This is a genomic window from Mesorhizobium temperatum (assembly GCF_002284575.1).
Classification (GTDB): domain Bacteria; phylum Pseudomonadota; class Alphaproteobacteria; order Rhizobiales; family Rhizobiaceae; genus Mesorhizobium; species Mesorhizobium temperatum.
Genome location: NZ_NPKJ01000053.1, coordinates 115,344 through 171,604, shown reverse-complemented (window position 1 = coordinate 171,604; position 56,261 = coordinate 115,344). Strand labels below are relative to the sequence as shown.

Sequence of the window (56,261 nt, the reverse complement as noted above, 5' to 3'; positions counted from 1 at the left end):
GATAGTTCACCCCTTGTCCGGGTGCGGTGATGAAGGCGTGCGGCTCGCCCGGACCGTCGTCGCCATCATGGCAAACGATGACCAGGAACGGCCGTGGCGACAGCGGGATGAAAGCCTGGCTGCCGAACGGATGGCGCTCGACCATGGTGAGCTTCAGCGGAAAATCGTAAGGCGTGCCGCGCACCATGGAGATCAGCACGCGTGCATTCGGCCCTTGCGCTTCGGCGGTGGCGAGGTCGTGGTAGCGCTCGGCCTTGCCGCCATTGATCGGGTAGTGGTTGTCGCCGCCCATATCGATGACGTCACCGAATTCGGCGAAGTTCTCGCGGGTCAGCGGGCGCGCCACGATGCGGCTCATGGTGCGCGCCTCGCGACGCCGGCGCCGCCAAGCTTGGCATGCCGGTTGACGTCCTTGTAGAGCAGGTAGCGGAACTGGCCTGGACCGCCGGCATAGCAGGCCTGCGGGCAGAAGGCGCGCAGCCACATATAGTCGCCGGCCTCGACTTCGACCCAGTCCTGATTGAGGCGATAGACCGCCTTGCCCTCCAGCACGTAGAGCCCGTGCTCCATGACATGCGTCTCGGCGAAGGGGATGACCGCGCCCGGCTCGAGTGTAACGATGGTGACATGCATGTCGTGGCGCATGTCGGCCGGATCGACGAATCTCGTCGTCGCCCAGCGGCCTTCGGTGCCGGGCATCGGCGTGGGCGCAATGTCCTGTTCGTTGGCAAAGAAGGCTTGCGGAACATCAATACCTTCGACGGCGTCGTAAGCCTTGCGGATCCAGTGGAAGCGGACAGCAGCGCCGCTCTCGTTGCGAACGGTCCATCCGCTGGCCGGCGGCAGGAAAGCAAAGCCGCCCGGCTGCAGGACATGCTTCTTGCCGGCCAGCAAAACGGTCAGCTCGCCCTCGATCACGAACAAGGCGCCCTCGGCGCCGGCATCCGGTTCCGGCCGGTCGCTGCCGCCGCCGGGCGCGACCTCGACGATGTATTGCGAGAACGTCTCGGCAAACCCCGACAGCGGGCGCGACAGTACCCAGACGCGGGTCTTGTCCCAGAACGGCAGGGCGCTGGTGACGATGTCCTGCATCACGCCCCTTGGAATGACGGCATAGGACTCGGTGAAGACGGCGCGGCCGGTCAGCAGCTCGGTCTGGCCGGGGTGGCCGCCATGCGGCGCGTAATAGGTTCGGTCGGCCATTTTCATCGTATCCATCAGTTCAGAGCCTATTGCGGAAGCCAAAGCTTATTGCGGAAGCATGTCCTTGAGGCGGAGCAGTGCGATGCGCTCGACCTGTTTGCAGGCGGTGTCGAATTCAACGTCGTGGCTATTGCCGATGCGCGCCTCGAACTCCACCAGGATTTCCGCCTTGGTCTTGCCTTTCACCGCGACAATGAAGGGAAAGCCAAAGGAAGTGACGTAGGCGGCATTGAGTTTTGAGAACAGCTCGCGCTCCTTGTCGGTCAGCGCGTCGAGCCCGGCGGAAGCCTGTTCCCTGGCCGATTCCGCCGTCAGCCGCTTGGCCTGCGCCAATTTGCCGGCAAGGTCGGGATGGGCGTTGAGCACGGAGAGCCGCTCGGCCTCGCTGGCGCTGCGAAAGATACGGCACAATGCATTATGGAGGCCGCCGGCACTGTCATGCGCCGGGCCGAGTTCCAGCTTGTAGGCGCGCTCGGCGATCCACGGCGAATGCTCGAACACGCCGCCGAAAGCCTGGACGAAAGCCTCGAATTCCATTTTCGACGGGCGCAGCGCCGGCGGCCGGAACGGATGGGTCCCTTGCCAGTGCCTGGCGATGTCGATGCGCCGTGCCAGCCAGACCTTGTCGTGCGATTTGACGTACTCGACGAAGCGCTTGAGCGCCGCGACCCGGCCCGGCCGGCCGACGAGACGGCAGTGTAGGCCGATATTCATCATGCGCGGCCGTCCTGCCTTGCCCTCGGCATAGAGCGTGTCGAAACTATCCCTGAGATAGGCGAAGAACTGGTCGCCCGAGTTGAAGCCCTGCGGCGTGGCGAAACGCATGTCGTTAGCGTCGAGCGTGTAGGGGATGATGAGCTGCGGCTTTGCCGACCCGTCCGGCCCATTATGCTCGAACCAGTAAGGCAGTTCGTCGTCATAGGTGTCCGACACATAGTCGAAGCCGCCTTCTTCCGCCGCCAGCCGCACGGTGTTGATCGACGTGCGGCCGGTGTACCAGCCGGTCGGCCGTGCCCCTGTCACCTCGTAGTGCAGGCTAACAGCCTTTTCCATGTCGCGGCGCTCATCCTCCGGCGTATGGTCGCGATAGTCGATCCATTTCAGCCCGTGCGAGGCGATTTCCCAGCCGGCCTCCTGCATCGCGGCGACCTGGTCGGGCGAACGCGCCAGCGCTGTGGCGACGCCGTAGCAGGTGACCGGCACCTCAGCCTCGGTGAACAGGCGCAGCAACCGCCAGAAGCCGGCGCGCGCGCCATATTCGTAGATCGATTCCATGTTCCAGTGGCGCTGCCCGGGCCAGGGTGCAGCGCCGACGATCTCGGACAGGAAGGCTTCCGAAGCCTTGTCGCCGTGCAGGACGCAGTTCTCGCCGCCCTCCTCGTAATTGACGACGAACTGCACCGCCACATGCGCCCCGCCAGGCCATTTCGGATCCGGCGGATTGGCGCCGTAGCCGCGCATGTCTCGTTCGTAACGCATTGTCGCTCCTGCCGAATGGTGTGATCAGGATAATCGAAAGGGCCGCTTGCGCATTCCCCCGAAAATTTTGAAAGTGTTTTTGCAGCACTCCGCTCGACCGGGACTTATGCATCGCCTTTAATTGGCGCACAATTCGTCAAACATGTTCGTGTGTACCGGGAATGGGAGCAGCCAGTGGCGGAAACGTCGAAAGCCGAAGGCGGACGTCTGACGACTCATGTCCTCGACACCGCGACCGGCAGGCCGGCGGCAGGTCTGTCGATCGAGCTGTACCGCATCAACGACGACATGCGGACGCATCTGAAGACGGCGGTCACCAATGCCGACGGCCGCTGTGACGCGCCGCTGCTTGCCGACGCGGAATTCCGCACCGGCGAATACGAGCTGGTCTTCGCGGCCGGCGACTATCTGCGCCGCCAGGGATTGAGGCTGCCGGAACCGGCCTTCCTCGACAGCGTGCCGATCCGCTTCGGCATGGCCGAGCCGGTGCACTATCATGTGCCACTGCTCATATCGCCCTACGGCTATTCGACCTACCGGGGGAGTTGAGACATGACGAGGCTCAAAACACGCAATGAGATACGCTTTATCCTCAATGGCGAGAATGTTGCGCTGACCAGGGTGGCGCCCGACGAGACTTTGCTCGACTGGCTACGGCTCGAGCGCTCGCTGCGCGGCACCAAGGAAGGCTGCGCCGAGGGTGATTGCGGCGCTTGCACGGTGCTGGTCGGAAGGCTCTCGGCCGGCCGGCTGGTCTATGAAAGCGTCAATGCCTGCATCCGCTTCCTCGGCTCGCTCGATGGCACTCATGTCGTGACCGTCGAGCATCTGCGCGGTGACGGCGATAGGCTGCATCCGGTGCAGCAGGCGATGGTCGATTTCCACGGCTCGCAATGCGGCTTCTGCACGCCGGGCTTCGTCATGTCGCTTTACGCCCTGTGGATGCGGTCGCCTGAGCCTTCGGATGCAGCCATCGAAAAGGCGCTGCAGGGCAATCTGTGCCGCTGCACCGGCTACGAGGCGATCGTCCGCGCCGCGCGCGCCATCTCCAGCTACGGCAAGGCGGCGAAGGACCCGCTGGCGGCGGAGCGCGAGGCCATCACGGCCAAGCTTGCGGCCATGAAAGACGGGTCGCGTATCGAGATCGGTGCCGGCAAGCAGCGGCTGATCGTGCCCGCGAATACAGACGATCTCGCCGCCGTGCTCGATAAGGAGCCGGGCGCTACCATCGTTGCCGGTTCGACCGATGTCGGCCTGTGGGTGACCAAGCATATGCGCGAGATTTCGCCGGCGATCTTCATCGGCAATCTCGACGGGCTCTGCGCGGTTTCCGAAGACAAGGGCATCATTTCGATCGGTGCTGGTGTCACCTACACCGAGGCGTTCTCGACGCTGGCGAAACGCATCCCGGCGCTGGGCCCGCTGTTCGATCGCATCGGCGGCGATCAGGTGCGCAATATGGGCACGATCGGCGGCAACATCGCCAACGGCTCGCCGATCGGCGACACGCCGCCGCCGCTGATCGCACTCGGTGCGCGGCTGACGCTGCGCCGGGGCAACAAGCGGCGGACGATACCGCTCGAAGATTTCTTCATCGCCTATGGCAAGCAGGACCGGCAGGCGGGCGAATTCGTCGAGACCGTGCATGTCCCGGTGCCGGGCCGAGACATGAAATTCGCCGTCTACAAGATCACCAAGCGCCGTGACGAGGACATCACCGCAGCACTTGGCGCGTTCCTGCTGACGCTGGCCAGGGATGGCACGGTGGCGGATATCCGCATCGCCTATGGCGGCATGGCGGCAACGCCGAAGCGGGCTTTCGGCGTGGAAAGGGCGTTGCTCGGCAGGCCTTGGACCGAGGCGACAGTCGAGGCGGCGATGGCCGAATATGCCAGGGATTTCACCCCGCTGACCGACATGCGGGCGAGCGCCGAATACCGGGCGTTGGCGGCACGGAACCTGCTGTTGCGCTTCTTCGCCGAGACCAGCGGCACCAAGGCGCCGATCCAGATATCGCGCCACGAGGCGGCGTGATGAGCTTGTATATTACCTCAGGCAAACAGACAGCCGAACGATCACGAGTAGCGTCCTTCTCCCCGTTTACGGGGAGAAGATGCCGGCAGGCAGATCAGGGGCGGCGCCGTCCTCGATCGATATTCGCAAGCTCGTCAACGTCAACGCTGCCCCTCATCCGGCCCTTCGGGCCACCTTCTCCCCGTGGACGGGGAGAAGGGAGGAGAGGCGCGCCATGACCCGCCACGCTCCCAACCTCAGGGCACAGAAAATCGCTGGTGGCGTTGCCACCGACCAGCGCCATGATTCCGCGCACAAGCATGTCCGCGGCACGGCCGTCTATATCGACGACATGCCGGAATCATCAGGCACGCTGCATGGCTGCCTCGGGCTTTCGACGGCCACGCACGCCACCATCACCAGCATGGACCTATCCGCGGTGCGCGCAGCGCCCGGTGTCGTCGACGTGCTGACGGCAAAGGATGTGCCGGGCGAAAACGACATTTCGCCGACCGGCCGTCACGACGAACCGGTGCTGGCCGACGGCGAGGTGCAGTTCTTCGGCCAGCCGATCTTCTGCGTCATCGCCGAAACCCGCGAGCAGGCGCGGCGAGCGACAAGGCTGGCCAAGGTCGAATACAAGGAATTGCCCTTCGTCACCGACATCGGCGTCCTCGATCCCAGGAAGGACAAGCTGGTCACGCCGCCGCTGACCCTGAGGCGCGGCGATGCCGCGGCTGCGATCAACGCGGCGCCGCGCCGGCTGAAGGGAAAAATGCGCATCGGGGGCCAGGACCATTTTTATCTCGAAGGCCAGATCGCCATGGCCATTCCCGGCGAGGATCAGGACGTCACCATTTATTCCTCGACCCAGCATCCGAGTGAAATCCAGCACATGGTCAGCCATGCGCTCGGCGTGCCGAGCCATGCCGTCACGGTCGAGATCCGCCGGATGGGCGGCGCTTTCGGCGGCAAGGAAACGCAGGGCAACCAGTTTGCAGTATTGGCCGCTATCGCCGCGAAGAAACATCATCGCGCCGTGAAAATCCGGCCCGACCGTGACGACGACATGATCGCCACCGGCAAGCGCCACGACTTCCTCGTCGATTATGAGGTCGGCTTCGACGACGAGGGCAATATTCTCGGCGTCGACTTTATGTTCGCGGCGCGTTGCGGCTTCTCGGCGGACCTTTCAGGCCCGGTCACCGACCGTGCGCTGTTCCATTGCGACAACACCTATTTCTGGCCAGCGGTTCATGCTCAGTCGGCGCCGCTTTACACCAACACCGTGTCGAACACCGCCTTCCGCGGCTTCGGCGGGCCGCAAGGCATGGTCGGCGCCGAGCGTGTCATCGAAGAGGTCGCCTTTGCCGTCGGCAAGGACCCGCTCGAGATTCGCAAGAAGAACTTTTATGGCGCCAGCGACCGCAACGTCACGCCCTACCACCAGACGGTCGAGGACAACATCGTCCACCGCATCGTCGCCGACCTGGAGGCAAGTTGCGACTATGCAAGGCGCCGCCGCACCATCGAATCCTTCAACGCCAACAGTCGCTTCATCAAGCGTGGATTGGCGCTGACGCCGGTCAAGTTCGGCATCTCGTTCACCGCCACCCACTACAATCAGGCCGGCGCGCTGGTGCATGTCTACACCGACGGTTCGGTGCATCTGAACCATGGCGGCACCGAGATGGGGCAGGGGCTCTACGTCAAGGTGGCGCAGGTGGTGGCGGAAGAATTCCAGATCGACCTCGACCAGGTAAAGATCACCGCGACGACAACCGGCAAGGTCCCGAACACCTCGGCGACCGCCGCATCGTCCGGTTCCGACCTCAACGGTATGGCGGCGCAAAACGCGGCCCGGCAGATTAAGGAGCGGTTGACCGACTTCGCAGCCGAAAAATACCAGGTGGCGCGCGATCAGGTGCTGTTCCTGCCCAACCGGGTGCGTATCGGCAACCAGGAGATCGCCTTCGCCGATCTCGTCAGGCAGGCCTACATGGCGCGCATCCAGCTTTCGGCGGCGGGCTTCTACAAGACGCCGAAAATCCATTGGAATCGCGACAAGGGCGAGGGCCGTCCCTTCTATTATTTCGCCTATGGCGCCGCCTGCTCGGAAGTCTCGGTCGATACGCTGACAGGCGAATACATGGTCGAGCGCACAGACATCCTGCACGAGACCGGCCGCTCGCTGAACCGCGCCATAGACCTCGGCCAGGTCGAGGGCGGCTTCATCCAGGGCATGGGCTGGCTGACGACGGAGGAACTGTGGTGGGACGACAAGGGCCGGCTACGCACCCATGCGCCGTCGACCTACAAGATTCCGCTCGCCTCGGACCGGCCGAAGATCTTCAACGTGACGCTGGCCGACTGGCCTGAGGCACACGAGCCGACGGTGCACCGCTCGAAGGCGGTCGGCGAGCCGCCGCTCCCGCTCGGCATGTCGGTGCTGCATGCGTTGTCCGATGCGGTGGCAAGCGTTGCCGACCACCGGATTTGCCCGCGCCTCGACCCGCCGGCGACGCCGGAGCGGGTGCTGATGGCGATCGAACGGCTGAAGCGGGAAGCCAAGACCGGCACCTGAGCCCGGCCTCGGAAATCCCTGAAAGCGTGCAATCCGAGTCGAAAACTCTATATTTCCCGATGGAAAGCGAAACATGACCTCGAAAGTGCAAAGCCTGAAAGCCTTTCTTGCCGGTGCCGGTCGGGTCGCCCTGGTCGAGGTTGCCGGGACAAAAGGCTCGACCCCACGCGACAAAGGCGCCTTCATGCTCGTCTCGGGCGCGGCGATTTTTGGCACGATCGGCGGCGGCCAGCTCGAATACATGGCAATCGATAAGGCGCGGCAACTGCTTTTCTCCCCCCTTGAGGGGGAGATGGCCGCGGAGCGGCCAGAGGGGGTCGTCTCAGAAGGCACGGCCAAAGCGTCGAGCACTGCCGCGGCGACCCCACCCGACGGCTTCGCCGCCACCCTCCCCTCAAGGGGGAGGGTTGTCCGCGCCACGCTCGACATCCCGCTCGGGCCAGAAATTGGCCAGTGCTGTGGCGGCAGGGTCGAGGTGTCGATTCGGTTGGTCGATAAGGCCCTCGAAGCCGAGCTTGTCGCGGCGGCGGACGCCGAGCAGGCGCAGCTGCCGCATGTCTACATCTTCGGCGGCGGCCATGTCGGCCATGCACTGGCTTCGGCGGTGGCCTTGCTGCCGGTACGTGTTGTCGTTGTCGAGACGCGGGCCGAGGCGCTGGACAGCATGCCGGACACGGTCGAAACCTGTCTGACGCCTATGCCGGAGTCGATGGTGCGGAATGCGCCTGTTGGCGCCGCCTTCGTCGTCCTTACCCATGACCACGCACTGGATTTCCTGATCGTCGCCGAGGCACTGAAACGCCGGGATGCCGCCTATGTCGGCATGATCGGCTCGAAGACCAAGAAGGCGACGTTCAGGAGCTGGTTCCTGAAGTCGGCGGACGGCAGCGAGGCGGAATTTGCCCGCCTCGTCTCGCCGATCGGCGGCGAAACGGTTAAGGACAAGCGTCCGCAAGTGATCGCGGCACTCGCCGCAGCCGAGATCATGACGGCGCTGGCCGCCCATGCTGGCGCGCGAGCCGCTCCGCACCCCGCCTCTCGTGGCAAGGCAATGGCCGGCTGACGGCTAATATCCCGCCGAGCTGCATTTTTCGTGCAGGCGCGCTTCCATAGCGTGCTGCTCAGATCGGCCGCTTCAGGCCCAGATGGTCGCGCAGCGTGGTGCCTTCATAGTCCTTGCGGAACAGGCCGCGCCGCTGCAGCTCCGGCACGACAAGCGTGGCAAAGGCATCGAGCTCACCAGGAAAATAAGATGGCATGACGTTGAAACCGTCAGCCGCGCCGCCCTCGAACCGTGCCTCGAGCTCGTCGGCGATCTGGACCGGCGTGCCGACGACGCGCCAATGGCCGCGCGCGCCGGCGAAATGACGCGCAAGCTGCCGGATGGAGAGGTTGTCCCGGCGCGACTGCTCGATAACGAGGGCTTGCCGGCTCTGCATGCCTTCGCTGGCCGGCAGCTCCGGCAACGGTCCATCGATGGGGTAGCGCCACAGATCGGAAATGCTGAGATAGCTGGAAAGCAGCGCCACGCCGACATCGTCGGGGATCAACTCCTGCAATTCCTCGTATTTTTCCTGTGCTTCAGCCTCGGTTTCCGCCACGACTGGTGCGACGCCGGGCATGATCTTGATGTCATCAGGCTCACGCCCATAGGCCGTCAGACGCCGCTTGAGATCGTCGTAGAATGCCTTCGCCTCCTCGAATGTCTGTGCCGCCGTGAACGCGACGTTAGCGGTTCGCGCGGCAAGATCCCTGCCCTCCTCCGATGCTCCGGCCTGAACCATGACCGGTGCGCCTTGCGGCGAGCGCGGCAGGTCGAGTGGGTCGCGCACCGAAAAGCTTCTGCCGTCGTGGCCAGGTCCGGAAACCCCGTCGAGCTTGCCTCGCCAGAGTGCGGTAACCACGGCAGCGAATTCACGCGCGCGCTCATAACGGTCGGCATGCGGGCGCAGGCCGGTCGAGCCGAAATTGGCCGCCTCGATGTGGCTGGCCGAGGTGACCAAGTTCCAGCCGGCGCGCCCGCCGCTCAGATGGTCGAGCGACAAGAAGGTTCGCGCCAGCCCGTAAGGCTCGTTGTAGCTCGTCGACGCCGTGGATACGAGACCGATGCGGCTTGTCTGGACCGCAAGAGCCGAAAGTAGGCTGATCGGTTCGAAGCCGATCGAGCGTGACGTTTGGCTGGCAATGTTGACATTGGCCTCGCGCACGCCGGCGGCGTCCTCGCAAAACAGTAGGTCGAATTTCGCCGCCTCCGCCGTCCGCGCCAGCTGGATGTAGTGCTCGATGTCGACGCCCGCTGTCACATGCGCTCTTGGGTGGCGCCAGGCGGCGATGTGGTGGCCTGTCGCCCACAGAAAGGCACCGAGCTTCATCTGACGAGCGGTCATTGTCCCTCCTCCCCGGTAAGTCCGAGATGGGAGCGCAGCGTGGCATTGCGATAATCCGGCTGAACAAGGCCGCGGCGACGAAGCTCCGGCAGCACGTGATCGACTAAGTCGTCGAGCACAGACAGCACCGGCGGCATGAGTATGTTGAAACCGTCGCAGCTTTTTGACCGGAAAAGCTCTTCCAACCTGTCCGCGATTAGGTCCGGCCCCGCGGCGATTTCAGCACCCGGCGCGACGTTCATCAGCACCTTTATCGCGCCCGGACCGCGCCCGAACGCCAGCGCGCGGCGCTTCAGATCGTCGGCCTTCGCGCCCGCGACCGATGGCTCGTCCAGCAGGATGACATCGGCGACGCGGGCGCCGATGTCCATGTCCGGCTCCGACAGACCAGATACGACGAGCGCCGGTGTGTCCTGCGGCGAGCGTGCAACGTTCAGCGGCCCGCGCACAGAGAAAAACTCGCCCTTGTGGTCGAGCAGGTGCATCTTTTCGGGATCGAAGAAGCGGCCATCGCTTTTGTCGAACAGCAGGGCATCCGCATCCCAGCCGCGCCACAAGCCGTGAACGATACCGATGAATTCCTCCGCGCGTCGGCGAAAATCATCGCCGGAAAACCCTTCCGGCCGGCTGAAATTGGCCGCCTCGCGCAGATCCGGCGTCATCGTCGCGTGCCAGCCGGCACGGCCATGGCTGATATTATCGAGCGATGCGAAACGGCGCGCCAGATTGTAGGGCTGGTGGGCGACCGTCGACGCCGCGGCGACCAGGCCGATCCTGCTGGTCACCGTCGCCAGCGCCGCCAGCAGGGTCGTCGCTTCGAAGGGCAGTTGCCGGTTTGGTGCGTCGCCGCCTGAAACCGGCGCTGAATCGGCAAGCAGCACCATGTCCAGCCCGGCCGCTTCGGCCTTTTGCACGAACCGAGCCAGAAGGCTGAAATCCGCGCCGCCGGCTAGCGGCTCGTTGGAAGGAGCATTTCCCGGCAACAAGGAAACGGCGAGATGCATTGTGGGGCCGGTGCCCATCGATAGTCCTTGCAAGGCGAAAGTTCTACCAGAACTATGTTCGCCACCTCCAGGGATGGCAACCGGTTGCGCTGGTCCAGCAAGCCGTCACTTGCCGGCCAGAATATCCTTGATCAGCCGTTGGCAGCGCTCGGCCATGAAGTCGAGCAGCAGCCGCACCTTCGGGTCCTGCAGCTTCTTGTGCGGGTAGACGGCGGCGAACTGCACCGGCGTCGGCGGCGTGTCGGGCAGGATCACCTTCAGCCGCCGGTCGCGGATGAACGGCTCGACCTCGAAGCGCGGCTTATTGATGATGCCGCGGCCGGAAAGCGCCCAGCCGGTCAGCACGTCGCCATCGTCCGTGTCATAAGGCCCATGCACTTCGAATTTCCGCGGGCCGTCGGCCGTCTGCAGCGTCCAGACGTATTCGCGTGCGCCGGCGTAGCGCAGCATCAGGCAGTCGTGCTTCTTGCCGATCAGTTCCTGCGGCTCGGTCGGCTCACCGCGCGCCTCCAGATATTTCGGCGCCGCCACCAGCACCCGTTCGCACTCCATGATGCCGCGCATCCTAAGGCTGGAATCCTCGATGATGCCCAGCCGGAAGGCGACATCGATGCCTTCCTTCATGATGTCGACATTGTGGTCTGAAAGCCTCAGCCGCACCTCGATGTCTGGGTATTTGTCGTGGAAATCGGGGATTCCCGACGCCACCAGCCGCCGGCCGAGGCCAAGCGGCGCTGTCACCTTGATGGTGCCACGCGGCTGGCCGGACAAGGCGCTGACCGCGGCTTCCGCCTCGGTAATGGCTTCCAGCACCTGCTTGGCGCCGGAGTAGAACACGGTGCCGTGCTCGGTCGGCATCAATTGCCGCGTCGTGCGGTTGAACAGCCTGACACCAAGGTGCTTCTCGAGTTCCTTGATGCGGTTGGAAGCGACCGCCGGCGAGATGCGCATGTCGCGGCCCGCCGCCGACAGATTGCCGAGCTCGACGACGCGGACGAAGACGGCGATGTTGTCGAGATAGGCCATGCGGCTTTAGGGCTCTCATGCGGCTGCGTAGGGGTAACCCTAGTATTTTCCAATTTTTTTTGAAAGTCATCGTGCAGCTCGGCCCTTTCCGTTTGCGCTCCAGTCCGTAAAGTCACCCGATCGGCAGGGACGACTTTTCAATGATGGATTTCGCGATTTTCTGGGACTGGCTGAGTTTCGCCGTGCGCTGGCTGCATGTCGTCACCAGCATAGCCTGGATCGGCTCGTCCTTCTATTTCGTCGCGCTCGATCTTGGCTTGCGCCAGCGTCCGGGCATGCCTTTCGGCGCCTTCGGCGAGGAATGGCAGGTGCATGGCGGCGGCTTCTACCACATCCAGAAATATCTGGTGGCTCCGGCCGAAATGCCCGAGCACCTGACCTGGTTCAAATGGGAATCCTACGCCACCTGGCTGTCCGGCTTTGCCATGCTGTGCGTCGTCTACTATGCCGGGGCGGATCTCTTCCTGATCGATCCCAATGTGCTCGCCATGTCGGTGCCTACAGGCATCTTGCTGTCGCTGGCGACGATCGGCGTTGGCTGGGTGGTCTACGATCTCTTATGCCGTTCGCCGCTTGGCAGGAGCGACACCGGCCTGATGCTGGTGCTCTATGGCGTGCTGGTGTTCATCGCCTGGGGTCTTACCCATCTGTTCACCGGCCGCGCCGCTTTCCTGCATCTTGGCGCCATCACCGCGACGATCATGTCGGCCAATGTCTTCATGGTCATCATTCCGAACCAGAAGATCGTCGTCGCCGACCTGATCGCCGGCCGCAAGCCCGACCCGAAATACGGCAAGATCGCCAAGCAGCGCTCGCTGCACAACAATTACCTGACGCTGCCCGTTCTGTTCCTGATGCTGTCGAACCACTACCCGCTGGCGTTCGGCACCGAGTTCAACTGGGTAATCGCCTCGCTGGTTTTCACCATCGGCGTGTTGATCCGGCACTATTTCAACACGATGCATGCGCGCAAGGGTAACCCGACCTGGACCTGGCTGGCTGCCGCTGTCCTGTTCGTCATCATTATCTGGCTGTCAACGGTGCCGAAAGTGCTGACCGGCGAAGTCAAGGCGTCCTCGGCGGCACAGGTCTATGTCGCCTCGGCGCACTTTCCCGCAGTGCGCGACACGGTGCTTGGCCGCTGCTCGATGTGTCATGCGCAGGAGCCATCCTACGAGGGCATCTATCACGCGCCGAAAGGTGTGATGCTCGACACGGACGCCGGTATCGCCGAGCAAGCCCGCGAGATCTACCTGCAGGCTGGCCGCAGCCACGCGATGCCGCCCGCCAACGTCACCCATATCACCGACAATGAGCGGGCGCTGCTGGTGGCATGGTTCGAGGAGGCGGAGAAATAAGCATGACCAGCACGCTCCTGCGCGGCCGCACGCTGTCCTTCCTGCGCTGGCCTGAGACCGTCGACGACCATTGCGCCTGGCGCTACGAGGATGACGGCGGCCTGCTGCTCCGCGACGGCCGGATCGTTGCCGCAGGCGCCTATGCCGACGTCGAGAAAAAAGCTGATGAAGGCGTAAAAAAGATCGACCACCGCCCGCACCTGCTGCTGCCGGGCTTCATTGACGCGCATGCGCATTTTCCGCAGATGCAGGTTATCGCTTCCTACGGCGCCGAGCTGCTAGACTGGCTGAACACTTACACCTTTCCCGAGGAAACCAAATTCCAGAACGCCCAGCATGGCCGCCGCATCGCCAGGCTGTTCCTCGACGAGATGGTGCGTCATGGCACGACGACAGTCGCCGCCTATTGCTCGGTCCACAAGGGGTCGGCCGAAGCGTTCTTCGCCGAGTCGCATGACCGCAACATGCTCAACATCGCCGGCAAGGTGATGATGGACCGAAACGCGCCGGAGGGCGTGCTCGACACAGCGCAGTCGGGCTATGACGACAGCAAGGCGCTGATTAAGGAGTGGCATGGCAAGGGGCGCCAGCACTATGCCATCACGCCGCGCTTCGCCATCACCTCCTCGCCCGAACAGTTGGAAATGGCGGGCGCGCTCTGCCGCGAATATCCTGATCTGCACATGCAGACGCATCTGTCGGAAAACCACGCCGAGATCGCCTTTACGCTGCAACTCTACCCGCAGGCACGCGACTATACCGATGTTTACGAGCGCTATGGGCTGCTCGGGCGCAAAAGCCTGTTCGGCCACTGTATCCATCTGTCGGAACGCGAGGCGGATGCGCTTTCGGACTCAGGTTCAGTGGCGGTGTTCTGCCCGACCTCGAACCTGTTTCTCGGCTCGGGCTTGTTCAATTACCAGCGCTACCGCACGCGTTACAAAGCCCTCCGAATCGCCGCCGCCACCGATGTCGGCGGCGGCACCAATTACTCGATGCTGCGCACCATGGACGAGGGTTATAAGGTGATCGCGCTGAACGGCGAAAAGCTCAACCCGTTCCAGTCGTTCTGGCAGCTCACCCGCGGCAATGCCGAGGCGCTGTCGGTCGTGGAAAGAATCGGCACGCTGGACCAAGGCAGCGATGCCGATATCATCGTCCTCGACGCCCGCGCCACGCCGGCCATGCGGCTGCGGATGGAGACGGCGGACACGCTGGCGGAGGAGCTGTTTCTGCTGCAAACGCTGGGCGACGACCGCGCCGTGCGCGAGGTCTATGTCGCCGGGCGGGTGATGAAAAGCGATCTGGGACTTAACGTCGGGCCATGAAGTAATCGGTGGGTTCAATCATGACAGTGCGCCAGCCCAAGCTGATCGGAATGGTCGGAGGAATGAGCTGGGAGTCCAGCGCCCTGTATTACCGTCTGCTGAATGCGGCTGCACACCGCCGCCTCGGCGGCCATCACAATGCGCGATCCGTGCTGTTCACGCTCGATTTCGACGAACTCAACACCATGGCTTCCATGGGTCGATGGGACAGGGTCAGTGAGAGAGTTGCCGAAGCCGCCCGGTGCCTGGAAAGAGCCGGGGCAGACTTCGTGATAATCACAGCGGTAACCCCGCACTCGGTTGCCGATCAGGTTGAGGCCGCAATCGGTATTCCGCTGCTCCATCTGGCCGATCCGACTGCAGTTGCGATCCGCAACGGGGGCTTCTCGCGCGTTGGACTTTTGGGAACCCGATACACGATGGAGATGGATTTCTTCAGGCATCGGCTCCGGGACCGTCATGGCCTCGATGTGATCACGCCGCCACAGGAGCAGCGCATCGCTCTGCACCGGATCATCGTTGACGAGTTGACCTTGGGCGCCGTCGAGGACGCCTCCAAGGCGGCGCTCCTGCAAATGGCGCGTGATCTCCAGGCCCAGGGCGCGGAAGCGATCATCGTCGGCTGCACCGAACTGCCGCTTCTGCTCGACACGGACGACTATCCTGTACCAGCCTTCGACGTAACGGTTCTTCATGCCGAGGCCGCGGTCGATCTGGCGCTGGAGACGGATCCGCGTGAAGCATCCGAGGCTTGACCCGGCGGCAGCCATCGGTCAAAGCGTGCGAGTTGATAGGGGAACGATATGGCTGCTGCGGACGACATCGCTCTGATCAAGAAACAGGAAGCCACGCTTGTCTTCCCCGTCTTCGACGAGGCTGTCGCCTTCAAGATCGGCTCGGCGATCCGCGACCGGGCACTAGCCGAGAACCTGCCGATCATCGTCGATATCAGAACCTTCGACCGGCCACTGTTCTACGCGGCGATGCCAGGCTCGAATGCCTCCAATCCGGACTGGGCGCGGCGCAAGACCAACGTCGTGCGGCGGTTTTTGAGAAGCACCTACCGCCTGGTGCTGGAGCAACAGCGCCCCGACCGCAGCTTCAAACCCGGTGAGGGGCTCGACATATCAGACTATGTGCTGGCCGGTGGTGGCTTTCCCATAACGGTCAAAGGTGCCGGCGTGATCGGTGTGATCGCGGTCTCGGGCCTGCCGGAGCGTGAGGATCACGGCGTCGTCGTCGACGCGCTGTGCAGCCATCTCGGCGTCGACGGGCGTGAGCTGGCACTACCGCCGGAAGCAAAATGACCGCGCTCGATCCCAGGCCCTTCCTCACCGCCATCTTCAATGCCGCCGTCGCCGCCGCCGATCCCCAGAGGACCATCAGGGATCATCTGCCGGCAACGCCGAAAGGGCGCACCATCGTCATCGGCGCAGGCAAGGGCTCGGCGCAAATGGCGGCGGCCTTCGAAAGGGTGTGGGACGGGCCGATAGAAGGGCTGGTCGTCACCCGTTACGGCTATGGCGCGACCTGCCAGCGCATCGAGATCATCGAGGCGGCGCACCCGGTGCCGGATGCCGCCGGTCTCGAGGCCTCGCGCCGGCTACTCGAAAAGGTGCAGGGCCTGACCGCGGACGATCTGGTCGTGGCGCTCATCTCAGGCGGCGGCTCGGCGCTGCTGCCGTCGCCTGCCGAAAGTCTGACGCTGGCCGACGAGATCGCCGTCAACGAGGCGCTGCTTGCCTCCGGCGCACCGATCGCCGCCATGAACACCATCCGCAAGCATGTTTCCACGATCAAGGGCGGCAGGCTGGCGGCAGCTGCCTATCCGGCAAAGGTGGTGTCGCTAGTGGTCTCCGATATTCCGGGCGACAATCCGGCGCTGGTTGCTTCCGGTCCGACCGTTCCCGATTCCGGCAACCGCCAAGAGGCGCTGGCATCGATCGCCGCCTATGGCATGAAGCTGCCGGCTTCGGTGATGGCGCATATCAATTCGCCGGCCGCCGATGCGCCGCGCGTCGATGATCCGCGTTTTTCGCGCAACGAAGTGCATCTGATCGCCTCGGCCGGCGTATCGCTGGACGCGGCCGCAGCCGAAGCCAGGCGCCAAGGTATCGAGGCGGTCATCCTCTCCGATTCTATTGAGGGCGAGGCGCGCGAGGTCGGCGGTGTCCACGCCGCGATCGCGCGCGAGGTGGCGACGCGCAACCGGCCATTCCCAAAGCCGGTGCTGATCCTGTCGGGCGGCGAGACGACGGTCACCTTGCGGGCGAAAGGCAAGGGCGGCCGCAACAGCGAGTTTCTGCTCGCCTTCGCCATCGGCATCAGCGGTATGGATGGCATTAATGCACTGGCCGCTGACACCGATGGCATCGACGGTTCGGAGGACAATGCCGGCACCTTCGCCGACGGTTCGACGGTTTCGCGGATGCGGACCGTGGGCGTCGATGCCAAAGCGATGCTTGCCGGCAACAATGCCTGGACGGCATTCAACGCCGTCGGCGATCTCTTCGTGCCCGGCCCGACCGGGACGAACGTCAATGATTTGAGGGCCATATTGATCAGATAGGCTCAGGCAGCCATCAGCGTCTTCACCGCCTTCATATCCTTCAGGAACCGCTCGCGTTCGGCCTGTTTGTCCGCCGGCTCGCGGATGCGCAGGATAAAGGACGGGTGGATTGTGACGAACACACGCAAGCCATCCTCGCGCTCCACGACCGCGCCGCGCATCTTCATGATCGGAACAACTTTGCCGAGCAGAGACTGCGCAGCCGTTGCGCCGAGCGCCACCGCCAGATTGGGCTTTATCAGATCGAGCTCCTTGTCGAGCCACCAGCGGCAGGCCTGCACTTCGCCGGCATTCGGCTTGGAGTGGATGCGCCGCTTGCCGCGCGGCTCGAATTTGAAATGCTTGACCGCATTGGTGACATAGACTTTCAGCCGATCGACGCCGGCGTCGTCCAGGATGGCGTCGAAGACCTTACCGGCCGGCCCGACGAAAGGTTTGCCGGCCAGATCCTCCTGGTCGCCGGGCTGTTCACCGACGAAGATCACCTTGGCCTTATCAGGCCCTTCGCCGAACACGGTCTGCGTCGCGTTGCGCCACAGCGGACAGCGACGGCAGGCTTTCGCCACTTCGCTGAGTTCAGGGATGGTGCTTGCGCCATCGTCTTCCGCCGTCTCAGGCAATTCACGGTTGGGCCAGCGTCTTGCCTGCACCTTGGCGTGGTGCGGCGCGGGAGTTGTCTGCATCTTGGCAATCATGGCTGATGCGGCCTTGTCCGCTGCTGCGATCAGATGCGGAATGAGCGAAACCCCGGAAAGGTTCCTTCAAATAGCCCGGACCCCGGAGAATGACCGGCGATGCGATCGCCTCACACCTCGTGCAGATAGAGGTGATAATCCAACTCGCTGACCGTGCGCGCCACCCGCAGATATTCGGCTTGCTTGATTGCCACGAATGTCCGGTGCAGGTCTTCCCCCAGTGCCCCTTTGAGGAATGTCGAGGCCCTTGCCGCCTCGATCGCCGCGCGCCAGTCCACCGGCATGGTGGTGCGCGTGATTGCCGATTCGTAGCCATTGCCGGTGGTTTCGGGGCCGGGATCGAGGCCTTCGTCGAGGCCCTTAGTGATGCCGGCCAGCACAGTTGCCGCCACCAGATAAGGGTTGGCGTCGACGCCCGACGGCCGGTGCTCGATGCGCCGGTTTTTCGCATCGCCTGCCGGCACGCGCAATGCCACCGAGCGGTTGTTGACGCCCCAGGTCGGCGCCACCGGCGCATAGGATTGCGAAACAAAACGCCGCCATGAATTGGCATGCGGCGCAAACACCAGCATCGATTCGGCCATGGTCTGAATGAGGCCGCCCAGTCCGCGCAGCAGCGGCAAGGACCAAGACTCGCCGCTGGCCTCAGTGAAGACGTTCTTGCCGGCCTTGTCCTGCAGCGAGACATGGAAATGCATGCCGGAGCCGGCATATTTCTCGATCGGCTTGGCCATGAAGCAAGCGGTGACGCCGTGGCGGCGCGCCTGTGCCCGCACCAGCCGCTTCAACATCACGAGGTCGTCGGCGGCGCGGATCACGTCCTGGCGGTAGTTCAGCGTCAGCTCGTACTGGCCGGGCGCATATTCGGAAATGACCGTCTCGGCCGGGATGCCTTGCACCTTGGCCGCGGCATAGATGTCGGAAAACAGTGGCTCCATGCCGTGCAGATGGTCGACGGAATAGACCTCGGTCTTGGCCGAGCGTCGGCCGTCGAGCACCGCGTGCGCCGGCTGCACCTTGCCGTCGGCGTCGCGCTCGTTGGCGAGCAGGAAGAATTCGAGCTCGAAGGCGCCAGCCGGATGCAGGCCCTTTGCCGCCAGTATTTCCACCTGACGGGCGAGTGCCAGCCGCGGATCGGAGGACATCGGCTGACCGTCGAGATGGTACATCGCCATCAGCACCTGGCCGCGCGGCGGCTGTGTGCCGAACAGCGGCACCAGCGTACCGGGGATCGGCCATGCCCGCAGGTCGCCGTCGCCGGTCGTCCAGATCAGCCCGGTCTCGTGCACGTCCTCGCCGGTAATGTCGAGGCCGAGGATCGAGATCGGCATGTGCCGGCCGCCCTCGAAGATGCTCATCAGTTCGTGCCGGCGCACGATCTTGCCACGCCCGACGCCATTGGCGTCGGTCAGCACGATGTCGAACGCTTCGATCTCGGGATGAGCGTCGAGAAACGTTTGCGCCTCGGCCGGCGTCGAGCCCGAAGGGGAGGCGATGATGGCGTTCAAAGTTAGCTTGTGCGCTTCTCTCATGTGCAAGCTTGTCTCATGCCGCGAGCCTTGCCGCAACCGCGCCGAAGGCGGTGATCAGGCGGTTGACCTGGGTGGCGCTGGTCGCCGGCGAGATCAGCATCATATTGTGGAACGGCGCGATCAGCACGCCGCGATTGACCAGCGCAACATGGATCGCCGCTTCGAGGTCGGGCGCGTGCGCTGTTTCCGCCTCGCCGCCATTCCTCAGCGGGCCGGGTGCGCAGATGAACTCGACGCGCGCGCCGACTCGGGCAACATGCCAAGGCAGGCGGTAGCGGTCGACGATGGCGGTCAGCTCTGCGTCGAGCCGCCGCGCCAGATGGTCCATATGGGCATAATTCTCGTCGGTCATCACTTCTTCGAGCGTGGCGCGCATTGCCGCAAATTGCAGCGGATTGGCCGAGAGCGTCGTACCCATGCCGGAATAGCCTGGTTCCTTGGTCCTGATATAGTCGGCATAGCGGGTGGCGACGTCTTCGCTCATGCCCCACACACTGGCCGGCACACCGCCGGCGATCGGCTTGCCGAGCACGAACAGGTCCGGCTCCAAGCCGTGTCTTCCGGTGTAGCCGCCCGGACCGGTCGAAATCGTGTGCGTCTCGTCGATCAGCAGCAGGGTGCCGGCCGCGCGGGTGAGACGCCGCAGCGCCTCGTGGAAGCCAGGGTCCGGTAGCACCATGCAGGAATTGGTCAGCACTGGCTCGGTGATGACGCAGGCGATATCCTTATCCCGGAGCACGGCCTCGAGTGCCGGCACATCGTTGAACTCGATGACATCGGTCGTCCGGGTCAGGTCGCGGAATTCGCCGGCCAGTCCCGGCCGGTTGGCCGGTCTGCCGTCGACCAGCCGCACCATCGTCTCGTCGACCGAGCCGTGATAGCAGCCGTTGAAGACCAGGATCTTTTCCCGGCCGGTGATGGTGCGGGCGACGCGCAGCGCAAAGCGATTGGCATCGGTCGCCGTCGTCGCGATCTGCCAGAACGGCAGGCCGAAGCGCTGTTGCAGCAACGGGCCGATCGCCACCGCATCTTCGGAAGGCAGCATGTAGGTGAGGCCGCGTCCGGCCTGCCGGCGGATGTCGCGCGCGACCGGCGGCGGCGAATGGCCGAACATCGAGCCGGTGTCGCCGAGGCAGAAATCGTCGAGCCGGTTGCCGTCGATATCGGTGATGGTGGCGCCTCTGGCGCTGTCGACCAGGATCGGAAACGGCGTCGGCCAATCGTTCATCCAGTGCATCGGCACGCCGCCGAAGAAGCCCGGCAGACCGTTGCCGACCTTGGCTGCCGATTTCGGCCTTGCCTTGCGGAAGGCTTCGGCCTCGGTCTCGCGCAAATCGGCGATGCAGGCGGCGCTGATGCCGCCGATGGAAGTCTTTAAATGGTCGATTGTATGCATGAAGGTCCCTCTCATCCGTCACTTTGCCAATCGGCGTCCGGAACCGCAATCGGCCGCACAGCTGCCCTGCATTGGTTCAGCGGCCACGGTGAAGAGGACGGGCGCTTGACCTGAGGGCATCCTCCAGCATCAATGCGGATAGGGTTTGTGGCTTGGGGAAGAAAGATGCGGACGATCTTCTGTGTAACAACGCTGCTGTTATCGGCCGGCTCGGCCTTCGCCACCGGCGGCATCTGGTGCTCGGCCGAGGATGCAGCGGTAAAATTCCAGGTCGAAGCCGGCGTCACCAGAGGTATGGGCGGTCCAACGTTCAATTTCCGGGGCGATCTCGAAATTCTCGGCAGAACCGTCGGCGACGATTTGCGCAAGACAGTGTTCGAGGATTCCAACCTCACGCAATACTGGCTCGACGGCAAGGAATTGCGGCTGCTCGTCTATCGCGAGCACGAGGTCGCAAACACCTACAGCTCTGTCGAACTGACGATCGTGACCAAGTCCAGTGAAGAAGGCACCTATGACGGGCGCTATTCGCTCGCCATCTATGAGGGCACGGCCGACACGGGTGGCGATGGCATGCCTGCCGCGTTGACCGGCAAAGTCTCCTGCGGGGCCGAGTAGAGAACTCCCGGTTATGCGGAGATATCGATGACGCCGCAGTCGCCGGCGGCACTGCCGAAGGCGACGCGGCGTTCCTCCTTGTCCCACATCATCGAGGTGATGGCGCCCTTGCCCGGTCGGCGCAGAAGCACCTCCTTGGCGTCAGCGAAACGCACCGCCATCACCATGCCGTCGTCATAGCCGACGGCGACGACATCCTGGCTTGGATGGCAGGCGACCGAGGTCACCATGGCGTTGCCGCGCGTACCGAGCTCCAGCGGCGCCTTGCCCATCGGCCCGTCCTTGCCCGAAAAAGGCCAGACGATCGCCGCCGGCGCGCCGGAACTGGCCAGCCATTTTCCCTTGGCGCTCCACGACAGGCTTTTGACTTTGCCGGGATAGCCGCTCATGCGCATATGCTTGCCGTCGGCCAGCTTCCAGCCATGCAGCGCGTTCTCCTGCATGGTGGTGACGAGGAAGGCGCCATCGGGCGAGAAGGTGATGCCGGTATGGGCGCCGGCCCACTCCAGCTCGACCGGCTTCCCGTCCGCCGCCGGGAAATGCAGCGTCGCGCCATTGTAGCGGGCGACACCAAAGCGCATGCCCTTGGGCGAGAACGCCAGCCCCTCGACCGAACGCGGATGCATGAATTCCTTAGTCTTGCCGTCGGCAAAGCGCACAAAGGCGATCTTGCCGGAGGCATAGGCGACGGCGCCTTGTGGTCCAGCCGCGACGCTGGTGATCCATTTTTTCCCGGCGCTTGCCAATTCTGCCGCATTGCCGCCGGCGGTAACGGAAAAAATCTTGCCGTCCTCGCCGCCGGTGATCAGCCGGTCGTTGGCCGCATCGTGGAAGGCGGCGAGCAGCCCGTCATTAGTCTGCGCGGTCTTGTGGCCATGGTCCAGCCGATGGATTGTGCCGTCGGCCAGTGCGAAATGCGGTACGTCGCCAAGGAAGACGGCGGCGACGCAATGGCCATCGAGATCAAGCGGGGCGACTGTGGGCATGAGAGACTATTCCATTCGAGATTTCGGCCGGTCGTCTACCCCCGCGCGGGAGCCGCCAGCGCGGGTAGGTGCAGCTCTCCTTCTCCCCTTGTGGGAGAAGGTGGATTGGCGCGCAGCGCCAAGACGGTTGAGGGGTGCTGGACGGAGTGCCGTCGTTGCCAAGCTGGAACACCCTCATCCGACCGAGCTTCGCTCGGCCACCTTCTCCCGCAAGGGGAGAAGGAAAGAAGCGGCAGCGCTAGCGTTATAAGGCTTGGAAATCAAGCGGCCTGGCAGGCGTCAAAACTCTTCTTCAGCCGCTCGGCATCGAGCTCGCGGCCGATGAACACCAGCCGGCTCTCGTGCTTCTCGCCGTCCTTCCAGGCGCGCTGGTGGTCGCCCTCGATGATCATGTGCACGCCCTGGATAACATAGCGCTCGTCATCGCCCTTGAGCGCAATGATGCCCTTCAGCCGCAGGATGTTTGGGCCTTCCATCTGAGTGATCTTCTCGATCCACGGGAAGAACTTCTTCGGGTCCATCTCGCCGCCGCGCAGCGACACCGACTGCACCGTCACGTCATGGATATCGGAAGCGTGTGCGTGATGATGGTGGTCGTGCCCGTCATGGTGATGATGCCCGTCATGCTCTTGATGGTCGTGATGATGATCGTGGTCGTCATGCGCATCGAGGAAATGCGGGTCGTTCTCCAGCGCCCGCGAAAGATCGAAGGCGCCGCGGTCGAGCACCTCGGACAGCGCCAGGCCGGCGCGAGTGGTGCGATGGATCTTGGCCGCCGGGTTGATCGCGCGGATCGTCGCCTCGACCTTGCTTAGTTCCTCCGGCATGACGAGATCGGTCTTGTTGAGCACGACGACGTCGGCAAAGGCGATCTGGTCCTCGGCTTCGCGGGAATCCTTCAGCCGCAACGGCAGGTGCTTGGCGTCGACCAGCACCACCACCGCGTCGAGCCTGGTCTTGGAGCGCACATCGTCGTCCATGAAGAAGGTCTGCGCCACCGGCACCGGATCGGCGAGGCCGGTCGTCTCGACCACGATGGCGTCGAAGCGGCCTGGCCGGCGCATCAGGCCTTCGACGACGCGGATCAGGTCGCCGCGCACAGTGCAGCAGACGCAGCCATTGTTCATCTCATAGATTTCCTCGTCGGATTCCACGATCAGCTCGTTGTCGATGCCGATCTCGCCGAATTCATTGACGATGACGGCGTAGCGCTTGCCGTGGTTTTGCGAAAGGATGCGGTTGAGCAGTGTCGTCTTGCCGGCGCCGAGATAGCCGGTGAGAACGGTTACGGGGATCTGCGTCGTCTGTGCATCGCTCATGTTGGGCCTCGAAAAGGGATTGTTGGTTCCATATAGGATGTGCGCCGTGCTTTTGCACGCGGCAAACCGATGGGCCAAACAGGTCGCCAACATTGCCGAACTTCCCAACATCGCTGGACTTTCATTGGCGCTGGCGGGTCTCACTGCCTAGATTAAGAACAAGGCAGCTTGCTCGAAAGAACCAGAAGAGGTGCCGGATGTCCGACAAACCGTCCTCCTTGCCTTTGAGCCGGCGTCAGGCGCTCGGCCTCATTGCCGTCAGTGCGGGCGGCGGCGTCTTTCTGCCGGGCATCGCGATGGCTCAGCAGGCCTCGCCCTATGCCGGGCTTGCCCTGTTCGATAGCGGTGCCGGCGTCTGCGCGATCACGCCGGAAGCGACCGAGGGGCCGTTCTATTTCGACCCGAAGCTCGAACGCGCCGATATCACCGAAGGCAAAGCGGGCATTGCCCTCAATGTGCGGCTGCAGGTGGTCGACGCGGCCTGCCGGCCGCTTGCCGGCGCGCGCGTCGACATCTGGCATTGCGACGCGCAAGGCCATTATTCGGGCTATCCGGGACAAGGCGACGGCCAGGATGTCGATACGTCAGGCCAGAGTTTTCTGCGCGGGTGGCAGAAGGCGGATGACACCGGCATCGTCTCGTTCACCACCATCTATCCCGGCTGGTATCGCGGCCGCACCACCCACATCCACTTCAAGGTCTTCCCCGATGACAATTCGGTGATGACCGGCCAGCTGTTTTTCCCCGACAGCCTGAGCGAGCAGATATTCACCACTGTCGCGCCCTACACCGACCGGTCCGGCAGGCGGGATACGTCGAATACCAGGGACGGCATCGCGCGGCGCGCCGGGCCGCTGTCGCAGGCGGCACTGCGCGAGGTGGCGGACGCCTATCAGGCCCTGATGATCGTCGCAGTAAAGGCTGCATGAGCCTCGTTTCGCGTGTGCGTCGCTCCTGCGGAAAGCTTCCACCTGCACTGAAAAGTCGTTTGTCATCTAACTGAAATAAACTTCTGGCATTAGCCACGGCGGGCATCGCATTGCTTGCCGGCAAAGCTATTTTGCCAAGCCGGATCTGATTGATCGTCGATTGCCAACCGGGCGGTTGCCTCTATGCTGTCCGCACCGGTTCGGCCCGAAGAGGGATGACCATGGCCAAGGCGGACAAGACTGCGACAATGAGCCGGCTGCATTCGGCGGCGCGGCTGGCGCGTACGGCACTGGCCGCGCGGCTTCTGACGCACGGCTTCTACGCCGGCCAGGACCAGATCATGCTGGCCCTTGACCGGGAGGACGGGCAGACGCCCGGCAATCTCGCCGGCCGCCTCGGTGTGCGCCCGCCGACCATCACCAAGACGATCAATCGGCTGCAGGCGCAGGGCTTTCTGGAAAAGCGTGCCTCTGCCGCCGATGCCCGCCAGGCCCATATCTTTCTGACCGACACTGGCCGCGAAATCATTCACGCCATCGAGAAATCGGTGAAGAAGACCGAGAAGCAGGCGCTGAAGGGGCTCGACAAAAAGGACCAGAAGGCGCTGTTCAAGCTGCTCGCCCGCGTCGAGGCGAACCTCTCGAACGGCGAGATGGTTCTCGTCGATGATGAGATCGACGCCGACGAATGATCCGCGGCTGACGCCATCAGGCAGCGGCTGCCGACGATCCATGGACCAATGCCGACCAGCGGCCCGGCGTGACACCGAACGCCTTCTTGAAGTGCCTGTTAAAATGACTTTGGTCGCTGAAACCGGCCGCTATCGCGATCTGCGCCAATGGCTCGCCCGCCTCGATCATGCGGCGTGCTCGTTGAAGCCGGCGCATCAAGAGAAAGCGATGCGGGCTGGTGGAGAAGGCGGCACGGAAATGCCGCGATAGGGCATAGCGATCCAGCCCGGTGATCGCCTCCAGCTCTTCGGAACGGACGATACGGAAAACATTGTCTTCCAGATAGTCGCGTGCCAGGTTGGCAGCCCGCCATGCTGTCCTTGGGATCGGTTTCGCCTGCAGGCCTGCATGCCGTGCCAAGCTTTGCATCAATTGCGCAATGAAGTCGGCGACAAAGAGGTCGTCCAGCTTCTGGTCCAACGGCCCCAGCGCCAAAAGCAGCCTCGTGCGGAAGACAGGATCCGTCACCACGGCTTCCCTGACGAAAGGCAGCGATGCGCCTATCGTATCGAGGCAGTCCAGCACGATGGACGGCTCCAGATAGAGCATCCTGTAACGCAAGCCGTCTTCGGTGCCGGCACCGCCGTCGTGCAATTCGTCGGGATGGAGCACGATAATCTGGCCGGGCAGGCTGTGATGCGTCGCGCCGCGATAACGGAAGGTCTGGACGCCATGCAGCGTCACGCCGATGGCGTAGGTATCATGACGATGGAGATCGAACGCGCTGCCGTGGAACCGGGCCTCGATACGCTCCATTCCGACGCAATCGGGGGCCGAGATGACACAGTTCTCAGCCGTGTCAACGCACAAACGTCCAAGACCCTGAAAGGCCTCGCCATCTAGACCGTGTGACATCGCTTCATTTCACAAACTTGAATGGTAAATGTCTCATGTTCGCCACGAAATTTGCAATCGTGCTGCAGGACGACCTTCCCGTCTGGCAAAAGCTCAATGTCACCGCCTTCCTGACCAGCGGTATCGTCGCGCAGTATAGCGACATCATCGGCAAACCCTATCGCGACCGCGCCGGCAACATCTACAATCCGCTTTCGATCCAGCCGGTCATCGTGCTTTCGGCCGATCGCCCGACGCTCAGTGCGATCCACCGACGGGCGCTGGAGCGCGGTGTGACGACCTCGCTCTACGTCGACGAGATGTTTTCGACCGGCCACGACGCGGCGAACCGCGCCGTCTTTGCCGAATTCGCACCCGACGACGCCAAGGTCGTCGGCATCGCGCTGCGCGCCGAAAAGAAGCTTGTCGACAAGATCACCAAGGGCGCCCGCATGCATCCCTGAGCCTGTGGCGGCTGGTTCATCCTTCTGATGCTTAGCGTGTTCGGCGCCGTCTGCCATTGGCTCCTGGTGCAGGCTATCGTCTCGGTATTCGCAAATCATCGGGATGATCATTGCCGGCTGGATTGTCTTCAACCAGTTTCCCGACCGCTGGACGCTCGTCGGCGCTGCCGTCATCGTCGCCAGCGGCCTTTATATCGTTGATCGCGAGCACCGGCTTCGTGTGCGCAACCGCGCCGCTCTCGACGTCGAGGTGGAAGCGCTGGCAAAAAAACTTTGATTTGTTCCGGAAGGGTGGCATAAGGCCGCGTTTAAACTGTTTAGATCATGATCCCGAAAAGTGGGAATCCGGTTTTCGCTGGAGATCATGGATCAGCTCTAGATCGTCGGGGGAGCGCAAGGCGCTGGCACAGAAGATCAAGCTTTCGACGATCGCGGATGCGCTCGGCGTGTCCACGGCCACGGTCTCGCTGGCCCTGCGCGACAGCCCGCTGGTTGCCGGCGGCACCCGCGACCGCATCAAGGAACATGCCCGCGCCATCGGCTATATCTACAATCGCCGCGCCGCCAGCCTGCGCACCTCGCGTTCGGGCATCGTCGGCGTCGTCGTTCACGACATCATGAATCCCTTTTTCGCCGAGATACTGCGCTCGATCGAAAGCGAGCTCGATCGCAGCCGGCAGACCTTCATCCTGTCGAACCACTACGACCAGCTCGAAAAGCAGCGCACCTTCATCGACACGCTGCTGCAGCTCGGCGCCGATGGCGTCATCATGTCGCCGGCCATCGGCACGCCGCCCGAAGACATCTTGATGGCCGAGGAAAACGGCCTGCCGGCGGTGCTGATCGCACGCACCGTCGAAGGCGCCGACGTGCCGGTGTTTCGCGGCGACGATGCCTACGGCACCGGGCTTGCCACCAACCATCTGATCTCGCTCGGCCACAAGCGCATCGCCATGGTCGGCGGCACCGACCAAACCTCGACCGGCCGCGACCGCTACCAGGGCTATGTCAACGCCATGGAGGCGGCCGGGCTGGAGGTCAGGCCGTCCTGGCGCATTGCCGGCCCGCGCACCAAACAGGCCGGTTTCGAAGCGGCGGGGCAGTTCTTGGCATTGAAGGACAAGCCGACCGCCGCCTGCTGCTGGAATGACCTCGTCGCCATCGGCCTGATGAACGGCATCGCGCGCGCCGGGCTGGTGCCGGGCATTGACATCTCCGTCACCGGCTATGACGATCTCGAGGAAGCTGCGATCGCCACGCCGGCGCTGACCACCGTCTGGAACGGCCAGCGCGAGGTCGGCCGCCGCGCCGCAAGCGCGCTGCTCGACAAGCTCAATGGGCAGATGGTGCGGCCGTCGCAGGAACTGATCAAGCCGGAACTGCATGTGCGCCAGTCGACCGGCAAACCGGTGGAACGTGCATGACAAAAACCGAACAGCAGCAAGCAGTCGCCATTCTGGTGCCGGGCCAATTCAACGATCATGCGGTCGGCCGCATAGATAGGATGTTCAGTCGCGTGTGGATCGAACGGCCTGATGCGTCGCTGGTCACCGACGAGCTGCGCCGGTCGGTGCGCGGCATTGCCGCCTTTGGCGGGATTAATGCAGCCCTCATCGACGCGCTGCCGAATCTCGAGATCATAGCCAATTTCGGCGTCGGCTATGATTCGGTCGATGCCCGTCACGCAGCACAGCGCGGCGTCATGGTCACCAACACGCCTGACGTGCTGACCGAGGAGGTCGCCGACACGGCGATCGGTCTTTTGATCAACACCATCCGCGAGTTGCCGCGCGCCGAGACCTGGCTGCGCGACGGCAGTTGGGCGCGCAATGGCAACTATCGCTTGAGCCGGCTGACCTTGCGCGGCCGTCGTGTCGGTATTTTCGGCATGGGCCGCATCGGCCTTGCCGTTGCGCGCCGGCTGGAGGCCTTCGGGCTGCCGATCGCCTATCACAACCGGCGCCAGGTCGAAGGCCTGTCCTACGAATACCACGGTACGCTGAAAGGCCTCGCCGAGGCGGTGGATACGCTGATCTCGGTGGCGCCCGGCGGCGCCTCGACGGAAAAGGCGGTCAATGCCGAGATCCTGTCGGCGCTCGGCCCGAATGGCGTCTTCGTCAACATCGGCCGCGGCAGCACGGTGGACGAGGCAGCACTTGCCACAGCCCTTGCCGGCGGCACTATCGCCGCTGCCGGGCTCGACGTCTTCGCCGACGAGCCGAACGTGCCGCCGGCGCTGCTCGCCGCCCCCAACACCTCGCTTTTGCCGCATGTCGGCTCGGCTTCAGATCATACCCGCCGCGCCATGGCCGATCTATGCGTCGACAATCTGGTTTCCTGGTTTTCGGAACGGAGGGCGCTGACGCCGGTACCGGAAACGGAAAAGGTCAAGGCGCGCAGCTGAGCGGCAACCTTTCCTATTGATTAACGTCGGCTTAACGCTTTGAAATCATTCTTTATCTATCGCCACCACGCGGAGAATACAGGATGAAAGCACTTGCTGCACTGATGGCCGTTGCCGCCCTGTTCGGCAGCGTTCAGCTGTTTCACGGCGGCAGCGGCGAAGGCCGCACAGCCGATGAGCCAACGCAGGCGCCCGGCGACTACAGGCTGGTGGCCAACGGCGACGAAGCGTCTTGCGCGGTCAAACGCGGGACTGAGGTTTCGCATGGCCTGTCGCTGTTGACGGTCACTGCGAATTGCCGCCAGGTTTTGCCCGGCATCGAGCGCGCGAAATTCTGGCGTGAGCAGGATGACGGCACGGTCACCTTCAGCGCGAACGGCATCGATCCGATCGTCACTTTCGGCGTCGCCGATGGCCACGATTATGAATCCTATGCACCGGCCCTGCCGCTGCTGTCGCTGGCGGCCAGCAGCGATTGACGTTGACGTCCGATCGCTGAACTATTCTATTCCGCGGCGGTGCGCGCGCCGGATTTCGCCGCGGCGTGCAGGCGCACCGCGTCGCCGAAGGCGCGGAAGATCTTTGCCGAAACGCTGTCCGACTTGACCCAGTATTCGGGATGCCATTGGACGCCCACAGCGAAGGCACGGGCGTCCCGCACCGAAACCGCCTCGACCGCGCCGTCGGTGGCGACGGCCTCTATCTGCAACTTCGGGCCGAGCCGGTCGATCGCCTGGCGATGCACCGAGTTGACCATGATGTCGCCCGCCCCGAACACGCCGGCGAGGCAGCTTGCGGGCTTGATCGAAATGGTCTGGCGGATGGCGAAGCGTTCGTCCTGATTATCGCTCGCCGGCGCGCGATGGTCCAGCGATCCCTCGCGCTCCTGGATTTCCGTGGCCAGCGTGCCACCCAGCGCCACATTCATCTCCTGGATGCCGCGGCAGATGGCGAGCAACGGCACGCCGCGCTCCACTGCCTTGCGGATCAACGGCAGCGTCGTGGCGTCGCGGGCCGGATCGTATGGGCCGTTGGCCTCGCTGGCATCGCCGCCATAGAGCGAGGGATGCACATTGGATTTCGAGCCGGTGATCATCACGCCGTCGACCGATGACAGGAGTTCATCGAAATCGAGCCGGTCGCCGAAGGACGGCACCAGCACCGGGAACACGCCGGCTCCCGAAAGCGCCGCCTCCAGATATTGCTGCGGAGCGGCATGCCAGGTGTAGTTGTCGAACTGGCGGACGTCGGTCGATATGGCGACGAGCGGCTGCTGCATTTTTGATCCGGGTTCCATTCAGTACAGGGCTATGTTCTGCCTTTAAAATAGGCGATCCGAAGGCGCTTTGCCATGACAAGTTCGGCGTGTCGCATGGTCCAAGGAAACGGCGTTAGACTTAAGTTGCAAGAGGTGCGTTCGCGCCGCGAATTTCGCGGGAACGCCGCCGGCGAAACCGGCTGCCATGGCTGGACTCGACTTCTTGCCCGTGTATTGTCTGCCGCGAAGCCGATCCGGGACACAGAGCATTTCCCGAACGTCGGTCTATTGATCCAATAGGGAGGACTTCATGGATCGTCGATCATTCATCCGCAAAGCCGGCGCGACCGGTGTGGGCGCCGCGGCGGCCACAGCAGCGCTTGCCGCGCCGGCTATCGCCCAATCCAATCCGAAAGTGACATGGCGCCTGGCGTCGTCCTTCCCGAAATCCCTCGACACGATCTACGGCGGCGCCGAGGTCTTTTCCAAGATGCTTTCGGAGTCAACCGACGGCAACTTCCAGGTCCAGGTCTTCGCCGCCGGTGAACTCGTGCCCGGCCTGCAGGCCGCGGACGCCACCACCGCCGGCACCGTCGAGGCCTGCCATACGGTGGCATATTATTATTGGGGCAAGGACCCGACATGGGCGCTGGGTGCCGCGGTTCCGTTCTCGCTCAACGCGCGCGGCATCAATGCCTGGCATTATCACGGAGGCGGCATCGACCTGTTCAACGAGTTTCTCGCCACGCAGGGCCTTTTTGGCTTGCCGGGCGGCAATACCGGCGTGCAGATGGGCGGCTGGTTCCGCAAGGAGATCAACACCGTCGCCGACCTTTCGGGCCTCAAGATGCGCATCGGTGGCTTTGCCGGCAAAGTGGTGGAAAGGCTCGGCGTGGTGCCGCAGCAGATCGCCGGCGGCGACATCTATCCGGCGCTGGAAAAAGGCACCATAGACGCTGCCGAGTGGGTCGGCCCTTATGACGATGAGAAGCTCGGCTTCTATAAGGTCGCGCCCAATTATTATTATCCCGGCTGGTGGGAAGGCGGGCCGACCGTCCATTTGATGTTCAACAAGGCGAAATACGAAGAGCTTTCACCGGCCTACAAGGCGCTGGTGCACACCGCCGCGCAGGCCGCCGACGCCAACATGCTGCAGAAATACGACCATCTGAATCCGGCGGCTGTGAGGCGGCTGGTGTCCGGGGGCGCCAAATTGCGCCCGTTCAGCCCGGAAATCTTGGCAGCCTGCTTCGAAAAGGCGAACGAGGTCTATGCCGAGATGGAAGCTTCGAACGCGCCGTTCAAGAAGATATGGGACTCGATCAAGGCCTTCCGCAAGGAGCACTATCTCTGGGCGCAGGTGGCCGAGTACAATTACGACACCTTCATGATGGTCCAGCAGCGCACCGGCAAGCTCTGACAACAGTTACGGCGCCACGCGCTCGGACGCGTGGCGCCGTCACACTTCGATTTGCCTGATCAGCGCGGCACCACCAGCACCTTGACTTCGCCTGGCGCAGGCGGATTGGCGATCACCGCAGCCGCCTCCTCCAGCGTCACCTGCCGTGAGATGAGCTTGTCGATCTCGATCGCACCCGAGGCGATGAGATCGGCGGCCCGGCGATGCGTAAACGGATTGAGGAACGAGCCGAGCACCTTCAATTCCCGGAACAACAGGTCGAAAGGTTCGAACTCGGCCTTCATGCCTTGAGGTGTCACGCCGACGACGACGATTGTGCCACCGGCCCTGGCCAGCCGCATCGATTGCTCGACCGTCTCTCTTACGCCAGCGCATTCGAACACCACATCGACGCCGCCCGGCATCAGGCCCGACGGACCGACCGTGTCGATGATATCGCAAGCGCTGGGGTCGACCGTTGCCGTCGCACCCAATTCTCTGGCAAGGGCACGCCGCGAGGCCTGGCGCGTCGACAGCATGATTGTCGTCGCGCCGGCAAGCCTCGCCAGTTGCACGGTGAGCAGGCCGATCACGCCGCCGCCAAGCACGGCGACCGAGGAGCCGGGTCTGATCTGCGCCAGGTCCATGCCATGCAGGCAGCAGCCAAGCGGCTCGCAGAACGCGCCATGCGTCGGCTTCAGGTCCTTCGGGAGGGGGAAGGCCTGCTTCTGAGGCAGCACGACATATTCGGCGAAGCCGCCGTCGCGGCGGATGCCGATGGCAACCAGATCATGGCAGAGATTAATGCGACCGGCATGGCAGTGCGGACAGCGCCCGCAGGCGATGTTGGGATCGCCGGTAACGCGATCGCCGACGGAAAAGCCGGACACAGCGGTTCCAATCGCCTCGACGATCCCTGAGAATTCATGCCCGAGCGTCACCGGCGGCGTACAGGGAAATTCGCCATGGAAAAGATGCCGGTCGGTGCCGCAGACGCCGCATGCCTCGATCCGCACCAGGAGATCGTCCGGTCCGGCGGACGGTCTTCCGACCTCGCGCAGGGCAATGCTGCCCACGCCCTCCAGCCGCACCGCTTTCATCTCTGTTACGCCTCCGGCATCAATTGAAACTCGGTGGTTGGGACAGATCGGGTGCTGGCGCTGCTGGCTTGGCAGGCGGCGTTTCACCGAAATTCGGCGGTTGCGACAGATCCGGTGCAGGCGCGGTCGGCGCCGTGCCGCCATCCGCCGGCGGTGCGCCGAGCGGCGACAGGCTCGGCGTTTCCGGTACCTGGTAATCGATCGTGCCCGGGTCCACTGCCGTGCCCTTGTAGTGCATCACCATTTGCGGGAAGGCGATGGTCAGGCCGATCATGATGACCTGAATGCAAACGAAGGGAACCGCGCCCCAATAGATCTGGCCGGTGGTCACCGGCGCGATCTTCTTGCCGGTGAGGCGATCGAGATAGGGCACCCGGGCGGCGACCGAGCGCAGGTAGAACAGCGCGAAGCCGAAGGGTGGATGCATGAAGCTGGTCTGCATGTTGACGCCGAGCAGCACGCCGAACCAGATCAGGTCGATGCCGAGCTTGTCGGCGGCCGGCGCCAAAAGCGGCACGATGATGAAGGCGAGCTCGAAAAAATCGAGGAAGAAGGCGAGCAAGAAGACGAGGATGTTGACGCCGATCAGGAACCCGACTTCGCCGCCCGGCAGCGATGTCAGGAGGTGTTCGACCCAGATCTGGCCATTGACGCCGTAGAAGGTGAGCGAGAACACCCGCGCCCCGATCAGGATGAACAGCACGAAGGACGACAGCCGCGTCGTCGCCGCCAGCGCCTGCTTGACCACGTCCAGCGACAGCCGTCCCTTCATCGCCGCCATGATCAGCGCGCCGACAGCGCCCATGGCGCCGCCCTCAGTCGGTGTGGCGATGCCCAGGAAGATGGTGCCCAACACCAGGAAGATCAGCGCCAGCGGCGGGATCAGCACGATGATCACCTGCTGCGCCAGCCGCGACATCATGTTGATCTTCAGGCGCTGGTCGGCGATTGCCACGACATAGATGAGGATCACGCCGATGGTGGCACCGAGAATATCGGCGTTTTGGCCCTGCGAGGGCGCAAGATAGCGATACGCCGCGTAGGAAACCACGACTGCCGCCAATACCGCGAACAGCAGCGACAGGACACCGTGGCCGAGCGTGCGGGCCTCCAACGGCAGCGCCGGCATCGACTTCGGCCGGACGATCGACATGATTACGATGTACATCGTGTAAAGGCCGGTCAGAACCAGCCCCGGGATCAGCGCGCCCGCATACATGTCGCCGACCGAGCGGCCGAGCTGATCGGCCAAAACGATCAGCACCAGCGAGGGCGGAATGATCTGGGCGAGCGTGCCCGACGCGGCGATGACGCCGGACGCTACACGGCGGTCATAGCCGTAGCGCAGCATGATCGGCAGCGAGATCAGGCCCATGGCGATGACAGAGGCAGCCACCACACCCGTGGTGGCGGCAAGCAGCGCGCCGACGAAGATCACGGCATAGGCGAGGCCGCCGCGGATCGGTCCGAACAATTGGCCGATCGTGTCGAGCAGGTCTTCGGCCATGCCCGATCGTTCGAGCACGATGCCCATGAAGGTGAAGAACGGGATGGCCAGCAGCGTGTCGTTCGACATCACCCGGCTCCCATAGAAATTTTCCGGAAGCGCATAGAGAAGTGGCCAGGCGAGGTTGATCGATCCGCCCGAATAGGGTGACAGCACAACCCCGATGAAGAAGAAGACCAGGCCGTTGGCGGCGAGCGAGAAGGCGACCGGATAGCCGATCAGCAGGAAGATGACCAGCGAGGCGAACATGATCGGCGCCATGTTCTGGGCGATGAACTCGATCACGAGCGCACCTCTTCGGCGAGCGCCTTCGCTTCGAGCTCGGCCTGCTCATGCACCGATATGAACGGCGTCGGATCGTCCATGTCGCCGCGCATGATGGCGATCTTCTTGATGATCTCGGAGATGCCCTGGAGCGCGAGCAGGAAAAAGCCGGCCAGCAGGATTGCCTTTGCCGGCCAGATGATCAGCCCGCCGGAATTGTTCGACATTTCGCCACTGCGAAACGACAGCGACACATAGGGAACGAAATAGATCACCATCAGCGTCACGAACGGCATCAGGAAAAAAAGGTGACCGAGAAGGTCTATCCAGTGCTGCACGCGGCGCGAGAACATGCCGTAGACGATGTCGATGCGGATATGGTCGTTCTGCTTCAGCGTGTAGGCGGCGGCCAGCATGAAGGCGGCGCCGAACAGATACCACTGCAGTTCCAGCCAGGCGTTCGACGACATGTCGAACGTCTTGCGGATGACGGCATTGGCGGCGCTGACCAGGATTGCCAGCAGGATCAGCCACGACACCCATTTGCCGATGAATTCGTTCACCCGGTCAATGGTTCTGGATAGAGCGAGCAGCCCTGCCATGCATTCCTCCCTTTACGCATCCGCCCGAAAATCGGTGTCGATTTTCGGAACGCACGATGCGTGACTTAAAGTATCAGCGGCGCGCCAATTCCCGCTTGTTTTTCCGCCGCCTCGATGTGGCCCAACGGTATGCCGTGCGTGGCCCGGCGGGTCAACACAGGGCAGACCGACTAAAACAATCTTGTGAAGTGAGGAAGGGGCTTTTGAGATGAGGAAGGGGGCGAAACAGCCGCCTGACCCGGCGCATGACCCCGAAAATCGGAATCGATTTTCGCTGGGGATCATGCGCAAAATCAAAGTGCTACAGCGTCCTTTGCGCGTCCGAGAGAGGACGTACGCGCTGTAGACGTCATGCAACCAAGGTCTACCCAGGCTTGGTACACTCAGGCGATCTTGCCCTGATCGCGGCCGGTGCCGATCAGCACCAGCATGGCGACGAGGAACAGATACATCCAGCCATCGCGCCATTCGAGCGGAAAATAGCCGGCCCACAGCGATTCGGCCATGCCGAAAGCGGCAGCGCCAAGTGCTGCCCGCAACGGCGAGAGATAGCCGCCCACCGCCGTCACAAACAGGATTTTCAGCCCGTAGACCAACCCTGTGCCGAAGCTGATGTTGCCGTAGTAGAAGGCGGCGAGCACGCCGGCCAGTGCCGCGCAAAGGCCGCCGAAAAGCACCGCACGCCGAAGCACCGCGCGAACATCGACGCCGCACATCGCTGCCGCCCTGGGATCGTCGGACACGGCGCGCCAGCGCCGGCCGAAGCTTGATTGGGCAAACGCCCAGGCGGCGAGCCCGATAGTTGCCGCGACGACAGCGCAGTCGAGCAACTGGATGAGCGTCAGCGTGGCATTGAAATTGGCCCCCCGTGCAAAAATGATGGGCTGGGCCAGCATTGGCGGCAGCCACAGATCATGGGTGTCGGCGGCGATACGGCTGGCTTCCGACAGGGCCAGCAATATGCCGAGCGTCGTCACCACGATGGCGTTGGGCGAGCGGTCGGCCAACGGTTCGAAGATGCTTCGCGACAAGACACGGCTGAGCAGCGCCGCATAAAGGAACGCCGCAGCTACGCCGAGCGCGACGGATGCAAACAGCGTCAGCCACAGCGCCTGATAGCCGAACGCCGCGGTGAGGATCATCGTATGCCCGCAAAAGGCGAACAGCGCCCCATAGGCAAGATTGGTGCGGTGCAGGATGCCGTTGGTCAGCACGTAGCCGAAGGCAAGCAATGCGTAGAGCGCGCCCGAATGCAGCCCGTTCAGAACCTGCTGGAAGAAATAGAGCATGCAATGTCCTCGATGCATGCCCCGCAATCGGGGCGCAGCGGTTTGGGACGAACGACATTCTCAAGACAAGGCAATGGCGATTGCCTCCGTGACGAGCGTTGCACCCGGAATCTAACTTGTCAAATGCGATTTATCGGTTAGATTCGCCATATGGCAGTATCCTGGACTCCGCACCGCTTCACCGGTGGCATGCTTGCGCTCGACACGGCGAACACCGTCGTCTTGCGGAACGATCCGGAGAAAACCTTCGACCGGCTCAAAGATCCGGCCGAGATCGCCCGCTTTGCCGAAGCGGCGAGCGGGTTTCGCGCCGACGAGCTCGGCGGCAGGCCGCTCGTAGCGCCGGCGCCTGAAAAGATCGCGCCGGTGGTGCTGTCGATCAGGGAGACGACCGATCGGCTGTTTCGCCGCGCGGTTTCGAAAGGTGCGATCGCCACCGGAGACATGCCTGAATTCCTTGCAGCCTGCGCCGACGGACTCGCCCAAAGCCGCACCGAAATCGGGAGGCCCGGAAAACCGTTCGGCAATCCGGCGACGCCGATTGCCTTCGAGGCGGCGCTTGCGGTCTCGGCGCTGTCGCTGCTGCGCGGCGACACAATCGCCAGGCTGAGGATATGTCCGAACTGCAGCTGGCTGTTTGTCGACAAAAGCCGCAATTCCAGCCGCCTCTGGTGCGACATGGCGGTGTGCGGCAACCGACAGAAGGCAAACCGATACTATCGCCGCCGGACCGCGGCGAGGGAGATCACCAATGTCTAAAAGATACTCGCGCGCGATGATTGTCGTCGCGGCGTTGTTCGCGGTGGCCGCGCTCGGCGCCTGCCGTGACTCCGGCAAGGACCAGCTGTTCGCCATTTCCGGGAAGCTGTTCGAGTTCAACTACCGGCTGGGCATCGCCACCTATGTCATCACCCTCAATCCGCTGCGGCCGGTGGGTGAGGGACAGGTCGCCGTGGTCTCCTTCCAGAACCCGGCCGGTGGTGATCCGATCATCGTCACCCAGAAAATATGGCCGAAGCTGCCGCATGTGACGCTGACCAGCCCGCCGCTCACCTGCGTCGTCAAGGACAAGCCCTATGCGGTGTCGATCCGCATCGAGGATTCCAGCGGCAAATTGCTGCAGAGTTTCGAGACGACACTGACGTCCTCGCTCGACCAGTCGATCCTGCCCGACCGGCCTCTCGTGGTCGGGCCAGTCTACGAGCTTAACAAGGACCTGGCCGGCCATGTCGACGGCAAGCTGCCCGGCGAACCGAAGCCCAGTTGCCCAAAGGCTGCATGATGCGTCACCAGCGTCACTGCCCGCCGCCGGAATTTTCGTGCTCGGCCATCCTCCCCGACAGGCGTTTCGTGGCGCCACACGGCCGCGCACGGATCATTTGTTGCGCCTTTGTCTGGCATCTTCGATTTTGTTTGACCTCCCCGGCAAGGGAAGAAAGACTGTAGGCACTCGACTCCGACGTTGGCTGCGCACCTCTAGCCGTGGCCGCACAGGAAATGCCTGATGACGCTGTATGATGTCGCGCTCGACGACAAGTTCGACCTGGGGAAGGAGCGCATCTTCCTTTCCGGCGCGCAGGCGGTCATCCGCATGCTGCTGATGCAGCGCGCGCGCGACCGCCGGGCTGGCCTGAACACTGCCGGCTTCGTTTCCGGCTATCGCGGCTCGCCGCTCGGCGGCCTCGACATGCAGCTTTGGAAGGCCAGGAAGCAGCTCGCCCAGTCGGACATCGTCTTTCAGCCCGGCCTCAACGAGGAACTCGCGGCCACGGCCTGCTGGGGATCGCAGCAGGCCGAATTGCTGGGCGAGGGCACGCATGACGGCGTCTTTTCGGTCTGGTACGGCAAGGGACCGGGCGTCGACCGATCCGGCGACGTGTTCCGCCATGCCAACCTCGCCGGCTCGTCTAGATATGGCGGCGTGCTTGCCCTGATGGGCGACGACCACATGGCCGAATCCTCAACCAACGCGCACGCCACCGAATTCCTGTTCGTCGACACTATGGTGCCGATCCTCAATCCGGCCGGGGTCCAGGAGATCATCGACTATGGGCTCTACGGCTTTGCCATGTCGCGTTTCGCCGGCACCTGGGCGGCGATCAAATGCGTCAAGGACAACATTGAATCGACGGCTTCGGTCGATGCCGCGCTCGAACGGCTTGATATCGTCACCCCGGAATTCGAGATGCCGCCCGGCGGCCTCAACATTCGCAACGAGATCGACATGCTCGGCCAGGAGGAGCGGCTGCATGAATACAAGCGCGCCGCCGCTTCGGCTTTTATCCACGCCAACGGGCTGAACCGGATCGTTTATTCCGGTGGACGTGCCCCGAAGCTTGGCATCGTCACCATCGGCAAAAGCTACCTCGACGTTCGCCAGGCGCTGGAAGACATCGGCGTCGACGAGGCCGCCGCCAACCGCATCGGTATCAGGCTGTTCAAGGTCGGTTGCCCGTGGCCGCTCGACCTGCAGCACATCGCCGATTTCGCTCGCGGTCTCGAGACCATAGTCGTCGTCGAGGAGAAACGTTCGCTGATCGAGGTGCAACTGCGCGAGAACCTTTACGGCACCGCCATGCAGCCGGTCATCGTCGGCAAGAAGGACGAGCGCGGCGACGGGCTGTTCCCGGCCAAGGGCGCGCTCGACCCCAATGACATCGCAATCGCGCTCGGCGAGAGAATCTTGCGAACGATCGGTCCGTCGGACGAGATTGCCGCACGAGTGGCGAAACTTCGCCAGTTCCAGGCGATGCTCGCCGACACGTCAGACGTCGCCTCGCGCACCCCCTTCTTCTGCTCCGGCTGCCCGCACAATTCCTCGACCAAGGTGCCCGACGGCTCCCTCGCCGCCGCCGGCATCGGTTGCCATTTCATGGCGCTGTGGATGGACCGCAACACCGTTGGTTTCACCGCCATGGGCGGCGAGGGCGCGCAATGGGTCGGCCAGGCGCCGTTCTCGAAGCGCGACCACATCTTCCAGAATCTCGGCGACGGCACCTATAACCACTCTGGTGCGCTGGCGATCCGCTTCGCGCTGTCGACCGACGCCAACATCACCTACAAGATCCTCTACAACGACGCCGTCGCCATGACCGGCGGCCAGCCGCACGAGGGTGGCCTGACCGTGGACATGATCGCCAGGCAGGTGCGGGCCGAGGGCGTCGAGCGGATCGCCATCGTCACCGACGAGCCGGACAAATATACCGGCAAGGTCGAATTCCCCGCCGGCGCCACCATCCATCACCGCGACGGTCTCGACCTCGTCCAGCGCGAATTGCGCACGGTCAGGGGCACATCCGTGCTGATCTACGACCAGACCTGCGCCGCCGAAAAGCGCCGCCGCCGCAAGCGTGGCACCTTCCCCGATCCCGACAAGCGCGTCTTCATCAACGAACTGGTCTGCGAAGGCTGCGGCGATTGCGGGGTGCAGTCGAATTGCGTCTCGATCCAGCCGGTCGAGACCGAATTCGGCCGCAAGCGCAGGATCGACCAGTCGAGCTGCAACAAGGATTTCTCCTGCATCAACGGCTTCTGTCCATCCTTCGTCACGGTGCATGGCGCCAAGATCAAGAAGGCCGAGGGTATTGCCGGCACGACCGATCCGCTCGACGGCGTGCCGGCGCCCGCCGAATTCCCGCTCGGCGAACAAGGCTGGGCGGCGATCATCGACGGCGTCGGCGGCACCGGCGTCGTCACCATCGGAGCGGTGCTCGGCATGGCGGCCCATCTCGAAGACAAGGGCTGCGGCATGATCGACATGGCCGGCCTTGCCCAGAAGGGCGGTTCGGTGTTCACCCATGTCCGCATCGCGCGCAGCCCGGGCGATATCCATGCCATCCGCGTTTCGGCGGGGAAGGCAGACCTTGTGCTTGGCTGCGACCTTGTCGTGTCGGGCGCCCAAAAGGTGCTTGCCGCGGCGCGTGAGGGCCACACGATCTTCCTCGCCAACACCGCCGAGATCATGCCCGGCGAGTTCACCCGTTCGGCGGATTTCTCCCTGCCTGTCGAGCGACTGAAAAAGGCGATCCGCACTGCCGCCGGCGACGACAAGGCGCATTTCTTCGATGCCACCCGCACCGCCACCGCGTTGTTCGGCAGTTCGCTCGGCGCCAACATGTTCATGCTCGGCTTCGCCTTCCAGCATGACGGCTTGCCGCTGTCAGCCGAGGCAGTCGAAAAGGCGATCGAGCTCAACGGCCAGGCCGTGGCGATGAACGTCTCAGCCTTCCGCTGGGGCCGCCGCGCCGCCCACCAGCCGGATTTCGTGCGGGACCTCGTTGTCCAGCCGGGAATGGCTGCACAGAACGCCGCTGTCGCCGTGACGCTGGACGACATCATCGCCCGCCGGGTCGCCTTCCTCACCGGCTATCAGAACGCCGCCTATGCCAAGCGCTACGCCGACAGACTGGCCGCGCTGCGCAGGGCCGAAGCCAGTGCGGTGCCCGGTTCGACTGCTGTGACCGAGGCAGCCGCGAGGAACCTGTTCAAGCTGATGGCGATCAAGGACGAATACGAGGTGGCAAGGCTCTACACCGATGGCTCCTTCGCCGCTGAGCTGGGGAAGCAGTTCCAGAGCTACGACAAACTCGAATTCCATCTCGCGCCGCCGATCATGGGCTGGCGCGGCAAGGACGGCAAACCGAGGAAGTCGAGTTTCGGTCCTTGGATGATGAAGGGATTCCGCCTGCTGGCAGCGATGAAAGGCTTGCGCGGCACGGTCTTCGACGTGTTCTGCTACAGCACCGAAAGGCGTATGGAACGGCAGCTTCTTGCGCAATACGAGGCCGACCTGGAGCTTGTCGCCGGCGCGCTGGCGCCGGGCAAGGTCGAGGCCGCGGCAGCACTTGCCTCGGTGCCGGCGCTCATTCGCGGCTATGGTTACGTCAGGCAGGCCAGTGCCGAAAAGGCCGCTGGCGAGCGCCTAAGGCTGCTCGATCGCCTGGCAAAGACGCCGGTTCGGCCAAAACTCCAGGCCGCCGAGTGATCGATACGCCTTGTTTACCTGAAGGATAGCTTCCCCTGGGTCAACCGACCTGACGGTGAGGCCCCAGACGGCCCCTCTAAATCTTTCTTAAGGCTAATGTGACACAGCTTGGCTCCCCAGGGTTGGGATTCAGGCGTGAATCTAAAAAGAAAAAACGAGATTCCTGTCGACGTCTATATCCCGTTCGTGGAAACTCTGTTTCGCGACGGGGTGACGCTTTCGATCGGCATTCTCGCGCAAACCTTCCTGATCGGCCTTGTCTGGTGGAAGAACGGCGATCCGCGTTACCTGGTTGTTGCGATCGCGATGGTTCTCGTCGGCATATTCCGCATGAGAAACTTCCAAAAATACAACAACTTGCCATCACCGACGACCTGGGAGGAAGCGCACAAGCGCGAAAACGATTACATATTCTACGGCTCCATGCATGGGCTTACGCTCGGGGCTTTCTGCCTGCTCGGCATCTACTTTGCGCGCGACGATTTCGCCGAGATCGCCTCCGTTTGCCTGACGCTGGCGACCGCGACGTCCATTGCCGGCCGCAACTACGGCTCGCCGCGCATGGTGATCATCCTGACCCTTGCATTGACCTGGCCCATCTCGCTGGGCTTCCTGCTGCGCGGCGATATCTATCATGTTCTCCTTGGCCTGCTGTCAGCGCCATTCCTGTTCGCGATCCGCAAATTCGCCAACACGGTGCGCGATGTGCTTTTTGCGGCGGTGTCGGAGGAAAAGAAGGCGAACCGCCTCGCCCAGCGCTTCAATCGGGCGCTGAACACCATGTCGCATGGCCTTGTCATGCTCGGCCCGGACGGCCGGGTGGCGGTGGCCAACGCCGAAGCCGCGCATTTGATGTCGCTCAAGTCGCCCGACGCGCTGCTCGGGCGATCGATCCACGGTCTGCTGATGCGCGGCGTTGCCGGCGGCATGCTGGCGCTGAAGGACTGCCGCTACATCGAAGCCCAGCTTACGCGCGCTCTGCGCGAGGGCCGCGATCGCAAGGTTCTCGTCTCGCTTGCGAACGGTCAGCACTATGAGTTCTCGGCGCGCGAAGGCAGCCAGGAACTGGGCGTCGTCACCTTCGAGGATGTGACGGCCCGCGTCGAGGCGGAAGACAAGATACGCTTCATGGCGCGTTACGACAGCCTCACCGGTCTGCCCAACCGCGCCTATTTCCAAGAGCTGATCGGAGAGGCGATGGCATCCGGCGACCTCGAGCGTCTCTGCGGGCTCGCCGTGCTCGACCTCGACGACTTCAAGAGCGTCAACGACACGCTTGGCCACCCGGTCGGCGATGGATTGATCTACGCCGTCGCTGAACGGCTGGCGGCGGTCGCCGGACCAGGCGTCACCGTCAGCCGTTTCGGTGGCGACGAGTTCATGATCTTCTTCGACCGCGTCGAGGACGAGAGCCATCTGATCAGCCAAATCGACGAGATTTTCATTGACCTGCAGGGCGAGGTCGACGTCGCCGGTCATGGACTGCGCATCCAGGCGAGCGGTGGCGCGGTGCTGTCGCGGGTCAGGGACACCGATGTCGACGCCATGATCGTCAAGGCGGACCTCGCGCTCTACAAGGCCAAGGAACTCGGCAAGAACACTTGGCGGTTGTTCGAAGCATCGATAGATGCCGCTTTCCGCAACCGTCAGCTGATGAAGGCGGATCTGCGCACCGCGGTGGAAAGCAAGGGGTTGCGGGTGGTCTACCAGCCGATCGTGACGATGAGCACGATGCGCATAGCCAGTTGCGAGGCGCTGTGCCGTTGGGACCACCCCGATCTTGGACCAATTTCGCCCAGCATCTTCATTCCACTGGCGGAAGAAATGGGCATCATTTCCGAGATCAGCACCTTCGTCCTGCATGCGGCGTGCACCGAATGCGCCAAATGGCCCGCACAGACCAGTGTCTCGGTCAATCTCTCGGCCAAGGACTTCCGCAACCGCGACGTAATCGAGAAGGTTCGCGATGCGCTCGCCAGCTCCGGTCTCGCCGCCGGTCGCCTGGAGATCGAGGTCACCGAGACGGCGCTGCTCGACGACAAGTCGCTGACGCGTCAGTATATCGAGGAATTGAAGCGGCTTGGCGTGCGGATCGCGCTCGACGATTTCGGCACCGGCTATTCGAGCCTGAGCTATCTCCACAAACTGCCGCTCGACAAGATCAAGATCGACCGATCGTTCCTGATGGACGTCACCCAGAACAGCCGTTCGCTCGAACTGCTCAAGGGCATCGTCAATCTGTCACGGCCGCTGGGGCTTTCGGTGACGGTCGAGGGCGTCGAGACTTTCGAGCAGCTCAAGATCCTGGCCTTGCAGGTGAAGCCGGACCTGGTTCAAGGATTCCTGTTCGGCTCGGCGCTCAGCGCGTCCGGCATCGAGACCATGTCAAGCACGGTCTGGCCCTTCGCCAAGGACATCAAGACGGCCAGGAAGGCGACGCATCGCTGATCTCTGTGGCTGATTTCCATGGGAGGAATCTCGTACTTTGGTATAATATTTACAATTATTAACCTTAATAGCTGGTAAACGATCTCTATCTTGTTTTCAGCTTTACATCTTACGACCCTGCCGTAGGGTTGATCGCGGCGGTTGTACGGGGATTGAGTTCATGGTTGTTGAGTTGATTTCGCCTCGCCAGGCGGCGGGTGCGGACGGGAGTGATGCGTCCGACACTATGACCAGCTTTGCCAGGAATGTCTCGGCGATGCTCGAGCGGACGGAATACCGTCGCTGCGACAAGGGCGAAGACCTCGAGGACATCTACCGCCTGCGCTACAAGTCGTATCGCTCCAACGATATGGTGCCCGATAGCGAGAACCATACCATTCACGACGAGCTCGACGAGGCGCCGAATGTCTTTCGTTTCGGCGTCTACATCGACCAGGAACTCGTCAGCACGCTGCGCATTCACCACGTCACGCCGGCGACGCCGATGTCGCCTTCCACGAAGGCTTTCGGCGATATCGTCATGCCGATGCTGGCCAAGGGACTGAGCTTCATCTGTCCCAGCCGGTTCGCCTCCGACCCCGACTGGTCACGCGTCTATCCGCAAATTCCCTATCTCACATTGCGGCTCGCCGGCATGGCGTGTTTCCATTTCAACGCGCCTTACTGCCTGTCGACCATTCGCGAGGACCACGCCGGCTTCTACAAGCGGATCTACTATTCCGAGAAGATCAGCGAGGCCCGCGCCTATCCCGGCGTGTACAATAAGGTCGTGCTCTACCGTGCCGACGTCAACGCGATCCGCGAGCGGTCCCTCTCCCGGTTCCCTTTTTTCCGTTCGACGCCGATGGAGCAGCGCATGCTGTTCGACATGCCTAATCTTGGTGAACTCGCGCCGCTGACCATCCTGCCCACAGCCAAGTATTTTCGCGAAGCCGCCTGATGCATGGCGCCCAAAAGTGGGCAGCGGTTTTGGGACGACGACATGCGCCAAAACCAAGGCAAGACATTCGGCAAGTTTGCAGCCTGGCCATGGAGCTTTCCGGCCGCTTCGGCGTTCTGGCAAGCGCGCCGGTGGCGCATGAATGACGACCTGCATAGCGTTGACGGCAATCTTACCGAAAGGAACCCGACATGACCATTTCCACGCTCGCACTCACTCCACTGATCTCGCTGATTGCCGGCGTGCTGATCCTGGTGATGCCGCGGCTCCTCAACTACATCGTCGCGCTATACCTGATCGTCGTCGGCCTGCTTGGGCTGTTTCCACAGCTTGCCGGCTGATGTGACAAGCGTCAGCCGCAAGGAAGCGCAAGACGGCAGCCGCGGTCGCCTCAGGAACATCCTCCCTGCATTTGGCAGCTTCAAGTTTCCTTTGAGGCTGATGTCTCCGGCGATGCGGCAATAGCGCCATTGCCCTCGGCCTGGCTTTTCGCTATGTGCCTGAAAGATGTCTTCGAAGGGGTATTCCTATGGCTGATCACTCGCCGACCGGTCCTGTCGAACTAGGCGCGAAGATGGACTATGCCGAGCACGACCGCACCTATGCCGGCTTCCTTAGGCTCGCGAAATACGGATCGCTGTTTTGCCTCGCCGTGCTTCTGGCAATGGCCTTCGGCTTCTTTGCAGGCGGCTTCTTCTCGGGATTTGTCCTGTTCGCACTGATCATCGCCGTCGGCGCTTTCATTCTCCGGTAAATTCTTCAAAACCCCTTGCCCGTGACATCGCCGGAAGTCCGGCCGGCGTCCTGCGCAGACAGGTTCCAGCCGAAAGGATCATGCGGTGGGACAGACGGTTTTTATCCCTCGTGAGCTCGATGCGAACGAGCCGCGCGTTGCTGCCTCGCCCGACACGGTGAAGCGGCTGGCGGGGCTGGGGTTCGACGTGATCGTCGAAGGCGGCGCCGGCACGGCATCGCGCATTCCCGACGAGGAGTTCGCCAAGGCCGGCGCTGTGATCGGCAAGTCCGGCGACGTCGCCAAGGCTGATGTGGTGCTGAAGGTGCGCCGGCCTGATGGGGCGGAGCTGAAGGCCTATCGCCCGGGCACTGCCGTCATCGCCATCATGGATCCCTATGGCAACGATGCTGCCGTCGATGCTCTGGCAAGGGCCGGCGTCACCGCCTTCTCGATGGAGTTCATGCCGCGCATCACGCGCGCCCAATCGATGGATGTCCTGTCCAGCCAGGCGAACCTCGCCGGCTATCAGGCAGTGATCGACGCGGCTGCCGAATATGACCGGGCGCTGCCGATGATGATGACGGCCGCGGGCACGGTGCCGGCGGCGAAAGCCTTCATCATGGGCGTCGGCGTCGCCGGCCTGCAGGCCATTGCGACGGCAAGACGGCTTGGCGCCGTCGTCACCGCCACCGACGTGCGCCCCGCCGCCAAGGAACAGGTCGCCTCGCTGGGGGCAAAGTTCCTGGCGGTCGAGGACGAGGAGTTCAAGGCGGCCGAGACGGCTGGCGGCTACGCCAAGGAAATGTCTAGGGAATACCAGGCCAAGCAAGCGGCACTGACCGCCGAGCACATCGCCAAGCAGGACATCGTCATCACCACGGCGCTGATTCCCGGCCGTCCGGCGCCGAAGCTCGTTTCGACCGCGATGGTCGCCTCGATGAAGCCGGGCTCGGTGATCGTCGACCTGGCAGTCGAGCGCGGCGGCAATGTCGAGGGCGCTGTGCCGGGGCAGGTGGTGACCACGGCCAACGGGGTGAAAATCGTCGGCCATCTCAACGTGCCGGGCCGCGTCGCGGCCTCCGCCTCGCTGCTCTATGCCAGGAACCTCTTTGCGTTCCTCGAGACGTTGGTCGACAAGACCACGAAGACGCTTGCCATCAACCGCGACGACGAATTGGTCAAGGCGACGATGCTGACCGATGGTGGCCAGGTCGTGCATCCGGCCTTCGCCGGCAAGCCGGCGGTGATGATCGCCTCGGCTGCGCCTGCGAAGCCCGCCGCTGCAAAAAAACCAGCCCTGCCAAAGAAAGCTGCCGCATCCAAGAAAGCTGCCACACCCAAATCGCCCGCTAATAAGTCGAAAGGGATCGCGTGATGGACCAGACCATGCAGAAAGCCCTCGACCAGCTCGACCAGGCGACCGCCGCCGTCCGGCTCGCGGTGCAGGATCTGGCCACTGCTCCAGGCGGCACCGATGCGGCCGGTGATGCTGCGCACGCGCTGTCCGGCGGGGCGATCGATCCGTTCGTCTTCCGATTTGCGATTTTCGTCCTGGCGATCTTCGTCGGCTATTACGTCGTCTGGTCGGTGACGCCGGCGCTGCACACGCCGCTGATGGCGGTCACCAACGCCATTTCCTCGGTCATCGTCGTCGGCGCGCTGCTTGCCGTCGGCATCTCGGCGTCCGGCATCGCCACCGGCTTCGGTTTCGTCGCGCTGATGCTGGTCTCGGTCAACATCTTCGGCGGCTTCCTCGTCACCCAGCGCATGCTGGCGATGTACAAGAAGAAGGACAAGTAGAGCGACATGAACGCCAACTTCGCCTCCTTCCTCTATCTGGTCTCCGGCATCCTGTTCATCCTGGCATTGCGCGGCCTGTCGCACCCGACCACCAGCCGTCAGGGCAACATGTACGGCATGATCGGCATGGGCATCGCCATTGTCACTACGCTGGCGCTGGCGACCCCTTCGGCCGGAGGCTTCGGCCTCATCGTGTTGGGTCTTTTGATCGGCGGCTCGGTCGGCGCGATCACCGCACGGCGCATCGCCATGACCTCGATGCCGCAGCTGGTCGCCGCCTTCCACTCGCTCGTCGGCCTTGCCGCCGTCATGGTGGCGGCTGCCGCCGTCTATGCGCCGGAAAGCTTCGGCATCGGCACGGTCGCCGACATCCACGCCCAGGCGCTGATCGAGATGAGCCTCGGTGTCGCCATCGGCGCCATCACCTTCACCGGCTCGGTCATCGCCTTCCTCAAGCTCGATGGCCGCATGTCGGGCAAGCCGATCATGATCGGCGGCCGTCACTTGATCAACGCGGCCCTCGGCATCGCGCTGATCGTGCTGATCGTGCTGCTGGTCACCACCGAGTCGAAGCTGGTGTTCTGGCTGATCGTGGCGGCATCGCTTGTTCTTGGCGTCCTGCTCATCATCCCGATCGGCGGGGCCGACATGCCGGTCGTCGTCTCGATGCTGAATTCCTATTCGGGTTGGGCGGCTGCGGCACTCGGCTTCACGCTCGGCAATCTGGCGCTGATCATCACCGGCGCGCTGGTCGGCTCGTCCGGCGCGATCCTGTCCTACATCATGTGCAAGGGCATGAACCGGTCATTCATCTCGGTCATCCTCGGCGGCTTCGGCGGCGAGACTTCCGCCACTGCTGACGACGGCATCGAGCGCACGGTCAAGCAGGGTTCGGCCGACGATGCCGCCTATCTGATGATGAACGCGCAGAAAGTCATCATCGTGCCGGGCTACGGCATGGCGGTCGCCCAGGCGCAGCACGCGCTGCGCGAGATGGCCGACAAGCTCAAGGCCGCCGGCGTCGACGTCAAATACGCCATTCATCCGGTCGCCGGCCGCATGCCCGGCCACATGAACGTGCTCCTGGCCGAAGCCAATGTGCCTTACGACGAAGTGTTCGAGCTGGAGGATATCAACTCCGAATTCGCGCAGGCCGACGTCGCCTATGTCATCGGCGCCAACGACGTCACCAACCCTTCCGCGCGGGACGACAAGTCGTCGCCGATCTACGGCATGCCGATCCTCGACGTCGACAAGGCCCGGACCTGCCTGTTCGTTAAGCGCTCGCTCGGCTCCGGCTATGCCGGCATCGACAACACGCTGTTCTACAAGGACGGCACCATGATGCTGCTCGGCGACGCCAAGAAGATGACTGAAGAGATCGTCAAGGCCATGGATCACTGATCCGGGTTACTGGCGCCGATATACCGTTAGTTGCTCGAAAAAAAGCCCGGCTCTGCGCCGGGCTTTTTTCTTGGCCCTGAGCATCAGGCGTCCTTTGCTCTCATGTCGGTTTCAGAGCTACGATGGGTGAATTCTGTCCCGATTGGACACGGGATTTGCACCAACGGAGGCACTGGTGTCCGACTCTCATCCTGTTGCGTCGCCGGCCAAGATCAGTCCGCCGGCCTCCGGAAAGGCGCCGCGCAAGCTCAGCCAGGCCGTGGTAATTGTGCATGGCATGGGCGAACAGCGGCCCATGGGCACGCTGAGGGAATTTGTTCAGGCTGTCTGGAGTCATGATCCCGCCCGCGCGCCGTTTTATGCCCGTGTCACTGATCCGGCCGACCCCGACGGTGAGAAGATCAACCAGAGCTGGATCACGCCTGACAGCCGGACGAACTCGCACGAGCTTCGCCGGATCACCACCCCTTACGATGTCGATAGCCGCCGCACCGATTTCTACGAGCTTTACTGGGCCGACATTACGCAGGGCACAACGCGGGGCCGGCTTGCGGCCTGGGTAACGAATCTGCTTTGGCGCAAGCCCGCTGACATCCCGCGCGATGCCCGCGGGCTTTATGTCGTCACGCTTCTGGTCGTCACAACAGTCTTGTGCGCAGCGCTCCTGCTCGCGACGTCGGCATCGCAAGGGTATATTTCCTGGACCACAGGTACGCTCGTCACGATCCTGGCCTCGTTCGTCATCTGGTCGGTGGACCGGTTTGGCCTGCCTTATTTCGGCGATGTGGCCGCCTACGTGCGTGCTGAAGCGGCAATGGTCGAGAAGCGCGCGCTTGTCCGCGACCGCGGCCTGACGCTGCTGAAGCGCCTCATGATGGACGATGGCTATGACCGGATCGTGCTGGTCTCACACAGCCTGGGATCGATCATCGCCTACGATCTGCTGCAGATATTGTGGGCCGATTTCAGGCCTCGAAAGCTGGAAGCGGTCCGCGACAAGGCGAGACTGAAAGCGATCCGCGCCGTCGACAAGGCCACGCTCAACGCCGATGGTTCTGCGTGGCCCGACAAATTGGATGATTTTTCCGGATTCCGGCGCGCCCAATGGGAGCTCTATCGGCAGCTCCGCGCCAGGGACGCCGATCACCCATTGCCTTGGAAGATCAGCGATTTCGTCACGCTCGGCAGTCCGCTCACCCACAGCGAATTTCTGGTGACCTACAACCTCGCTGAATTCAGGCGCGGCATCGCTGAGCGGCTGTTCTCGGCATGTCCGCCGATCGCCGAGACGGCGGCCGGTGGAACCGTCCTCTATCAGGAAGGGCGCAGCCGTTCGGGCAAGCCGCAGCGGGCGGTGCATCATGGTGCGGTGTTTGCCGCGACGCGCTGGACCAACATCTTCGACAGGGGCAATGGCTGGCTGACGGGCGACCCGATCTCCGGCCCGATGGCGGAAAATTTCGGCCCCGGCGTCGAGAACATCCAGGTCGAGCTGCGCAGTTCGCTTGGCCGCATCTTCACGCACAGGCTCTACTGGTCGCTGAAGGCGATCGGCGTCGAGGTCGCCGCAGCCGCCGGCACGTCGCCGCGCTCGCATATTGGCGTGCTGCGCGACGCCGTCGACCTCGGCCGCAAACTGGAGCCAAGTCAGGCGGTGCCGACGATAGGCCGCACAGTATAGAAACGACCCAAAGCACGAAAACGGATTGGCGCGCCGGAGCACGCCAACCGGATTGGGCCTCAGATATCCAGATTGGCGACCGACAGCGCATTGTCCTGGATGAACTCGCGTCGGGGCTCAACTTCGTCGCCCATCAGCCGCGAGAATAGACTGTCCGCATCGGTGGCATCGGTGACCTTGACCTGCAGCAGCGAGCGCACATTCGGGTCGAGCGTGGTTTCCCAGAGCTGCTCGGCATTCATCTCGCCGAGGCCCTTGTAGCGCTGCATGGTCAGGCCCTTGCGGCCGGTGGCAAACACGGCGTTGAGCAGCGCCAGCGGTCCCGAGATGGTTTCCGACACATCCTTGCGGCGCAGCACCGGCGGCTCGCCATAGATTTCTGCGAGGCGCGGCGCATAGCGGTCGAGCTGGCGGGCGTCGGCCGAATTGATCAGCGCGAGATCGAGATGCGCGAACTCCTTGACGCTGCGCACCGTGCGCTCGAACACATAGCCGCCGATGCCTTCGTTCGAGGTCGACATGCGGCCGGTCCAGCCGCGTTCGGTGTCCTCGGCAATGATGTCGAGACGCCGGGCGACACGCTCGGCCATGGCGTTGGCCCGGCCGAGATCGGCGAAAACGTCCGGGTTGAGCGCGCCGGCGATCGCCGCCTGCTCGACCACGCCTCTGTTGTAGCGCGTGTGCAGCCCGTTGATGAGCTGGCGCACCGCCAGCGCATCGTCGATGGCGCTGCGCAGGTCCTGTCCGGCCCGCACCTCGCCGGTGCTGAGCGCAAGCGACGCCTCCTCCAGCCCCGAGCCGATCAAAAATTCCTCGAAGGCGCTTTCGTCCTTGAGGTATTGCGAGCTCTTGCCGCGCGTCACCTTGTAGAGCGGCGGCTGGGCGATATAGAGATGGCCGCGCTCGATCAGCTCCGGCATCTGCCGGAAGAAGAAGGTCAGAAGCAAGGTGCGGATATGGGCGCCGTCGACGTCGGCGTCGGTCATCAGGATGATCTTGTGATAGCGCAATTTGTCGGCGTTGAACTCGTCCTTGCCGATCGAGGTGCCGAGCGCGGTGATCAGCGTACCGATCATGTCGGAGCCGAGCATGCGGTCGAAGCGAGCCCGCTCGACATTGAGGATCTTGCCGCGCAGGGGAAGAATGGCCTGGTTCTGGCGCGAACGGCCGCCCTTGGCCGAGCCGCCGGCGCTGTCGCCCTCGACGATGAAGATTTCGGACTTCGCCGGATCGCGTTCCTGGCAGTCGGCCAGCTTGCCGGGCAGCGAGGTGACGCCGAGCGAGCTCTTGCGGGTGATGTCGCGCGCCTTGCGCGCGGCTTCGCGCGCCGCTGCCGCCTGGATGACCTTGTCGATGACCACCTTGCCCTCGGTCGGGTGCTCTTCGAGCCAGGTGCCGAGCGCTTCGTTGACGAGCCCTTCCACCACCGGGCGAACTTCGGATGAGACCAGCTTGTCCTTGGTCTGCGACGAGAATTTCGGATCGGGAACCTTGACCGACAGCACCGCCGTCAGCCCCTCGCGGCAATCGTCGCCGATCAGCGCCACCTTCTCCTTCTTGGTGAGGCCCGAGGATTCGCCATAGCCGGTTATCTGGCGCGTCAGCGCGCCGCGGAAACCGGCAAGATGCGTGCCGCCGTCGCGTTGCGGAATGTTGTTGGTGAAGGCCAGCACGTTCTCGTGGTAGCTGTCGTTCCACCACATGGCGACCTCGACGGTGATACCGTCGCGCTCGGCTTTGATCGCAATCGGCTTGTCTATCAGCGGTTTCTTGACGCGGTCGAGATATTTGACGAACTCCTCGAGCCCGCCATCATAGTGCAGTTCATGGCGCACGACGTCGGCATGGCGGGCATCGGTCAGAACGATGCGCACGCCGGAATTCAGGAAGGCGAGTTCGCGCAGCCGGTGCTCCAGCGTGCCGAAGTCGAACTCGACCATGGTGAACGTCTCGGCCGACGGAAAGAAAGTGATTTCGCTGCCGCTGCGCCCCTCATAGGTGCCGGCAACCTTGCGCTGTTCATAGGTGCCGGTGACCCTCAGCGGCGCGTCGGCATTGCCATGCGTGAAGCTCATCTCGTAGATCTGACCGTTACGGCGGATCTTCAGCTTCAGCCAGGCCGAAAGCGCATTGACCACCGAGACGCCGACGCCGTGCAGGCCGCCAGACACCTTGTAGGAATTCTGGTCGAACTTGCCGCCGGCATGCAGCTGCGTCATGATCACTTCGGCCGCCGAGATGCCTTCGCCGGTGTGGATATCGGTCGGAATGCCGCGGCCATTGTCGATGACCGTCACCGAACCGTCCGGGTTGAGCGTTACAGTAACGAGGTCGGCATGGCCGGCCAGCGCCTCGTCGATGGCGTTGTCGACCACCTCGTAGACCATGTGATGCAGGCCCGAGCCGTCGTCGGTATCGCCTATATACATGCCAGGCCGCTTGCGGACGGCATCCAACCCCTTCAAAACTTTGATGGAATCGGCGCCGTACTCGGCCTCAGCGCCGTTGGCGTTGTCGATCTGATCGCTCATGAAAACCTGTCTGATTGATGCCGCACGTCCAGCGCAAAAAATCGGCTCCGAATCGCGCGTCCTTGATGTCCAAGATATAGGTGCAAAAGGCGGTTTTTCCAAGGTTTGCAAGCGTTTCCGAATGGAAGAAGAGCGCGCCTGACCGGCCAGGGCATCGGACCCAAAAAGTGGAGCCGGACTTGGAACAGAGCGGCGGCAACAACAGAGGGCCGACCTGTTCCGACGATCAGGCACTTCCAGTGCCCGGCCACATTCCGGAGAGCCGGCGACATGGACGCTTGCCTTGCCAGCCACTACATTGAGGTGACCAGCGGAGCACGCCATGGACAGTCAGCCCGCCCCCTTCGTCCCGCCGGCGCCGAAGCCGCGTACCTCGCCGCCGTCGACGCTCGAGATGATCCGCATCGTCTATCGCAATCCGCTCGAACTGTGGGGCGAGCCGACCTACAACCAGCCCTGGATATCGGTGACCGGCATCGGCGGGCCGCTGGTCATCGCCAACGACCCCGGCCTCATTCGCCACGTGCTGGTCGACAATGCCAAAAATTACAAGATGGCGACGGTGCGCCAGATGATCCTGCGGCCGATCCTGCGCGACGGCCTGCTGACCGCCGAGGGTGAGGTCTGGAGGCGTTCACGCAAGGCGATGGCGCCGGTGTTCACGCCGCGCCACATATTCGGTTTTGCCGAGCCGATGCTGAGGCGCACGCGGGAGTTCGTCACGCGCTACGAGGGCGGCGGTACATCGGACATCGCTCACGACATGACGCTGCTTACTTTTGACATCCTGGCCGAGACGCTGTTTTCCGGCGAGATATCAGGCGAGCCGGGCAGCTTCGCCAAGGAGATCGACCGGCTATTCGAGACCATGGGCCGGGTTGATCCGCTCGACCTGTTGCGGGCGCCTGACTGGCTGCCGCGCCTGACCCGCATCCGCGGCCGCAAGACCATGGCCTATTTCCGCAAGATCGTTACCGACACAGTCAAGATGCGCGAAGAGCGGCTCAAGCGCGATCCGGACAGGGTGCCGCAGGATTTTCTCACGCTTTTGCTCAAGGCGGAGGGACCGGACGGGCTGACACGCGCCGAGGTCGAGGACAACATCATCACCTTCATCGGCGCCGGTCACGAGACCACGGCGCGGGCACTTGGCTGGACGCTCTACTGCCTGGCCGAAGCGCCTTGGGAGCGCGAAAAGATCGAGCGCGAAATCGATGCGGTGCTGGCGCGCGAGCCCGACCCGACAAAGTGGCTCGACGCCATGCCGTTCACCCGCGCCGCCTTCGACGAGGCGCTCAGGCTCTATCCGCCGGCGCCGTCGATCAACCGCGAGCCTATCGAGCCCGAAACCTGGAACGGCCTCTACATACCGAGGCGCGCCGCGGTGCTGGTCATGCCCTGGGTCGTCCACCGCCATCGCAAGCTGTGGGACAGGCCCGACGCCTTCATGCCCGAACGCTTTCATCCAGGGAATCGCGAGAAGATCGACCGTTTCCAGTATTTGCCGTTCGGCGCCGGTCCTCGCGTCTGCATCGGCGCCAGCTTTGCCATGCAGGAGGCGATCATCGCGTTGGCGATCATGCTGTCGCGCTTCCGCTTCGATACCACCGCCGAGACCAGGCCGTGGCCGGTGCAGAAACTGACGACGCAACCGCAGGGCGGCCTGCCGATGCAGGTCACGCGGCGCCTTTAGTGAGCGCCTGATTGGCTAGGCCGCGGTCTTGCGCTGGAACTGGCCCGAGGCGCGGTAGCGCCAGAGATAGCTCGGCAGGATGCTGCCGATCGACTGCGGCTGGATATCGAGGCCGGCGAGCGTCCTGTTTTCCCTGGTTGCCGCTTCCGACACGATGTTATGCTCGCGCAATTGCAGGACCTGATCCTTGGTCAGCAGCGGATTGGGCAAAAGCCCGAGGATCGACGCCTGCATGTTCGCCACCCACCACGGCACCGACACCAGAAGCCGCTTGCGGTCGATCATGGCGAGCATTTCCTGCATGCATTCCTTGAAGGTGAGCACCTGCGGTCCGCCAAGCTCATAGATCCGGCCGCCCTGGACTTTGCCGTCGACCGAGCGCGCCACCGCCTCGGCGACATCGCCGACATAGACCGGCTGGAATTTGGTCTGCCCGCCGCCGATCAGCGGCAGGACCGGCGAATAGCGCGCCATGTTGGCGAAGCGGTTGAAGAAGCTGTCCTCCGGCCCGAAATTGATCGACGGCCGCAAGATGACGGCATCGCTGATCGTTTCCAGAACCGCCTTTTCGCCGAGCGCCTTGGTGCGCGCATAGTCCGATTGCGCGTTCAGATCGGCGCCCAGCGCCGAGATATGGGTGAGGCCGGCGCCGACGGCGCGCGCCGCTTCGGCGACCGCGCGTGCACCGAATTCGTGGACGGACGTGAATTTCTGCCGGCCGCTCTCATGCAGGATGGCCACCAGGTTGACGACATGATCGGCGCCCTGCACGGCGCGGTCGACCGACCAGCGCACGCGAACATTGGCCTGCACCGGCTGGATCTGTCCGACATTGCCGAGCGGCTGCAGATGGCCAGCGAGATCGGGCCGGCGGCAGGCGACCCTGATGCGGTAGCCGCGCCTGGCCAGCGCTCGGACGACATGGCGGCCGACAAAGCCGGAGCCGCCGAACACGACGACGAGCTTTGGGGTCTGCAGGATTTCGGTCATTGCTGGCTCCGGCGCAGTTCCAGATTTACTGGTGCTTGACTGAAGCCGTTTCTTAGTCCGTTTCGCGCCAAAGGCAAAGCGACGATAAGTCGCCGGGGACCCCTGTTTTCGACCGCGTTAGAACGCCCTGCCGATGCGTGCGTCGACCGATTGTCGGTTGCCGCCGCGAATGACGAAGAAGAACAGGATCGCCGCCCACAGCAGCGATTTTTCGGCGCCCGAAAAGCCCTCGCCCATGGTGAGCCAGTGGAACCAGACCGTGACCAGAAGCACGAACATTCCGGCGAAGGCGGCCGGGCGGGTCAAGAGGCCTATTGCGATGAAAATGCCGCCGAAGAACTCGGTGCATGCCAAGAGCAGGGACCAAAATGCGCCCGGATAGAAGCCGAGGCCCTCGACCATCTCGGCGGCGCCAAACGGATCGGTGATCTTACGCGAGCCGTGGACGGTAGGAAGATGCCGGCCACGGCACGCAGGATGGTTTCGGTGGCGGTGTTCAGCGCCGCATAAAGGCTGCCAAGGGCCGGGACGAAAAGGCTTCTGCTGGAATTGTCGGTGCTTGCGGACATTGGGGCTCCTCTTTTTGCTGCTCCGCGCAAACACCCGACCACCTTGGTTAGAGTCAAATGAACAAAAGTTGACTAGAAGAGGCATGTTAACTGACCAGATGCGAGAGGCCGCAGAAAACCCCGCCGAAGCGGGGTTTTCCGGGTGACTTCCAAGTCCGAGTCAGGGTCCGACGAGGCGGCCTGACCTGAGACGGTATCAGGACGGT

49 protein-coding genes and 2 pseudogenes (1 of these 51 only partly in view) are annotated in these 56,261 nt (G+C 63.3%); 31 read left to right on the top strand and 20 right to left on the bottom strand.

Annotation, left to right across the window (positions count from 1 at the left end; all coding sequences use genetic code 11):
- The 3 genes in view from CIT26_RS18670 to puuE are tightly spaced (at most 45 nt apart) and all read right to left on the bottom strand, a layout consistent with a single transcriptional unit that may run on beyond the window.
- Nucleotides 1-358: the 5' portion of an ureidoglycolate lyase gene (locus CIT26_RS18670; protein WP_095493929.1), read on the bottom strand. The gene continues 146 nt to the left of window position 1, outside the view; only the first 358 of its 504 coding nucleotides appear in the window; it begins with the start codon at nt 356-358; its stop codon lies beyond the left edge, outside the window.
- The gene (locus tag CIT26_RS18665; RefSeq protein WP_425350357.1) at nt 355-1,203 is read right to left on the bottom strand and encodes a bifunctional allantoicase/(S)-ureidoglycine aminohydrolase; all 849 of its coding nucleotides are present in this window, start codon (nt 1,201-1,203) and stop codon (nt 355-357) included. Before CIT26_RS18665 ends, CIT26_RS18670 begins: the two co-directional genes overlap by 4 nt.
- A gap of 45 nt (nt 1,204-1,248) precedes the next feature.
- On the bottom strand, nt 1,249-2,682 hold the full coding sequence (puuE, locus tag CIT26_RS18660) for an allantoinase PuuE (RefSeq protein WP_095493927.1): 1,434 nt from the start codon (nt 2,680-2,682) through the stop codon (nt 1,249-1,251).
- 174 nt (nt 2,683-2,856) lie between these two features.
- On the opposite strand from puuE, the gene uraH reads away from it, so the two are divergent.
- From uraH to xdhC, 4 genes are all read left to right on the top strand, one after another.
- On the top strand, nt 2,857-3,231 hold the full coding sequence (uraH, locus tag CIT26_RS18655; RefSeq protein WP_095493926.1) for a hydroxyisourate hydrolase: 375 nt from the start codon (nt 2,857-2,859) through the stop codon (nt 3,229-3,231).
- Between the two features lie 3 nt (nt 3,232-3,234).
- Nucleotides 3,235-4,716: a xanthine dehydrogenase small subunit gene (gene xdhA / locus CIT26_RS18650; protein ID WP_095493925.1), complete on the top strand. Its 1,482-nt coding sequence runs from the start codon at nt 3,235-3,237 to the stop codon at nt 4,714-4,716.
- Between the two features lie 214 nt (nt 4,717-4,930).
- Entirely contained in the window at nt 4,931-7,279 is a 2,349-nt protein-coding gene (gene xdhB, locus CIT26_RS18645) for a xanthine dehydrogenase molybdopterin binding subunit (protein WP_095493924.1), read from the top strand.
- 73 nt (nt 7,280-7,352) lie between these two features.
- The gene (gene xdhC / locus CIT26_RS18640; RefSeq protein WP_095493923.1) at nt 7,353-8,342 is read left to right on the top strand and encodes a xanthine dehydrogenase accessory protein XdhC; all 990 of its coding nucleotides are present in this window, start codon (nt 7,353-7,355) and stop codon (nt 8,340-8,342) included.
- 58 nt (nt 8,343-8,400) lie between these two features.
- On the opposite strand, the gene CIT26_RS18635 is transcribed toward xdhC, so the two are convergent.
- The 3 genes from CIT26_RS18635 to CIT26_RS18625 all read right to left on the bottom strand — a co-directional run bounded on the left by CIT26_RS18635 (nt 8,401) and on the right by CIT26_RS18625 (nt 11,696).
- Nucleotides 8,401-9,666 carry an LLM class flavin-dependent oxidoreductase gene (locus tag CIT26_RS18635; protein WP_095493922.1) on the bottom strand — a complete coding sequence of 422 codons (1,266 nt, stop codon included), beginning with the start codon at nt 9,664-9,666 and terminating at the stop codon, nt 8,401-8,403.
- Entirely contained in the window at nt 9,663-10,688 is a 1,026-nt protein-coding gene (locus tag CIT26_RS18630) for an LLM class flavin-dependent oxidoreductase (protein ID WP_095493921.1), read from the bottom strand. Before CIT26_RS18630 ends, CIT26_RS18635 begins: the two co-directional genes overlap by 4 nt.
- Before the next feature lie 87 nt (nt 10,689-10,775).
- Nucleotides 10,776-11,696 carry a LysR family transcriptional regulator gene (locus CIT26_RS18625; RefSeq protein ID WP_095493920.1) on the bottom strand — a complete coding sequence of 307 codons (921 nt, stop codon included), beginning with the start codon at nt 11,694-11,696 and terminating at the stop codon, nt 10,776-10,778.
- A gap of 140 nt (nt 11,697-11,836) precedes the next feature.
- Here CIT26_RS18625 and CIT26_RS18620 point away from each other — a divergent pair, with 140 nt between their 5' ends.
- The 5 genes from CIT26_RS18620 to CIT26_RS18600 are packed head-to-tail and all read left to right on the top strand — an operon-like array spanning nt 11,837 to nt 16,951.
- Nucleotides 11,837-13,054 (top strand): urate hydroxylase PuuD, encoded by a 1,218-nt coding sequence (locus tag CIT26_RS18620; protein ID WP_095493919.1) that lies wholly within the window; start codon nt 11,837-11,839, stop codon nt 13,052-13,054.
- Between the two features lie 2 nt (nt 13,055-13,056).
- Nucleotides 13,057-14,382 (top strand): guanine deaminase, encoded by a 1,326-nt coding sequence (gene guaD / locus CIT26_RS18615; RefSeq protein WP_095493918.1) that lies wholly within the window; start codon nt 13,057-13,059, stop codon nt 14,380-14,382.
- A gap of 20 nt (nt 14,383-14,402) precedes the next feature.
- The gene (locus tag CIT26_RS18610; RefSeq protein ID WP_095493917.1) at nt 14,403-15,137 is read left to right on the top strand and encodes an aspartate/glutamate racemase family protein; all 735 of its coding nucleotides are present in this window, start codon (nt 14,403-14,405) and stop codon (nt 15,135-15,137) included.
- Between the two features lie 48 nt (nt 15,138-15,185).
- Nucleotides 15,186-15,689: a heme-degrading domain-containing protein gene (locus CIT26_RS18605; protein WP_095493916.1), complete on the top strand. Its 504-nt coding sequence runs from the start codon at nt 15,186-15,188 to the stop codon at nt 15,687-15,689.
- Nucleotides 15,686-16,951: a glycerate kinase type-2 family protein gene (locus tag CIT26_RS18600; RefSeq protein WP_095493915.1), complete on the top strand. Its 1,266-nt coding sequence runs from the start codon at nt 15,686-15,688 to the stop codon at nt 16,949-16,951. The genes CIT26_RS18605 and CIT26_RS18600 overlap by 4 nt, the downstream gene beginning before the upstream one ends.
- A gap of 2 nt (nt 16,952-16,953) precedes the next feature.
- Here the strand turns inward: CIT26_RS18600 and CIT26_RS18595 are convergent, their stop codons facing one another.
- The 3 genes from CIT26_RS18595 to CIT26_RS18585 all read right to left on the bottom strand — a co-directional run bounded on the left by CIT26_RS18595 (nt 16,954) and on the right by CIT26_RS18585 (nt 20,574).
- Nucleotides 16,954-17,679, bottom strand: a complete 726-nt coding sequence (locus CIT26_RS18595) for a UdgX family uracil-DNA binding protein (protein WP_280951117.1) — start codon at nt 17,677-17,679, stop codon at nt 16,954-16,956.
- Nucleotides 17,680-17,756: 77 nt separating this feature from the next.
- Nucleotides 17,757-19,178: a glutamine synthetase family protein gene (locus tag CIT26_RS18590; RefSeq protein ID WP_095493913.1), complete on the bottom strand. Its 1,422-nt coding sequence runs from the start codon at nt 19,176-19,178 to the stop codon at nt 17,757-17,759.
- A 13-nt stretch (nt 19,179-19,191) separates the two neighbouring features.
- Complete coding sequence (locus CIT26_RS18585; RefSeq protein WP_095494141.1) at nt 19,192-20,574, bottom strand: aspartate aminotransferase family protein; 1,383 nt, start codon at nt 20,572-20,574, stop codon at nt 19,192-19,194.
- Nucleotides 20,575-20,739: 165 nt separating this feature from the next.
- Here CIT26_RS18585 and CIT26_RS18580 point away from each other — a divergent pair, with 165 nt between their 5' ends.
- The gene (locus tag CIT26_RS18580) at nt 20,740-21,192 is read left to right on the top strand and encodes a hypothetical protein (RefSeq protein ID WP_095493912.1); all 453 of its coding nucleotides are present in this window, start codon (nt 20,740-20,742) and stop codon (nt 21,190-21,192) included.
- Between the two features lie 11 nt (nt 21,193-21,203).
- Here the strand turns inward: CIT26_RS18580 and CIT26_RS18575 are convergent, their stop codons facing one another.
- Nucleotides 21,204-22,178, bottom strand: a complete 975-nt coding sequence (locus CIT26_RS18575; protein ID WP_095493911.1) for a WD40 repeat domain-containing protein — start codon at nt 22,176-22,178, stop codon at nt 21,204-21,206.
- A 260-nt stretch (nt 22,179-22,438) separates the two neighbouring features.
- Complete coding sequence (locus CIT26_RS18570) at nt 22,439-23,497, bottom strand: CobW family GTP-binding protein (protein ID WP_095494140.1); 1,059 nt, start codon at nt 23,495-23,497, stop codon at nt 22,439-22,441.
- A gap of 197 nt (nt 23,498-23,694) precedes the next feature.
- Here CIT26_RS18570 and CIT26_RS18565 point away from each other — a divergent pair, with 197 nt between their 5' ends.
- Both CIT26_RS18565 and CIT26_RS18560 read left to right on the top strand, forming a co-directional pair.
- Complete coding sequence (locus CIT26_RS18565; protein WP_095493910.1) at nt 23,695-24,426, top strand: intradiol ring-cleavage dioxygenase; 732 nt, start codon at nt 23,695-23,697, stop codon at nt 24,424-24,426.
- Between the two features lie 221 nt (nt 24,427-24,647).
- Nucleotides 24,648-25,118, top strand: a complete 471-nt coding sequence (locus tag CIT26_RS18560; protein WP_095494139.1) for a MarR family winged helix-turn-helix transcriptional regulator — start codon at nt 24,648-24,650, stop codon at nt 25,116-25,118.
- 16 nt (nt 25,119-25,134) lie between these two features.
- On the opposite strand, the gene CIT26_RS18555 is transcribed toward CIT26_RS18560, so the two are convergent.
- Nucleotides 25,135-26,013: an AraC family transcriptional regulator gene (locus CIT26_RS18555; protein WP_095493909.1), complete on the bottom strand. Its 879-nt coding sequence runs from the start codon at nt 26,011-26,013 to the stop codon at nt 25,135-25,137.
- A 35-nt stretch (nt 26,014-26,048) separates the two neighbouring features.
- Between CIT26_RS18555 and CIT26_RS18550 the strand changes: the two genes are divergently transcribed.
- The 5 genes and pseudogenes from CIT26_RS18550 to CIT26_RS18530 all read left to right on the top strand — a co-directional run bounded on the left by CIT26_RS18550 (nt 26,049) and on the right by CIT26_RS18530 (nt 29,339).
- Nucleotides 26,049-26,456, top strand: coding sequence for a DUF2000 family protein (locus tag CIT26_RS18550; protein ID WP_095493908.1), 408 nt, complete (start codon nt 26,049-26,051; stop codon nt 26,454-26,456).
- Between the two features lie 12 nt (nt 26,457-26,468).
- Nucleotides 26,469-26,733: pseudogene (locus CIT26_RS18545) on the top strand (EamA/RhaT family transporter); the annotation flags it as partial.
- A gap of 124 nt (nt 26,734-26,857) precedes the next feature.
- Nucleotides 26,858-27,880 carry a LacI family DNA-binding transcriptional regulator gene (locus CIT26_RS18540; RefSeq protein WP_095494138.1) on the top strand — a complete coding sequence of 341 codons (1,023 nt, stop codon included), beginning with the start codon at nt 26,858-26,860 and terminating at the stop codon, nt 27,878-27,880.
- The gene (locus CIT26_RS18535; protein WP_095493907.1) at nt 27,877-28,860 is read left to right on the top strand and encodes a 2-hydroxyacid dehydrogenase; all 984 of its coding nucleotides are present in this window, start codon (nt 27,877-27,879) and stop codon (nt 28,858-28,860) included. Before CIT26_RS18540 ends, CIT26_RS18535 begins: the two co-directional genes overlap by 4 nt.
- An 83-nt stretch (nt 28,861-28,943) precedes the next feature.
- On the top strand, nt 28,944-29,339 hold the full coding sequence (locus tag CIT26_RS18530; RefSeq protein ID WP_095493906.1) for a hypothetical protein: 396 nt from the start codon (nt 28,944-28,946) through the stop codon (nt 29,337-29,339).
- Between the two features lie 26 nt (nt 29,340-29,365).
- On the opposite strand, the gene CIT26_RS18525 is transcribed toward CIT26_RS18530, so the two are convergent.
- Nucleotides 29,366-30,139, bottom strand: coding sequence for a gamma-glutamyl-gamma-aminobutyrate hydrolase family protein (locus tag CIT26_RS18525; RefSeq protein ID WP_095493905.1), 774 nt, complete (start codon nt 30,137-30,139; stop codon nt 29,366-29,368).
- A 289-nt stretch (nt 30,140-30,428) separates the two neighbouring features.
- Here CIT26_RS18525 and CIT26_RS18520 point away from each other — a divergent pair, with 289 nt between their 5' ends.
- On the top strand, nt 30,429-31,538 hold the full coding sequence (locus CIT26_RS18520) for a TRAP transporter substrate-binding protein (RefSeq protein ID WP_095493904.1): 1,110 nt from the start codon (nt 30,429-30,431) through the stop codon (nt 31,536-31,538).
- 59 nt (nt 31,539-31,597) lie between these two features.
- On the opposite strand, the gene CIT26_RS18515 is transcribed toward CIT26_RS18520, so the two are convergent.
- The 4 genes from CIT26_RS18515 to CIT26_RS18500 all read right to left on the bottom strand — a co-directional run bounded on the left by CIT26_RS18515 (nt 31,598) and on the right by CIT26_RS18500 (nt 36,279).
- On the bottom strand, nt 31,598-32,617 hold the full coding sequence (locus tag CIT26_RS18515) for a zinc-dependent alcohol dehydrogenase family protein (RefSeq protein WP_095493903.1): 1,020 nt from the start codon (nt 32,615-32,617) through the stop codon (nt 31,598-31,600).
- Between the two features lie 19 nt (nt 32,618-32,636).
- Entirely contained in the window at nt 32,637-34,409 is a 1,773-nt protein-coding gene (locus CIT26_RS18510; protein ID WP_192355598.1) for a TRAP transporter large permease, read from the bottom strand.
- Nucleotides 34,406-34,990 carry a TRAP transporter small permease subunit gene (locus tag CIT26_RS18505; RefSeq protein WP_095493902.1) on the bottom strand — a complete coding sequence of 195 codons (585 nt, stop codon included), beginning with the start codon at nt 34,988-34,990 and terminating at the stop codon, nt 34,406-34,408. Before CIT26_RS18505 ends, CIT26_RS18510 begins: the two co-directional genes overlap by 4 nt.
- A gap of 383 nt (nt 34,991-35,373) precedes the next feature.
- A complete protein-coding gene (locus CIT26_RS18500; protein WP_095493901.1) occupies nt 35,374-36,279 on the bottom strand; it encodes a branched-chain amino acid ABC transporter permease in 906 nt (301 codons plus the stop codon).
- 150 nt (nt 36,280-36,429) lie between these two features.
- Between CIT26_RS18500 and CIT26_RS18495 the strand changes: the two genes are divergently transcribed.
- From CIT26_RS18495 to CIT26_RS18440, 11 genes are all read left to right on the top strand, one after another.
- Nucleotides 36,430-37,038: a CGNR zinc finger domain-containing protein gene (locus CIT26_RS18495; protein ID WP_095493900.1), complete on the top strand. Its 609-nt coding sequence runs from the start codon at nt 36,430-36,432 to the stop codon at nt 37,036-37,038.
- Entirely contained in the window at nt 37,031-37,561 is a 531-nt protein-coding gene (locus CIT26_RS18490) for a hypothetical protein (protein WP_167391448.1), read from the top strand. Before CIT26_RS18495 ends, CIT26_RS18490 begins: the two co-directional genes overlap by 8 nt.
- 222 nt (nt 37,562-37,783) lie before the next feature.
- A complete protein-coding gene (locus CIT26_RS18485) occupies nt 37,784-41,263 on the top strand; it encodes an indolepyruvate ferredoxin oxidoreductase family protein (RefSeq protein ID WP_095493898.1) in 3,480 nt (1,159 codons plus the stop codon).
- 135 nt (nt 41,264-41,398) lie between these two features.
- Nucleotides 41,399-43,711 carry a putative bifunctional diguanylate cyclase/phosphodiesterase gene (locus tag CIT26_RS18480; protein WP_095493897.1) on the top strand — a complete coding sequence of 771 codons (2,313 nt, stop codon included), beginning with the start codon at nt 41,399-41,401 and terminating at the stop codon, nt 43,709-43,711.
- Nucleotides 43,712-43,871: 160 nt separating this feature from the next.
- On the top strand, nt 43,872-44,651 hold the full coding sequence (locus tag CIT26_RS18475; protein ID WP_095493896.1) for an N-acyl amino acid synthase FeeM domain-containing protein: 780 nt from the start codon (nt 43,872-43,874) through the stop codon (nt 44,649-44,651).
- Nucleotides 44,652-44,842: 191 nt separating this feature from the next.
- Nucleotides 44,843-44,992, top strand: a complete 150-nt coding sequence (locus tag CIT26_RS18465; RefSeq protein ID WP_065006071.1) for a DUF3096 domain-containing protein — start codon at nt 44,843-44,845, stop codon at nt 44,990-44,992.
- A gap of 188 nt (nt 44,993-45,180) precedes the next feature.
- Nucleotides 45,181-45,405, top strand: a complete 225-nt coding sequence (locus tag CIT26_RS18460; RefSeq protein ID WP_095493894.1) for an aa3-type cytochrome c oxidase subunit IV — start codon at nt 45,181-45,183, stop codon at nt 45,403-45,405.
- Nucleotides 45,406-45,490: 85 nt separating this feature from the next.
- Nucleotides 45,491-46,762 carry a Re/Si-specific NAD(P)(+) transhydrogenase subunit alpha gene (locus tag CIT26_RS18455; protein ID WP_095493893.1) on the top strand — a complete coding sequence of 424 codons (1,272 nt, stop codon included), beginning with the start codon at nt 45,491-45,493 and terminating at the stop codon, nt 46,760-46,762.
- A complete protein-coding gene (locus tag CIT26_RS18450) occupies nt 46,762-47,187 on the top strand; it encodes an NAD(P) transhydrogenase subunit alpha part 2 (RefSeq protein WP_095493892.1) in 426 nt (141 codons plus the stop codon). The genes CIT26_RS18455 and CIT26_RS18450 overlap by 1 nt, the downstream gene beginning before the upstream one ends.
- A gap of 6 nt (nt 47,188-47,193) precedes the next feature.
- The gene (locus CIT26_RS18445) at nt 47,194-48,591 is read left to right on the top strand and encodes an NAD(P)(+) transhydrogenase (Re/Si-specific) subunit beta (protein ID WP_095493891.1); all 1,398 of its coding nucleotides are present in this window, start codon (nt 47,194-47,196) and stop codon (nt 48,589-48,591) included.
- 175 nt (nt 48,592-48,766) lie between these two features.
- Nucleotides 48,767-50,272, top strand: a complete 1,506-nt coding sequence (locus tag CIT26_RS18440) for a hypothetical protein (RefSeq protein ID WP_167391447.1) — start codon at nt 48,767-48,769, stop codon at nt 50,270-50,272.
- 59 nt (nt 50,273-50,331) lie between these two features.
- Here CIT26_RS18440 and gyrB read toward each other — a convergent pair whose 3' ends face one another.
- On the bottom strand, nt 50,332-52,803 hold the full coding sequence (gene gyrB / locus CIT26_RS18435; protein ID WP_095493890.1) for a DNA topoisomerase (ATP-hydrolyzing) subunit B: 2,472 nt from the start codon (nt 52,801-52,803) through the stop codon (nt 50,332-50,334).
- Here gyrB and CIT26_RS36655 point away from each other — a divergent pair.
- Both CIT26_RS36655 and CIT26_RS18430 read left to right on the top strand, forming a co-directional pair.
- Nucleotides 52,802-52,945 carry a hypothetical protein gene (locus CIT26_RS36655; protein ID WP_167391446.1) on the top strand — a complete coding sequence of 48 codons (144 nt, stop codon included), beginning with the start codon at nt 52,802-52,804 and terminating at the stop codon, nt 52,943-52,945. The genes gyrB and CIT26_RS36655 overlap by 2 nt on opposite strands.
- A 180-nt stretch (nt 52,946-53,125) precedes the next feature.
- The gene (locus CIT26_RS18430; protein WP_095493889.1) at nt 53,126-54,496 is read left to right on the top strand and encodes a cytochrome P450; all 1,371 of its coding nucleotides are present in this window, start codon (nt 53,126-53,128) and stop codon (nt 54,494-54,496) included.
- Between the two features lie 15 nt (nt 54,497-54,511).
- On the opposite strand, the gene CIT26_RS18425 is transcribed toward CIT26_RS18430, so the two are convergent.
- Together CIT26_RS18425 and CIT26_RS18420 are read right to left on the bottom strand one after the other, a co-directional pair.
- The gene (locus tag CIT26_RS18425; protein WP_095493888.1) at nt 54,512-55,486 is read right to left on the bottom strand and encodes a complex I NDUFA9 subunit family protein; all 975 of its coding nucleotides are present in this window, start codon (nt 55,484-55,486) and stop codon (nt 54,512-54,514) included.
- Nucleotides 55,487-55,603: 117 nt separating this feature from the next.
- Nucleotides 55,604-56,055, bottom strand: a pseudogene (locus CIT26_RS18420) (DoxX family protein).
- Nucleotides 56,056-56,261 lie beyond the last annotated feature (206 nt).

What these genes read in the sequence shown, in the direction of transcription:
- xdhC (WP_095493923.1), top strand. Translation starts at nt 7,353, where the DNA reads ATGACCTCGAAAGTGCAAAGCCTGAAAGCCTTTCTTGCCGGTGCCGGT.
- CIT26_RS18555 (WP_095493909.1), bottom strand. Translation starts at nt 26,013, where the DNA reads ATGTCACACGGTCTAGATGGCGAGGCCTTTCAGGGTCTTGGACGTTTG.
- CIT26_RS18565 (WP_095493910.1), top strand. Translation starts at nt 23,695, where the DNA reads ATGTCCGACAAACCGTCCTCCTTGCCTTTGAGCCGGCGTCAGGCGCTC.
- CIT26_RS18585 (WP_095494141.1), bottom strand. Translation starts at nt 20,574, where the DNA reads ATGCATACAATCGACCATTTAAAGACTTCCATCGGCGGCATCAGCGCC.
- puuE (WP_095493927.1), bottom strand. Translation starts at nt 2,682, where the DNA reads ATGCGTTACGAACGAGACATGCGCGGCTACGGCGCCAATCCGCCGGAT.
- guaD (WP_095493918.1), top strand. Translation starts at nt 13,057, where the DNA reads ATGACCAGCACGCTCCTGCGCGGCCGCACGCTGTCCTTCCTGCGCTGG.
- CIT26_RS18665 (WP_425350357.1), bottom strand. Translation starts at nt 1,203, where the DNA reads ATGGCCGACCGAACCTATTACGCGCCGCATGGCGGCCACCCCGGCCAG.
- CIT26_RS18465 (WP_065006071.1), top strand. Translation starts at nt 44,843, where the DNA reads ATGACCATTTCCACGCTCGCACTCACTCCACTGATCTCGCTGATTGCC.
- CIT26_RS18560 (WP_095494139.1), top strand. Translation starts at nt 24,648, where the DNA reads ATGGCCAAGGCGGACAAGACTGCGACAATGAGCCGGCTGCATTCGGCG.
- xdhB (WP_095493924.1), top strand. Translation starts at nt 4,931, where the DNA reads ATGACCCGCCACGCTCCCAACCTCAGGGCACAGAAAATCGCTGGTGGC.
- CIT26_RS18530 (WP_095493906.1), top strand. Translation starts at nt 28,944, where the DNA reads ATGAAAGCACTTGCTGCACTGATGGCCGTTGCCGCCCTGTTCGGCAGC.
- CIT26_RS18630 (WP_095493921.1), bottom strand. Translation starts at nt 10,688, where the DNA reads ATGGGCACCGGCCCCACAATGCATCTCGCCGTTTCCTTGTTGCCGGGA.
- CIT26_RS18495 (WP_095493900.1), top strand. Translation starts at nt 36,430, where the DNA reads ATGGCAGTATCCTGGACTCCGCACCGCTTCACCGGTGGCATGCTTGCG.
- CIT26_RS18575 (WP_095493911.1), bottom strand. Translation starts at nt 22,178, where the DNA reads ATGCCCACAGTCGCCCCGCTTGATCTCGATGGCCATTGCGTCGCCGCC.
- CIT26_RS18590 (WP_095493913.1), bottom strand. Translation starts at nt 19,178, where the DNA reads ATGAGAGAAGCGCACAAGCTAACTTTGAACGCCATCATCGCCTCCCCT.
- CIT26_RS18570 (WP_095494140.1), bottom strand. Translation starts at nt 23,497, where the DNA reads ATGAGCGATGCACAGACGACGCAGATCCCCGTAACCGTTCTCACCGGC.
- CIT26_RS36655 (WP_167391446.1), top strand. Translation starts at nt 52,802, where the DNA reads ATGAAAACCTGTCTGATTGATGCCGCACGTCCAGCGCAAAAAATCGGC.
- CIT26_RS18515 (WP_095493903.1), bottom strand. Translation starts at nt 32,617, where the DNA reads ATGAAAGCGGTGCGGCTGGAGGGCGTGGGCAGCATTGCCCTGCGCGAG.
- CIT26_RS18430 (WP_095493889.1), top strand. Translation starts at nt 53,126, where the DNA reads ATGGACAGTCAGCCCGCCCCCTTCGTCCCGCCGGCGCCGAAGCCGCGT.
- CIT26_RS18445 (WP_095493891.1), top strand. Translation starts at nt 47,194, where the DNA reads ATGAACGCCAACTTCGCCTCCTTCCTCTATCTGGTCTCCGGCATCCTG.
- CIT26_RS18520 (WP_095493904.1), top strand. Translation starts at nt 30,429, where the DNA reads ATGGATCGTCGATCATTCATCCGCAAAGCCGGCGCGACCGGTGTGGGC.
- gyrB (WP_095493890.1), bottom strand. Translation starts at nt 52,803, where the DNA reads ATGAGCGATCAGATCGACAACGCCAACGGCGCTGAGGCCGAGTACGGC.
- CIT26_RS18620 (WP_095493919.1), top strand. Translation starts at nt 11,837, where the DNA reads ATGATGGATTTCGCGATTTTCTGGGACTGGCTGAGTTTCGCCGTGCGC.
- CIT26_RS18625 (WP_095493920.1), bottom strand. Translation starts at nt 11,696, where the DNA reads ATGGCCTATCTCGACAACATCGCCGTCTTCGTCCGCGTCGTCGAGCTC.
- CIT26_RS18635 (WP_095493922.1), bottom strand. Translation starts at nt 9,666, where the DNA reads ATGACCGCTCGTCAGATGAAGCTCGGTGCCTTTCTGTGGGCGACAGGC.
- CIT26_RS18485 (WP_095493898.1), top strand. Translation starts at nt 37,784, where the DNA reads ATGACGCTGTATGATGTCGCGCTCGACGACAAGTTCGACCTGGGGAAG.
- CIT26_RS18525 (WP_095493905.1), bottom strand. Translation starts at nt 30,139, where the DNA reads ATGCAGCAGCCGCTCGTCGCCATATCGACCGACGTCCGCCAGTTCGAC.
- CIT26_RS18610 (WP_095493917.1), top strand. Translation starts at nt 14,403, where the DNA reads ATGACAGTGCGCCAGCCCAAGCTGATCGGAATGGTCGGAGGAATGAGC.
- CIT26_RS18505 (WP_095493902.1), bottom strand. Translation starts at nt 34,990, where the DNA reads ATGGCAGGGCTGCTCGCTCTATCCAGAACCATTGACCGGGTGAACGAA.
- CIT26_RS18550 (WP_095493908.1), top strand. Translation starts at nt 26,049, where the DNA reads ATGTTCGCCACGAAATTTGCAATCGTGCTGCAGGACGACCTTCCCGTC.
- CIT26_RS18600 (WP_095493915.1), top strand. Translation starts at nt 15,686, where the DNA reads ATGACCGCGCTCGATCCCAGGCCCTTCCTCACCGCCATCTTCAATGCC.
- CIT26_RS18490 (WP_167391448.1), top strand. Translation starts at nt 37,031, where the DNA reads ATGTCTAAAAGATACTCGCGCGCGATGATTGTCGTCGCGGCGTTGTTC.
- xdhA (WP_095493925.1), top strand. Translation starts at nt 3,235, where the DNA reads ATGACGAGGCTCAAAACACGCAATGAGATACGCTTTATCCTCAATGGC.
- CIT26_RS18580 (WP_095493912.1), top strand. Translation starts at nt 20,740, where the DNA reads ATGCGGACGATCTTCTGTGTAACAACGCTGCTGTTATCGGCCGGCTCG.
- CIT26_RS18535 (WP_095493907.1), top strand. Translation starts at nt 27,877, where the DNA reads ATGACAAAAACCGAACAGCAGCAAGCAGTCGCCATTCTGGTGCCGGGC.
- CIT26_RS18500 (WP_095493901.1), bottom strand. Translation starts at nt 36,279, where the DNA reads ATGCTCTATTTCTTCCAGCAGGTTCTGAACGGGCTGCATTCGGGCGCG.
- CIT26_RS18605 (WP_095493916.1), top strand. Translation starts at nt 15,186, where the DNA reads ATGGCTGCTGCGGACGACATCGCTCTGATCAAGAAACAGGAAGCCACG.
- CIT26_RS18475 (WP_095493896.1), top strand. Translation starts at nt 43,872, where the DNA reads ATGGTTGTTGAGTTGATTTCGCCTCGCCAGGCGGCGGGTGCGGACGGG.
- CIT26_RS18425 (WP_095493888.1), bottom strand. Translation starts at nt 55,486, where the DNA reads ATGACCGAAATCCTGCAGACCCCAAAGCTCGTCGTCGTGTTCGGCGGC.
- CIT26_RS18450 (WP_095493892.1), top strand. Translation starts at nt 46,762, where the DNA reads ATGGACCAGACCATGCAGAAAGCCCTCGACCAGCTCGACCAGGCGACC.
- CIT26_RS18460 (WP_095493894.1), top strand. Translation starts at nt 45,181, where the DNA reads ATGGCTGATCACTCGCCGACCGGTCCTGTCGAACTAGGCGCGAAGATG.